The organism is Pseudomonas cyclaminis (assembly GCF_015163715.1).
Classification (GTDB): domain Bacteria; phylum Pseudomonadota; class Gammaproteobacteria; order Pseudomonadales; family Pseudomonadaceae; genus Aquipseudomonas; species Aquipseudomonas cyclaminis.
The window spans coordinates 1-57,671 of the sequence record NZ_JADDUM010000154.1; the positions used below are offsets into that span (position 1 = coordinate 1).

Below are 57,671 nucleotides of genomic sequence, written 5' to 3' on the forward strand. Positions count from 1 at the left end.
GCTGCCGAAAACTGCGTAACCCATTGTTTACCAAGGAGTTTTCCGTTTCGACTGCGCCGGAAGTGGGGCGAATTATAGACAGATATAATTCGCCGTCAACCCTTAACTTCAACCTTATTCGGATTTGAGCGTAATACGCGCAAACGCCTTCTTCCCCGCCTGGCAAACATGGGTCGCGCCCAGTTCGTATATAAAGGTGCGATCTACCACTTCACCATCTATACGCACACCACCAGAATTCAGAAGGTCGCGGGCTACGGCCGAGTTCTTGACCAGGCCTGCCTTATTAAGGACAGCCGCAATCGGCATAGCCTCGCCAGCAGTCAGCTCGACCTCAGGCAAATCATCCGGCAGTTCGCCATCCTTCATACGATTACCCGCTGCACGGTGAGCACTGGCCGCAGCCTCCTCGCCATGGAAACGAGCAACAATCTCTTCGGCCAACTTGATCTTCACATCACGCGGGTTCGCGCCAGCCTCGACATCAGCACGCAACGCATTGATCTCATCCATGGAGCGGAAGCTCAGCAGCTCGAAGTAACGCCACATCAGTGCATCAGGAATGGAAACCAGCTTGCCGTACATCACACCTGGGGCCTCCTGGATACCCACATAGTTACCCAGGGACTTGGACATCTTCTTGACGCCGTCCAGCCCTTCCAGCAGCGGCATGGTCAGAATGCACTGCGCCTCCTGCCCATACGCACGCTGAAGCTCGCGCCCCATCAGCAGGTTGAACTTCTGGTCAGTCCCGCCCAACTCCACATCGGCACGCAACGCCACCGAGTCATAACCCTGAACCAGCGGATACAGGAACTCATGAATAGCAATCGGCTGATTGGTGGAGTAGCGCTTATCGAAGTCGTCGCGCTCAAGCATCCGCGCAACAGTGTACTGGGAGGTCAGGCGAATGAAGTCCGCAGGCCCCATCTGGTCCATCCAGGTGGAGTTGAACGCTACTTCGGTCTTGGCCGGATCAAGGATCTTGAACACCTGGGTCTTGTAGGTCTCGGCATTGTCGAGAACCTGCTCACGAGTCAGCGGCGGGCGCGTGGCACTCTTGCCACTCGGATCGCCAATCATCCCGGTGAAGTCACCTATAAGGAAGATGACCTGATGCCCCAGCTCCTGGAACTGACGCAACTTATTAATAAGCACGGTGTGACCAAGGTGCAGATCCGGCGCCGTCGGATCGAAGCCAGCCTTAATACGCAGGGGTTGGCCACGCTTGAGCTTTTCGATCAGCTCGGCCTCGACCAACAGTTCTTCCGCACCACGTTTTATCAGCGCTAGCTGCTCTTCAACCGACTTCATAACAGACCCGCAAGGCTCAGATTCAAAAGGGAACCAACCATACAAGATCAGGGACTAATTACAAGTTTTGCCCTGCGCACGGACACCGTTCAGCAAGCCCAGCGTTCGCGAGCTTGCGCCACAGATGATTTGGTTATATTTTATACAGTTATTTCATCTTCATCATGTCATTCATCTTTTCCATTTCATCTTCAAAGTCAAAATTACCTATGACCACTGAACCGTCTAAAGCGCCGCCGCTTTACCCGAAGACCCACCTGCTCGCTGCAAGTGGTATCGCCGCCCTTCTTAGCCTGGCACTCCTGGTATTCCCTTCCAGTGACGTAGAAGCCAAACGAACATCCCTGAGCCTTGACTTGGAGAGTCCAGTTGAACAACTGACACAAGATCAAGACGCTTCCGACGCTCAACAAGCCACAAATGCCCCATCTGAATCGCCGTTTGCCCAGATAGAAAACACGCCCGAAGAAACCCAGCAGGCCGCTAAGGAACCGCAAAAGCCCCTCGCAGACGCCGCCAAGAACCCTCAGCACCGCGAAGTGATCGTCGCAAAAGGCGATACGCTTTCGACCCTTTTCGAGAAAGTTGGCCTTCCCGCCGCCGCCGTTAACGACGTGCTGGCAAGCGACAAACAAGCCAAGCAGTTCACCCAACTGAAACACGGCCAGAAGCTTGAGTTCGAACTGACGCCCGACGGCCAGTTGAACAACCTGCACAGTAATGTCAGCGACCTCGAAAGCATCTCCCTGACCAAAGGCGCCAAAGGCTTCGCCTTCAATCGCACCACCACCAAACCGGTGATGCGCTCCGCCTACGTTCACGGCGTGATCAACAGTTCACTGTCGCAATCTGCTGCACGCGCTGGGTTGTCCCATAGCATGACCATGGACATGGCCAGCGTATTTGGCTACGACATCGACTTCGCTCAAGACATCCGCCAGGGTGACGAATTCGACGTGATCTACGAGCAGAAAGTCGCCAACGGCAAAGTTGTCGGCACAGGCAACATCCTCTCCGCACGCTTCACCAACCGCGGCAAGACCTACACCGCCGTGCGTTACACCAACAAACAAGGCAACAGCAGCTACTACACCGCCGATGGCAATAGCATGCGCAAGGCCTTCATCCGCACCCCGGTGGACTTCGCTCGCATTAGCTCGCGTTTCTCCATGGGTCGCAAGCATCCAATTCTGAACAAAATCCGCGCCCACAAAGGCGTCGACTATGCCGCCCCACGCGGTACGCCGATCAAGGCTGCGGGTGATGGCAAGGTCCTGCTGGCCGGCCGTCGCGGTGGTTACGGCAACACCGTGATCATCCAGCACGGCAACACTTACCGTACCTTGTATGGCCACATGCAAGGCTTCGCCAAGGGCGTGAAGACGGGTGGCAACGTGAAGCAGGGCCAGGTGATCGGTTATATCGGCACCACCGGCCTGTCTACCGGACCGCACTTGCACTACGAGTTCCAGGTCAACGGCGTACACGTTGATCCATTGGGCCAGAAACTACCGATGGCCGACCCAATTGCCAAAGCAGAGCGTGCGCGCTTCATGCAACAAAGCCAGCCGCTGATGGCACGCATGGACCAAGAGCGGTCCACCCTGCTGGCTTCGGCGAAGCGTTAAGCCATGCCGCTCTATATAGGCGTGATGTCCGGGACCAGCCTCGATGGCCTGGACATAGCCCTGGTTGAACAAGGCGCGGCAGTCAATTTGATCGCCACGCACTACACACCGATGCCTGACGCCCTACGCGCAGAGCTGCTGAGCCTGTGCGCCAGCGGTCCGGACGAGATTGCCCGCTCAGCGATTGCCCAGCAGCACTGGGTTACCCTCGCCGCCCAAGGCATTCATACGCTGCTCGAACAGCAAAACCTCAAGCCTGGGGACATCCGCGCGATCGGCAGCCATGGCCAGACCATCCGCCACGAACCCGCCCGGGGCTTTACGGTGCAGATCGGCAACCCAGCCTTGCTCACCGAGCTGACGGGCATCACCGTGGTCAGCGACTTCCGCAGCCGCGATGTCGCCGCCGGCGGTCAGGGCGCGCCGCTCGTACCCGCGTTTCATGAAGCATTGTTTGGCGAAAGCACCGGCAATCGTGCGGTGCTGAACGTAGGCGGTTTCAGCAACCTCAGCCTGATTGAGACCGGCAAGCCCGTAGCCGGCTTCGACTGCGGCCCCGGCAATGTCTTGCTTGATGCCTGGATTCATCTACAACGCGGCGATCACTTTGATCGCGATGGCCAGTGGGCAGCCAGCGGCAAAGTCGAACCTCAGTTGCTCAACGCACTGCTCAGCGACCCGTTCTTCCTGACCAAAGGCCCAAAAAGCACCGGCCGCGAAGTGTTCAACCTGGGATGGTTGCAACAGCACCTGAGCCGCCTACCAGCCTTCGCCCCACAAGATGTACAGGCGAGCCTGCTGGAATTGACCGCTCTGACCATCGTCGAGTCCCTGCAATCGGCACAATCGCAGACAGAAACGCTCTTGATCTGTGGTGGCGGCGCACATAACACCGCCATGATGAAGCGACTGGCCGCCCTACTGCCATCTACTCAGGTCAGCAGCACCGCCGCGTACGGCGTAGACCCCGACTGGGTCGAAGCCATGGCCTTCGCCTGGCTGGCCCATTGCTGCCTGGAAAGCATTGCCGCCAACCGACCCAGCGTCACTGGCGCACGCGGACTGCGGGTGTTGGGCGCGATCTATCCCGCCTAAATCCCAGACAGCAAAACGCCGCTTGGCCCATGAAAGCCAAGCGGCGTTTTTTTGCATTCACTCTCGATCAGATTGAGAACGAAGACCCACAACCGCAGGTAGTGGTGGCATTAGGGTTCTTGATCACGAAACGCGAACCCTCCAGCCCTTCCTGATAATCCACCTCGGCGCCTGCCAAGTACTGGAAACTCATCGGGTCGACAACCAGGCTCACGCCCTCGCGCTCAACGATGGTGTCATCGTCGGCCACATCTTCATCGAAGGTAAAACCGTACTGAAACCCTGAACAACCGCCGCCCGTAACGAATACGCGCAGCTTCAAGCGATCATTACCCTCTTCATCGACCAGGCTCTTCACCTTGTGCGCAGCACCGTGGGTGAATTGCAAAGCCGTGGGGGTGAAGGATTCAACGCTCATGCTGATAATCTCCCGGCGTAGCGCCGCCATATGCGTAATGGCGGGCATTATCCGCTTCTCCTAGAAAATCGGTCAACTATTAAGGGAGCAGCGGCAAGATTCAAGCCTGGAGCCTCAAGCTTGCCGCTGACAACTTGCAGCTTGCGGCTGCCGTTAAGGCAACATGCCCGCGTGGGACAAACCCAATTTCTCGTCCAGTCCGAACAGGATGTTCATGTTCTGCACCGCCTGGCCCGACGCGCCCTTGACCAAGTTATCGATCACCGACAGCACCACAACGAGATCACCATCCTGCGGACGATGCACCGCAATCCGGCACACGTTGGCGCCGCGCACGCTACGGGTTTCCGGATGGCTGCCCGCTGGCATTACGTCGACGAACGGCTCATTGGCGTAGCGCTTTTCAAACAACGCCTGCAAGTCTACCGAACGGTCAACCACGGTTGCATACAGCGTGGAGTGAATACCACGGATCATCGGCGTCAGGTGCGGCACGAAGGTCAGGCCCACGTCCTTACCGGCAGCACGACGCAGTCCCTGGCGGATTTCCGGCAAATGGCGATGCCCTTTTACCGCGTAGGCCTTCATGCTTTCCGACGTCTCGGAGTACAAAGAACCTACCGCCGCGCCACGGCCTGCACCGCTGACGCCGGACTTGCAATCTGCGATCAGGCGCGAAGCATCCGCCAGCCCCGCTTCAAGCAACGGCAGGAAGCCCAGTTGCGTCGCGGTTGGATAGCAACCCGGCACCGCAACCAGGCGAGCCTGCTTGATCTGCTCACGATTGACTTCCGGCAGGCCGTACACCGCCTCTTCCAACAACTGCGGCGCGCCGTGTGGCTGACCATACCATTTGGCCCATTCATCGGCGTCCTGCAGACGGAAGTCCGCCGACAGGTCGATCACCTTGGTGCCAGCCGCCAGCAACTCACCGGCCAGCGCATGGGCAACACCATGAGGCGTGGCAAAGAACACCACGTCGCAGGCGCCAAGGGTCTTGATGTCCGGAACGCTGAACGCCAGGCCGTCGTAGTGGCCTCGCAGGTTCGGGTACATATCGGCCACGGCCAGGCCTGCCTCGGATCGAGAGGTGATGACCACCACCTCAGCTTGCGGATGCTGAGCCAACAGACGCAGCAATTCGACACCGGTGTAACCCGTGCCGCCGACGATACCGACCTTGACCATAAACCTGCCCTCAACGAACCACTGGAAAGCCGTCGATAATAGGGGCCGTATCGTCCTGCGACAACCGTCAACGTGACGTATGGACGTATGAGCCACTACTATCTCGACTACCGTGAACCTGGGAATAACTAGAAATGCTCTATCTATGGATCAAAGCCCTCCACATCGTCAGCATCGTCTGCTGGTTTGCAGCGCTGTTCTACCTGCCGCGCCTGTTCGTCTACCACGCCCAAAGCGAAGACACGGTGAGCAAGGAGCGCTTCAGCATCATGGAGCGCAAGCTGTACCGCGGCATCATGGGGCCGGCGATGATCGCCAGCCTGGTATTCGGCGGCTGGCTGATCTACCTCAACCCAAGCATCTTTCAGTCCGGCGGCTGGATTCACGCCAAGCTGACCCTCGTCGTGCTGTTGATCGGCTATCACCACATGTGCGGCGCGCAGGTAAAACGCTTCGCCCGTGGCGAAAACACCCGCAGCCATGTCTTTTATCGCTGGTTCAATGAAGTACCGGTTCTGATATTGCTGGCTATCGTAATTTTGGTCGTGGTCAAACCGTTCTAACTTCAATTACTCGGGGTACCTCCAATGTCGCTGCCCGCTCTGCTTGAACAACGTCTGCGCCTGCCAGTGGTGGCGGCGCCGATGTTCCTGATTTCCAACCCGCAACTGGTCCTGGCCTGCTGTCGCAATGGTGTGGTCGGGAGCTTTCCCGCGCTTAACCAGCGCGAGAGCAGTGGCTTCAAAGCCTGGCTGGAGGAAATCGAAGCGGGCCTGGCGCAGTTGGAAAACCCCGCTCCGTATGCCGTCAACCTGATCGTGCACAACAGCAACCCGCGCCTGGAGGCGGACCTGGCGATCTGCGTCGAGCACAAGGTGCCGATCGTGATTACCAGTTTGGGCGCGGTAAAAGAGCTGGTAGATGCCGTGCACAGCTATGGTGGCCTGGTATTTCACGATGTCACTACCCGGCGCCATGCCGAAAAAGCCGCTGAAGCAGGGGTCGATGGCCTGATCGCCGTGGCTGCAGGCGCAGGTGGCCATGCCGGTACCTGGAGCCCGTTCTCACTGATTGCCGAGATTCGGCAGTTCTTCGACAAAACCCTGCTGCTGGCTGGGTGCCTCAATCATGGGCACGAGATCCTCGCCGCCCAGTTGCTGGGGGCGGACCTGGCGTATTTCGGCACGCGCTTTATCGGTACCACCGAAAGCCACGCCCCAGATGCCTATAAAGAGATGCTGCTCACATCGCGCGCCGCCGACATCGTGCACACTCCCGCAGTCTCCGGCGTTCCGGCTAGCTTTATGCGCCAAAGCCTGGAAAATGCCGGGTTCGACCTCGCAGCCCTGCAAGGCAAAGGCGAAGTCAACTTCGGTTCCAAGCTCAAGCCGCTGGGCGACGAAGCCAAGGCGTGGAAGACCGTATGGTCCGCCGGCCAAGGCGTCGGTGAGATTGATGATTTGCCCAGCGTCGATGAACTCGTCGCCCGCCTGGATGCCGAATACCGCAAGGCGCGCGAGCAGGCTGCACAATTGCGCTGGCCACGCTGACCCAACTGACAGGTCTGCCGATTGAGCGGGCCTGCGCCCCCCACCTGAATAAGTGACAAGGAAGCCCGCATGAGCGACAACCGCTTCAAGATTGTGTTTGATGGAGCCTTGCTCCCGGGTGTCGAAAGCACCACGGCCAAGCTGAACCTGGCTGAGCTGTTCAAGAGCACCGTCGAGGACATCGAGAAACTCTTCACCGGTCGCCCGGTGGCACTCAAACGTGACCTGTCACGCCCTGATGCCGAAACCTACCTCACCGCGCTGAAAAACGCCGGCGTGGACGCACGCATCGAAGCTGAACAGCCCGTGGCCTTCAGCCTCGCCGAGACCCACGAGACCAGCTCTGGTGCGACAGACTTCTCCAGCCCAGCCGCTTCACCGTACGCGCCTCCGCGCTCTGCCGTGGGTGACAGCCTCCCGGAATACGCCACGCTCAAGATCTTCACGATCAATGGCCGTATTGGCCGCCTGCGGTATCTGGCATGGACGCTGGTACTGACCGTCGCAATGCTCGTCGCAGCAGGCATCCTTAGCACTGTGGGCTTCGCCATCGCGACCGCGTCGCCGACGATAGCCATCATTGTTGGCTCGCTGCTCGGTTTCGCACTGTTCGTTGCGGTTGTGGTCGTGAGTGTGCAAATCGGCGTGCAGCGCCTGCACGACCTGGGCTGGTCGGGCTGGCTGTACCTGCTGAACCTCGTGCCGCTGGTCAACAGCATTTTCCCGCTGTTGCTGCTGGTCGTGCCAGGGAACTCGGGGGCCAACCAGTACGGCGCGCCGCCACCGCGCAACTCCACTGCGGTGAAGGTCCTGGCCTCCCTGTGGCTGGCATTCATTCCACTGATGCTCATCATCGTGGTGTCGCTGGGCATGAACGGCTACCTGGACCAACTCGAGGCGAACGTGGACAGCAGCTACGAAAGCAGCTCCATCACCTCCGATGAAGACACCGATCAAAGTGTCATCGTTGATGAAGAAGACGCCCAAAGTGCTGACGAAGCGGCCGAACCTGTAGACTCTGCAGAAGAACAGTAAAGAAGCGCCCCCATCCGTGATGCCTCCATCATCGATGGGGGCGTTGCGATGGAGAAAGGCATGACCCGTTACGCTCTGATCACCGGTGCCTCCAGCGGCATTGGCCTGGCCTTGGCCGAAGCACTGGCCCGTCGCGGCCGCAGCTTGATTCTGGTGGCCCGCCAGCGTGATCAGTTGGAAAGCATTGCACTCGAATTGACTCAGCGCTTCGGCGTCGAGGTGCTGTTTCGTGCCTGCGACCTGGGCGAGCCGCTGCGCTTGTCCGGGTTCCTGCTGGAGCTTGAAGAAGGCGAGCGGCAGATCGATTTGCTGGTCAACTGCGCCGGCATCGGCACCAGCGGGCCATTCCTGGCCCAGGACTGGATGACCGAACAAGACCTGATTGAAGTCAATATCCTCGCCCTTACCCGCATGTGTCACGCCCTGGGCAATACCATGGCGTTGCAAGGCGGCGGGCAGATTCTCAACGTCGCATCGATTGCCGCCTTCCAACCCGGCCCGTGGATGAGCAGCTACTACGCCAGTAAAGCCTATGTGCTGCACTTCTCCGAGGGGTTACGTGAAGAACTGAAGACCTGCGGTATCAAGGTCTCGGTCCTTTGCCCCGGCCCTACGCGCACTGCATTTTTCGGCACGGCGCAAATGGACATCGCCAAACTCGATCGCAGCGAACAACTGATGAGCCCGGAAGAGGTCGCTCTCTACACCGTGCGCGCATTGGAAAAGAACAAAGCCATCATCATCCCCGGCCGCCGCAATCGCTGGCTGGCGTTCAGCCCACGTTTCAGCCCGCGCTGGCTGACTCGCAAGATCGCCGGTGCAATCAACAAAGCCTATTGCCCACGCTGACCGGCTGAGTACACTCCCCCTGCACTTTCATAATGGAGAAACAGCTGTGGATACTCTGTTCACCAAGATCATCAACAGAGAAATACCCGCGAAGATCATCTACGAAGATGATCAGGTCCTCGCCTTCCACGATATTGCCCCGCAGGCACCCGTGCATTTTCTGGTGATCCCGAAGAAGCCGATCCGCACCCTGAATGACCTCACGGAAGATGACAAAGCCCTGGCCGGACACATTCTGTTTACCGCCCAGCGCCTCGCCGTGGAACAAGGCTGTGAGAAAGGTTTCCGCGTAGTTATGAACTGCAATGAGGATGGGGGTCAGACTGTCTATCACATCCATATGCACGTGCTGGGTCAGCGCCAGATGAATTGGCCTCCTGGCTGAGGATTACCCGGGAGTTTGCGACCGCTTCGCAGTTGGACGAGAGCAAGCTCCCTCGCCACAAGGGCAAATTGACTCAGGGCAAACGCTCACCCATCTCTTGCGGTAAACTGGCCGCCGAGATTCTTCCCGGAGGTCAGCATGACTACCCAACGTCACTACTCGCCGATTGATCGCCTGTTGCTGCAAGCCGACATGGCCATGCGCACGCTGCTGCCCTTCAGCGGCCAACCGTACCGTCCGTCGCCCGCCATTGTGCAGCCCGACGCGCAGATGAGCGAGACGGACACGCGTCATGTCGCCGGCTTGATGCGCATCAACCACACCGGCGAAGTCTGTGCCCAGGCGTTGTACCAAGGCCAGGCCCTGACCGCCAAGCTGCCGCAGGTACGCGCAGCCATGGAGCATGCGGCCGAGGAAGAAATCGACCACCTGGCTTGGTGCGAGCAACGCATTCGCCAACTGGGCAGCCACCCCAGCGTGCTCAACCCACTGTTTTACGGTTTGTCGTTCGGCATCGGTGCTGCTGCCGGGTTGATCAGCGACAAGGTCAGCCTGGGCTTTGTCGCCGCGACGGAACATCAAGTGTGCAAGCACCTGGATGAACACCTGGAACAACTGCCGGCCGAAGACGAAAAATCCCGGGCCATTCTTGAGCAGATGCGTATCGATGAAGAACACCACGCTGAAAGCGCCCTGGATGCCGGCGGCTTCCGCTTCCCGGCGCCAGTGCGGTTCGGCATGAGCGTGCTGGCCAAGGTCATGACAAAAAGCACCTACCGTATCTGACCCAACCTGCAGCCGAAAAAAAGGGCGCTTTCAAAGCGCCCTTTTCTTTTGCCATGTGCGATCAACCCAACTCGACGATCTCGTAGTCGTGGGTAATGGCCACACCGGCCGCGCCGAGCATGATCGACGCCGAGCAGTACTTCTCTGCCGACAGCTCGATAGCACGTTTGACCTGGGCCTCCTTCAACCCCCGGCCCTTTACCACGAAGTGCATATGGATCTTGGTGAACACCTTGGGATCTTCAGTGGCGCGCTCGGCTTCCAGGAACGCTTCGCAGCTTTCCACGGCCTGGCGGGATTTTTTCAGGATGCTGACCACGTCGAAATTGCTGCAACCGCCCACGCCCAGCAGGAGCATTTCCATCGGACGTACGCCCAGGTTACGGCCACCGGCTTCCGGCGGGCCATCCATGACCACTACATGGCCACTGCCCGACTCACCGAGGAACATGGCTTCGCCCGCCCATTGGATGCGTGCCTTCATCGCCCAGACTCCACTGCTAAAAAAGGGTCGCCAGCTTAGCACAGGGCCCGAGCGCGGCAGCGTTTCCCGTCAATGTGATCAATAACGGGGCTTACTCGGTAAATTGGCTAATCGAGTCAGAATGTGTCTGTTAAGCTGGCGCCAAATGAGTGGCGTATTGCCACTCTTCACACAACGTGTATCAATGCCGATACCGCTGAGTACAACAACTCCAACCACCTCGCGCTGCCTTTCGGGATACAACCATGGTTGCTCTGACGCCCATACCCAAGATCAAGAATCTCGACAAGTTGCTGATGCACTGCCAGCGCCGGCGTTACCCGGCCAAGCACAACATCATCTGCGCCGGCGAGCGCTCCGAAACGCTGTTCTTCATTATCAAAGGCTCCGTCACCATCCTGATCGAGGATGAAGACGGCCGCGAGATGATCATCGCCTACCTGAACACCGGGGATTTCTTCGGGGAGCTGGGGCTGTTTGAACAAGCGGGCAAGGAACAGGAGCGCAGCGCCTGGGTGCGGGCCAAGGTCGAGTGCGAAGTGGCCGAGATCAGTTACACCAAATTTCGCGAACTGGCCCAACACGATCCCGACATTCTCTACGCCCTTAGCGGCCAGATCGCCCAACGCCTGCGCGACACTACGCGCAAAGTCGGCGACCTGGCATTCTTCGACGTCACCGGTCGCGTGGCCCGTTGCCTGCTGGAGCTGTGCAAACAGCCTGATGCAATGACTCACCCGGACGGCATGCAGATCAAAGTTACACGCCAGGAAATCGGGCGCATTGTCGGCTGTTCACGAGAGATGGTCGGCCGCGTGCTCAAGGATCTGGAAGAGCGCAACCTGGTGCACGTCAAAGGCAAGACAATGGTGGTGTTCGGTACCCGCTAAACCGGCAGGAAGCTGGCCAGCATCTGACGGTACAAGGTATCCAACCGGCTGATGGCATCCGGCGCAGGGAACGCTTCGTGCAAGGCGATATGGCTGTCGGCACGAACCCGCTGGTCGAGGCCGCACGCTTGGTTGAAGCGGTTGACCGCCGCGATCAACTCTTCGCGATCGTTATCCAGCAGCAAAGCGCCGTGCACCAACCCCACCGGGCGACCACCGCTTTGCCGCCAGCGCTGGGCAGTGCCGACCATTTTGCGGCCATCGAGATTGACGTTGTAGCGACCGTCGCAGAATGCCCCGTCGATCTCACCCACGGAAGCATTGCCGCCCAGCTCGGTCAGCACATCGCAGATCGGCTGGCACAGACGCTGATAACCGGTTTCGATGCGGCCTTGATCGCCTTCGCTGCGTGGCGGCGCGTACACCAGCGCAATATTGACCGTAGCACTCGATTGCGGCACCGGCTCACCGCCGGTTTCGCGCAGTAGCACGGGCCAACCGGCATCGGCGGACACGCGACTGGCGACCTCGAAAGCGGGCAGTCGACTCAAGCGGCGTGGCATCACCAATGCCTGATCGCTGGGCTGCCAGAACAGCAGCCCGTATTCCAACTCACCGGCGCAAACCGCACCCAACAAATCTTGCTCAGCAGCAAGGCCTGCCTCGACGGTCATCATCACGGGCTGAGTCATCAAACACCTACCTCTCTGCATAAACACAAAACCCAATGTGGGAGGGGGCTTGCCCCCGATAGCGGTGGGTCAACCAGCCAATGTATTGCCTGGAACCCTGCTATCGGAGGCAAGCCCCTCCCACATTTTGATCGCATTCCACATCAATCGAGCGTGGAACCACTCACCGCCACACCACGCTCCGGGAAGAACAGACGCTGCAGTTCCGCCCCCGGGTTCTCGGCACGCATGAAGGTTTCGCCCACCAGGAACGAGTACACGCCGCTGATTTCCATCAGCTCCACATCGGCGCGGTTGACGATGCCACTCTCGGTAATCACCAGGCGGTCACGCGGGATACGCGGCAGCAGGTCGAGGGTGTTTTCCAGGCTGACTTCAAAGGTATGCAGGTTACGGTTGTTGACCCCCACCAGCGGCGTGTCGAGGGTTTTCAACGCCCGCTCCAGCTCGTCGCCGTCGTGCACTTCCACCAGCACATCCAGGCCGACGCTTTTGGCCACAGCCGCCAGTTCGGCCATCTTCACGTCATCCAGTGCGGAGACGATCAGCAGCACGCAGTCGGCGCCCAAGGCACGGGCTTCGACGATCTGGTACGGGTCGACCATGAAGTCCTTGCGGATCACCGGCAACTTGCACGCCGCACGAGCCTGTTGCAGGAACAAATCGGAACCCTGGAAATAATCAATGTCGGTCAGTACGGACAGGCATGTCGCCCCGCCCTTTTCATAGCTGACCGCGATTTCCGCTGGCACGAAGTGCTCGCGAATCACGCCCTTGCTCGGCGAAGCCTTCTTGATCTCGGCGATCACCGCCGGATGCTTGAGCTTGGCCTGGGCGATCAGCGCGTTGGCAAATCCACGCGGTGCGTCAGCGGCTTTGGCTTGGGCTTCCAGCTCAGCCAGGCTCACGCGGGCACGGCGCTCGGCGACTTCTTCGGCCTTGCGGGCCAGGATTTTTTCCAGAACGGTCGGAACACTCATCCTTCATTCTCCATCTTGAATACGGCGGTGAATGCTCCCAGCTCTTCGAGCTTCTCGCGAGCCAGACCGGTGTGCAGCGCATCGTGGGCCAATTCGACACCTTCCTTAAGACTATAGGCGTGGTCGGCCGCGTAAAGTGCCGCCCCAGCATTCAGAACAATCATTTCCGCAGCTTTTTGACCGTTCTCAGTCTTGCGCCGCCCGAGGGCATCACGGATCAGTTCCAGGGACGCCGCCGGGCTTTCCACCGCCAGGCCGTGCAGGCTCTGGCTCTTCATGCCCAGGTCTTCAGGCTCGACCCAGTATTCGGTGATCTGGTCATTCTTCAGTTCCGCCACGAAGGTCGGGGCGGCCAGGCTGAACTCGTCCAGGCCGTCTTTGGAATGCACCACCAGCACATGCTTGCTGCCCATGCGTTGCAACACTTCCGCCAACGGTTTGCACAGCGCCTGGCTGAACACGCCCACCACCTGGTGCTTTACACCGGCCGGATTCGTAAGCGGGCCGAGCATATTGAACAAGGTGCGCAGGCCCAGGTCTTTACGCGGGCCGGCGGCGTGTTTCATCGCGCCGTGGTGGGACTGGGCAAACATAAAGCCGATGCCGACGTTGTCGATGCAACGCGCCACTTGCACCGGCGTCAGGTTCAGGTAGATCCCGGCCGCTTCCAGCAGGTCGGCACTGCCGCTCTTGCCGGACACCGCGCGGTTACCGTGCTTGGCCACGGTGCAACCGGCCGCCGCCACCACGAAGGAGGACGCGGTCGACACGTTGAAGATATTCGCACCATCGCCGCCGGTGCCGACCACGTCGACCACGCCATCGAGGGTCTTGAGTTCAACCTTGTCCGCCAGCTCGCGCATCACCGAGACGGCGCCGACGATCTCGTCGATGCTTTCGCTCTTCATGCGCATTGCCATCATGAACGCGCCGATCTGCGCGTCAGTGCATTGGCCGGTCATGATCTCGCGCATCACATCGCTCATTTCAGCGGTGCTCAGGTCCAGATGGCCGACGATACGGCTCAGGGCAGTCTTGATATCCATGGAAAGTCCTTAGCGCGTGCCGCCGCTCTGCTTGAGAAAGTTGGCGAACAGCTCGTAGCCCTGCTCGGTCAGGATCGATTCAGGGTGAAATTGCACCCCTTCTATGTTCAGTGTCTTGTGACGCAGGCCCATGATCTCGTCGACCGTGCCGTCTTCCAGTTGGGTCCAGGCGGTCAGCTCCAGGCATTCCGGCAGGGTTTCACGCTTGACCACCAGCGAGTGGTAGCGGGTCACCGTCACGGGATTGTTCAGGGCCTGGAATACGCCCAGGTCTTTGTGGAATACCGGACTGGTCTTGCCGTGCATCACCTGGCGCGCACGCACCACATCACCGCCAAAAGCCTGGCCGATGGATTGATGACCCAGGCATACGCCCAGGATCGGCAGTTTGCCGGCGAAATATTTGATGGCTTCAAGGGAGATGCCCGCCTCGGTCGGCGTGCAAGGACCTGGCGAAACCACGATGCGCTCCGGATTCAGGGCGGCAATTTCGGCGACGGTCAGTTCATCGTTGCGCACGACCTTGACCTCGGCACCGAGCTCGCCAAGGTATTGCACAACGTTGTAGGTAAAGGAGTCGTAGTTATCAATCATCAGCAACATGTGGGGTTCAAGCCTCTTGAATTCACTGATTTCAAATGACGGCCTTCCAAGAGAGTGACCCGCTGCCAGACGCACGTTCCGATTGCCGGGGTAGCCGGCAAGGGGCGTCAGACAACGGGTGAAGAAGGCAAATCGTTACAGGTCCGGCCGGCCGGCAGAGAAAAATGTCAGGCGCGCCAACGCCAACGGGCGTGTGCCTTGACTACTCGCATCAAGAGTTTGCTGATGATCAACACGGGGAGGGTCTCATTCATACGTTCAGGCACAGTAACGTAGCCTAGCCAGCGGTGCAATATGGAGTAGCAAATACGGGGGGGAACGGTAGGTGAATTCGGTATATCCCTACAGAAAACGCCAGAAGTTTTGCTAGTGTTTGAGTTCCGATACAAAAACAACCAAATGGAACCTTGCATGTTCAGACCGGCATTTTTCGCGCCCCTTGCCAGCTGTCTCTTGTCACTGGCATGCGCCCAGGCGTTTGCAGCTCCGTCACCGTATTCAACGATGGTGGTTTTTGGTGACAGCCTGGCCGATGCGGGCCAGTTTCCCGATGGCTCGAATGGCTCCACGCTACGCTTTACCAACCGTACAGGCCCGACATTCCAGGGTGAATACGGCCTGGTTTCATCGACCCTGTTGGGCGCGAAACTGGGAGTAGCCCCCAACGACCTGACCGCCTCCACCTCACCGGTTCGCGCAGCCCAGGGCTTGCCAGATGGCAACAACTGGGCCGTCGGTGGCTACCGTACCGACAATATCCTCGACTCCATTACCTCGGTTTCAGATGCCGCCATCCCTCCCGGCAACCCTGGTGCGGGTACAGTTTTGCGCAGCCGCCAGGGATATCTGCCAGCCAACGGCGGACGGGCCGATCCCAATGCACTGTACTTTCTCTCCGGCGGCGGCAATGACTTCCTCCAAGGTCGCGTACTGAACCCCGAACAAGCGGTCGCCGCCGGCGGGCGCCTGGCTGACAGCGCCCAGGCGCTGCAACAAGCCGGTGCGCGTTACATCATGGTGTGGATGTTGCCCGACCTTGGGTTGACGCCCGCCATCAATGGCACCCCGCAGCAGGCCGCAACCTCGGCCCTGAGCAATATATTCAACCAGTCATTGGTTCAGCGCCTGTCGTACGTCGACGCCCAGGTTATCCCGTTGAATATTCCATTGCTGTTGAAGGAAGCTTTCGCCGATCCAGCGCGCTTCGGCCTGGCCACGGGGCAGAATCTGACCGGCACCTGTTTCAGCGGCAACAACTGCACCGCTAACCCAACCTATGGCATTGGCGGTACCAACCCGGACCCGACCAAGCTGATCTACAACGACTCGGTCCACCCTACGGTGGCGGGGCAACAATTGATTGCCGACTACGCCTATTCGCTGCTGGCGGCGCCTTGGGAGTTGACCTTGCTGCCGGAAATGGCCCAAGGCACATTGCGCGCCCACCAGGACGAGCTGCGCAATCAATGGCAAGCAGACAACGGCAACTGGCAAGCCGTCGGTCAATGGCGTGCAATCGTGGCCGGCGGTGGGCAGCGTCTGGATTTCGACGACCAGAGCAGTTCGGCCAGTGGCGATGGCAGCGGCTACAACCTGAATATCGGCGGCAGCTACCGGCTCGATGAAAACTGGCGCGTAGGTGTTGCCGCCGGCCTGTATCGACAGACACTGGAAGCTGGCACCAACGATTCGGACTACAAGCTCAACAGCTACATGGGCACGGCCTTCGCTCAATACCAGCAAAATCACTGGTGGGCCGATGCCGCCTTGACCGGTGGCAAACTGGACTTCGACAGCCTCAAGCGCAAGTTCGCCCTGGGCGTGAACGAAGCGTCCGAAAAAGGCGATACCGATGGCTGGCTCTGGGCCTTGAGCGGCCGGCTGGGCTACGACCTTGCTGCACCGGGCAGCGACTGGCACGTGTCGCCGTTCATCAGCGCCGATTATGCACGCGTCGAAGTGAATGGTTATTCGGAAAAAAGCAGTCGCTCCACCGCACTGACCTTCAATGATCAACAACGTGATTCCAAGCGCTTGGGCGTCGGGCTGCAAGGCAGCTACCGCGTCACACCGCAAACCCAGGTGTTCGGCGAAGTGGCTCACGAACACGAGTTCGAAAATGACACGCAGAAGGTGAATATTTCGCTCAACAGCGTGCAGGGAATCGACTTCAAGCTGGACGGGTATACGCCTCGCAGCAATTCCGATCGCTTGAGCCTTGGAGTCAGCCATAAACTGACTCAAGAGCTGGCGTTACGGGCGGCGTATAACCTGAGGAAGGATGACAATTTGACCCAGCAAGGGGTCAATGTCGGGGTGAGCCTGGATTTCTGACGCGGGTTCAAGCCAACGCAAAAAATGTGGGAGGGGGCCTGCTCCCTCCCATACTTGGGCCTGAATCGGCCGTTAGTCCTGCGGGGTCTGCTCTGCCAGCGCCACGGCACGGAACATCGCCCGGCGCTTGTTCAGGGTTTCTTCCCATTCGAGGGCCGGCACCGAGTCGGCGACAATCCCGCCACCGGCCTGCACATGCAGTTCCCCGTCCTTGATCACCGCGGTGCGGATCGCAATCGCAGTGTCCATATTGCCGTTCCAGGCAAAATACCCCACGGCGCCGCCGTAGACACCCCGTTTGACCGGCTCCAGTTCGTCGATGATTTCCATGGCGCGGATCTTCGGCGCACCCGACAGCGTGCCCGCCGGCAGGATCGCTCGCAACGCATCCATTGCAGTCAAGCCAGCCTTCAGCTCGCCCGTGACGTTGGACACGATGTGCATAACATTGGAGTAACGCTCGATGACCATCTTCTCGGTCAGTTTCACCGAGCCGATTTCCGAGACTCGCCCGGTATCGTTGCGGCCCAGGTCGATGAGCATCAGGTGCTCGGCGATTTCCTTGTCGTCGCTCAGCAGGTCTTCCTCCAACGCCAGGTCGGCTTCTTCGGTCGCGCCACGTGGGCGCGTACCGGCAATCGGGCGCACGGTGATCAGGTTGTCTTCGACGCGCACCAGCACTTCCGGCGAACTGCCCACGACGTGGAAGTCGCCAAAATTGAAGAAGTACATGTAAGGCGTCGGGTTGAAGCAGCGCAGCGCACGGTACAAGTCGATCGGCGCAGCCTTGAAGTCGATGGACATGCGCTGCGACGGCACTACCTGCATGCAGTCGCCAGCCAGGATGTATTCCTTGATGGTGTCGACGGCACGCTCGTAGTCATTCTGGGTAAAGCTGGAGCGGAACACCGGATCGCTCGCCGGCGGGCGGCTGAGGTCCAGGCCGCGACGCGGGGTGATCGGCTGGCGCAGTTTTTCCAGCAAGGCTTCCAGGCTGGCCTGGCCTTGTTCGAACGCATCTTCGCGGGACGGGTCGGCCAGGACGATGGCGTGCATCTTGCCGGCGAGGTTGTCGAACACCACCACCGCGTCCGAGACCATCAGCAGAATGTCCGGCACGCCCAGCGGATCCGGGTTCGGGCATTTGCCCAGGCGTTTTTCTACATAACGCACGCAGTCGTAGCCGAAATACCCGACCAGGCCGCCATTGAAGCGCGGCAGGCCAGCAATGGTCGGCACGTTGTAGCGCGCCTTGAAGGTTTCGACAAAGGCCAGCGGGTCTTCTACGTCATGGCTTTCGATCTCGACGCCATCATGGGTGATGCTCACATGATGATCGTGCACCCGCATCACGGTGCGGCATGGCAGGCCGATGATCGAATAACGGCCCCATTTCTCGCCGCCCTGTACCGATTCCAACAGATAGGAATTGGGCTCGTCAGCCAGTTTCAGGTAGATCGACAGCGGCGTGTCGAAGTCGGCCAGGGTTTCGCAGGCCAGGGGAATACGGTTATAGCCGGCAGCGGCCAAACGCAGGAATTCTTCGCGATTCATGAGGTGCCTCGTGGTGTGAGGGTCTAACAGTCAGGTATGCAAACGTGCCGCAGGGCGCGGCCAGGATCAGTCAGGCGCGCCAACGCCAGCGGGCCAGGGCCTTGATGACTTTCATCCAGAGTTTGCGAGTGACCACCACGATGGGATTTCCAGAAGGGGACGGATCGGTATCGGGCAACGTTATCTCAGCGCCCGCTCCCAAGCAACCGGGGATTAGCAGTCGCAGGTCATCAATGACCAGCGCCGGCGACTCTTCGGCAATCGGCCGGCCATGGTTATAGCCGTAGCTCAGGGCGACACACTGCACGCCCGCTGCTTTTGCCGCCTGCACATCAGTACGCGAATCGCCGACAAACAACGACTGGGACGCCGGGATATTGGCCATTTTCATCACGAAAAACAGCGCCGCCGGGTCGGGTTTCTTCTGCGGCAAGGTATCGCCACCGATGATCCAGCGGAAATACCGGCCGATTTTCATCTGGTCCAACAGCGGCGCGACGAAACGCTCCGGCTTGTTGGTGATCAGGGCCATTTCCACGCCCTGCTTGTGCAGCCATTTGAGGGTGTCGCGCACGCCGGGGTAAACCACGGTCAATTCATGGCCGTCTTCATAGGCGGCATTGAACAGTTCCAGGGCACGCTCGGCCTCCACCTCATCGACGCCTTCGGGGTCGATGTTGTTGGCCAGGGCCCGGCGTACCAGCATGTGCACGCCGTTGCCCACCCAGTTACGCACGGACGCCAGACCCGCAGGCGGGCGCCCCAGCTTGAGCAGCATGTGGTCCACCGCCGCCGCCAAGTCAGGCACCGAATCGATCAACGTACCGTCCAGATCGAACATCACCAACCGTGGCAGTTTGCCGGGGAACAACTGCTCAAAGCCGCTCATGGACGTGCCAGCGCCAGTTCTGCCCGCATCTTGTCGATCACTTCCTGGTAGTTCGGCGCGTTGAAGATCGCCGAACCGGCGACGAACGTGTCGGCACCGGCCGCTGCGATTTCACGGATATTGTTGACGTTGACCCCACCGTCGATTTCCAGGCGGATATCACGGCCCGAGGCATCGATCAGCGCGCGGGCTTCGCGCAGCTTGTCGAGGGTGCCGGGGATGAACTTCTGCCCGCCGAAGCCTGGGTTGACGCTCATCAGCAGCACCATGTCGACCTTGTCCATCACGTACTTGAGTACGTCCAGCGGGGTCGCCGGGTTGAACACCAGGCCCGCCTTGCAGCCGCCTTCGCGGATCAGTTGCAGGGTGCGGTCGACATGCAGCGAGGCTTCCGGATGGAAGGTGATGTAGGTCGCGCCGGCGTCGATGAAGTCGCCGATGATGCGATCCACCGGGCTGACCATCAGGTGCGCATCAATCGGCGCGGTGATGCCGTATTTGCGCAGAGCCGCGCAGACCATCGGGCCGATGGTCAGGTTGGGCACGTAATGGTTGTCCATGACATCGAAGTGCACGAAGTCGGCACCGGCGGCCAACACGTTGTCCACTTCCTCACCCAGTCGGGCGAAATCGGCGGAGAGAATCGATGGGGCAATAACGAAGGGCTGCATGACGCACCTTTTCTGAGCTAAATCACGATGGCGCGCATTGTATACCTCATGCTTTGCTGCGCGCACCGTGACCTGGCTCAATGGCTAGTACGCGGCCCGGTAAATTTTCTCGATATCCGCCACACTGAGCTTGCGCGGATTGTTGCGCATCAGCCGTTCGATCCCGGCGGCTTCCGCAGCCATGGTCGGAATGGCGCCTTCGGGAATCCCGAAACTGTGAAGCCCGGCCGGGATCTCGACCGCGGCACACAGTCGCGTCATCGCCTCGACCGCCTTGTCGGCCGCGTCATTGGCACTCAACCCCGTGATGTTCACGCCCATGGCCTGGGCGATGTCCTGCATACGCTCGACACACGCGAGCTTGTTCCAGTGCATCACATAGGGCAGCAACAGCGCGTTACTCACGCCATGGGCGATATTGAAGCGCCCGCCCAGCGGATACGCCAATGCATGCACCGCGCCCACCCCGGCATTGCCGAAGGCCATGCCGGCCATCAGGCTGGCGGTGGCCATGTCGTCGCGGGCCTGCAAATTGGCCGGGTTGGCGTAGGCCTTGGGCAGCGCCTTGGCGATCAGCTTGATGGCGCCGATGGCCAAGGCGTCGGTGATCGGCGAGGCATTGAGCGACAGATAGGACTCCACGGCATGCACCAGCGCATCCACACCACTGGCGGCGGTGACGCTGCGCGGGCAGGTCAGGGTCATTTGCGGGCTGATGAGCGCCACGTCCGGCAACAAGTAGTCGCTGACGATGCCCTTTTTGAGCTGCGCGGCCTTGTCGGAGAGGATCGCCACATTGGTCACCTCCGAGCCGGTGCCGGCCGTGGTCGGGATGGCGATCAGCGGCGGGCCCTTGCGCGGCACCTGGTCGACACCAAACAAGTCAGCCAGGGCGCCGTGGTAACCGGCGTAAGCGGCCACGCTTTTGGCGATGTCGATGGCGCTGCCGCCGCCCAGCCCGATCAAACCGTCGTGGCCGCCGTCGCGGTAAGCCTGCATGCAGTCTTCGACAATGGCGATTTCCGGGTCCGGCAGCACGCGGTCGAAAATCTCATAGGGGCGGTCGCCCAAATGTTCGAGCGCCAACGCCACGGTGCCGGATTTGACCAGCACGGCGTCGGTGACGATCAGCGGGTTATCCACGTCCAGGCGCGTGAGTTCAAAGGCCAGTTGTTCGATGGCGCCAGCGCCGGTCAGGAGTTTGTGGGCGATCTTGAATGAGGAAGTACTCATGTGCGCGGCCTCTTATTCGGAAATGGGCTGGCACAAGAATAGCTGACCGAAACAGGTTGTCTTCCATTCAGCAGCTGAATGGTCTTTGTGGTTCAACACACAACCCTTGTGGGAGGCGGCTTGCCCCCTCCCACATTTTGATCTGCGCTGCGCTTTAGACCTGGGCGGTACGCAGTTTTTCACTACGGCCACGCAACCATTCGAGAGTCAGCAACAACAGCACCGAGAACGCAATCAACAAGGTCGCCGCTGCGGCAATGGTAGGGCTGAGGTTTTCGCGGATACCGCTGAACATCTGCCGTGGCAGGGTCGCTTGCTCCGGGCCGGCAAGGAACAGCGTCACCACCACCTCGTCGAACGAGGTCGCGAACGCAAACAGCGCCCCGGATATCACCCCCGGTGCAATCAACGGCAAGGTCACCCGACGAAAGGCGGTGAGTGGCGAAGCCCCCAGGCTGGCCGCCGCACGCACCAGATTGTGGTTAAACCCCTGCAACGTCGCCGACACCGTGATGATTACAAACGGCACACCCAACACCGCGTGCACCACGATCAGCGAGAAGAAACTGTTACCCAAACCCAGCGGCGCAAAGAACAGGTAGCTGGCCACGCCGATGATCACCACCGGCACCACCATCGGCGAAATCACCAAAGCCATCACCAGTGCCTTACCGGGGAAATTGCCACGGGTCAGGCCAATTGCCGCCAGTGTACCGAACACCATGGCCAGCACCGTGGCCGCCGGGGCGACGATGATGCTGTTCTTCAGCGCACGCATCCACTCGGCCGAGGCGAAGAAATCCTGGTACCAGTGCAGTGAGAAGCCCTGCAACGGGTATACCAGGAAACTGCCGCTGTTGAACGACAGCGGGATGATCACCAGTACGGGCAGGATCAGGAACAGCAGGATCAAGCCGCAGAGGATCCGCAAGCTGTAGAACCAAACCCGCTCAACGGGCGACATGTAAGGGCTCAGCATCGCAAGGTCTCCTCAGCTCAGGCGCAGGCGGCTGGCGCCGACCAGACGGTTGTAGATCAGGTACAGCACCACGGTCGCCAGCAGCAGCAAGCCGCCCAACGCCGTCGCCATGCCCCAGTTGATGCTGGTGTTGGTGTAGAAGGCCACGAAGTAGCTGACCATCTGGTCGTTCGGGCTGCCCAGCAAGGCCGGGGTGATGTAGTAACCAATCGCCAGGATGAACACCAACAGGCAACCGGCGCCCACGCCGGCGTAGGTTTGCGGGAAGTACACCCGCCAGAAACTGGCAAACGGGTGGCAGCCCAGGGAAATAGCGGCACGCATGTAGGTGGGCGAGATGCCTTTCATCACGCTGTAGATCGGCAGGATCATGAACGGCAACAGAATGTGCACCATGGAGATGTAGACCCCGGTGCGGTTGAACACCAACTCCAGGGGCTTATCGATCAACCCCATGCCCATCAGTGCGCTGTTGATCAGCCCGCCGGACTGCAACAGCACGATCCACGCCGCCACCCGCACCAGGATCGAGGTCCAGAACGGCAGCAACACCAGGATCATCAGCAGGTTGCTTTTACGCGCCGGCAGGTTGGCCAGCAGATACGCCAGGGGATAGGCCAGCAACAGGCAGATCACGGTGATCACCAGGCCCATCCAGAAGGTGCGGGCGAAGATGTCCAGGTAGATCGCCTGGTCCGGGGTGGCCGGAGCCACTTCGCCGAGGTCGTCGATACGGTGATCCACGGCTGCCAGCAGATAGAACGGCGTCAGGCTGCTGGTATTGCGCCGGATCGCCTGCCAGTACGCCGGGTCGCCCCAGCGTTCGTCGAGGGTTTCCAGCGCTTCTTTATAAGAGGCCGGCGCTTCGGTAAACGGCAGCGCCCGCGCGGTTTTGGTCAGCAGGCTGCGATAGCCGGCCAGTTCCATGTTCAAGCGTTTGGACAGATCGCCCAGGGTCTGGTTTTTGCGTGCTTCGCCCAAGTCCTCACTGAGGGCCTGGTACACCGGCTCGCCGGGCAGGCCACGACCGTCCCAGGCAGTCACCGCCACCACCGTACGCGGCAGGCCAGCGACCACTTCCGGGTTGCCGACGCTTTTAAACAACAGCGCGACGATCGGCACCAGGAACACCAGCAGCAAAAACAGCACCAGCGGCGCAATCAGGGCCTGGGCCTTCCAGCGATTGAGCCGCTCGGCACGCGCCAGGCGCTGCTTGAGGGTGGGAATGGCGATGGCCATGGCAAACTCCGGATCTTGAAGATAAATGCAGATCTCATGTGGGAGGGGGCAAGCCCCCTCCCACAGGGCTTAGGCGGTGTTATTTAGCAGCCCAGGAGTTGAAGCGCTGCTCAAGCTGCTCGCCGTTATCCGCCCAGAAGCTCACATCGATCTGCACCTGGTTGGCGATGTTCTCTGGCGTGGTCGGCATGTCCTTGAGGATGTCCTTGGCCAGCAACGGTACGGCTTGGGTGTTGGCCGGGCCGTAGGCGATGTTTTCCGAGTAGGTCTTCTGCTGCTGCGGCGCGACCGAGAAGGCGATGAATTTCTTCGCCGCTTCTGCACGATCCTTGGCCAGGCCTTTTGGAATGGCCCACGCGTCGAAGTCGTAGATGCCGCCGTTCCACACCACTTTCAGGTTGCTTTCTTTCTGCACGGCGGCGATGCGGCCGTTGTAGGCCGAACTCATCACCACGTCACCCGAGGCGAGGTACTGCGGCGGTTGTGCGCCGGCTTCCCACCACTGGATCGACGGCTTGAGTTCGTCGAGTTTCTTGAACGCCCGGTCCTGGCCATCTTTGCCGGCCAGCACTTTGTACACATCCTTCGGCGCTACGCCGTCGGCCATCAACGCGAATTCCAGGGTGTACTTGGCGCCTTTACGCAGGCCGCGCTTGCCCGGGAATTTCTTGGTGTCCCAGAAATCCGCCCAGCTGGTTGGCGCGGAGGCCAGTTTGTCGGCGTTGTACGCCAGCACCGTCGACCAAACAAAGAAGCCCACGCCGCACGGCTGGATCGCGCCCTTGACGTAGTTGGCGCTGTCGCCGAACAGTTTCGGGTCGAGCGGTTCGAACATGTCTTCGTCGCAACCGCGGGACAGTTCCGGCGATTCCACCTCCACCAGGTCCCAGGACACGCTCTTGGTGTCGACCATGGCTTTGACCTTGGCCATTTCACCGTTGTACTCACCGGCGACGATCTTGCCGTTGCCTGCGCTTTCCCACGGTGCGTAGAAGGCCTTGACCTGAGCCGCCTTATTCGCGCCGCCGAAGGACACGACCGTCAGGTCGGGGCCCGCCATGGCCTGTGTCGCGCCCATCAAGCTCAATGCCAGAACGGAATACTTCAAGGAACTCAACATTGTTGTTCTCTCCACGTGCAGGGTTGGTGAAGCCATGGGGGCGATCAATTCGCCTCTAGAAGTGGGTCGAGTGCGCGAACGTGCTCGACTTGCCAGCCAATCGGTACCACGTCGCCGACCGCCAGGGCTGGGTCCAGCTCGGCAATCGGTTGTTTCACAAAAAAATCGGCCTTGCCGCAGACTTCCAGGCGCACACGCACGTGGTCGCCCAGGTAGATGAATTCCGCCACCCGCCCGGAGAAGCGGTTGACGCAGCTTTCGCTGGAGCCATTGAGGCTGACCCGTTCCGGACGTACCGACAGCGTGACCGGGCCGCCGATCTGGCCGACGTTGATCGCCAGCGCTTCGACCTTCTCGCCCCGCGCCAACTCGACTACGCAGCGGTCACCGGTATGGCTGTGCAGACGACCATTGAGACGGTTGTTCTCGCCGATGAAATTGGCGACAAAGGTGTTCTTCGGCTCTTCATACAGGGTGCGCGGCGGGGCGATCTGCTGGATCTCGCCCTGGTGGAACACCGCCACTCGGTCGGACATGGTCAGGGCTTCACCCTGGTCGTGGGTCACGTACACCACGGTCACGCCGAGGCGTTGGTGCAGGTGCTTGATCTCCATCTGCATGTGTTCGCGCAGTTGTTTGTCGAGGGCGCCGAGGGGTTCATCCATGAGCACCAATTGCGGTTCGAACACCAGCGCACGGGCCAGGGCCACACGCTGTTGCTGGCCGCCGGAGAGTTGCGCCGGGTAGCGCTGGGCGAAGGCGTCGAGCTGGACCATGCTCAGCACGCGCTTGACCCGCTCGCTGACATCGGTCTTGCTCAAGCCGCGTACAGACAAGGGAAACGCCAGGTTCTCGGCCACGGTCATGTGGGGGAACAGCGCGTAGTTCTGGAACACCATGCCGATGTCGCGCTTGTGCGGCGGCACGTTGTTGATGGAACGCCCGGCCAGCTGGATTTCACCGGCGGTCGGCGTTTCAAAGCCCGCGAGCATCATCAGGCTGGTGGTCTTGCCCGAACCTGAAGGCCCGAGCAAGGTGAGGAACTCGCCCTTGCGAATTTCCAGGTTGAGGTCTTTGACGATCAGGTTCTCGCCGTCGTAGCTCTTCTGCACGCCACGAAAGCTGACCAGCACATCATTTGAATCCACCTCGCTCATACCCGCACCTTTGTGTTTTGGACTGCTGTGGCACAAGCGTAGTCCAGGCGCGAGGCCCCGGAAATCGGGGGCCAGGAGAGAATTGCATCAGCCGGATGGAAGGTTGGGGGTAGGGATTGCCCTACACGGATGGCGGGGATGGGACAGTGCCATAGTGCCAAGCGCCGTGAATGGCGTCAGCGCGGTTTAAAGCAGGTCGCAAACAGGCATGTCGTCACAACAGCTTGTGCTCCATGGCGTACTTCACCAGTTCAGCCAGGGAGGTGATATTGAGCTTTTGCATCAGGCGCGCCTTGTGGGTGCTGATGGTCTTGCTGCTCAGTGCCAGTTGCTGGGCGATGTCATTGACGTTGGCGCCTTGGGCCAGGCGCTCGAACACTGAAAACTCGCGCTCCGACAGTAATGAATGCAAGGGCCGGGCGTCAGTCAGGCCGACTTCGAAGACCATACGGTCGGCCAAGTCCGGGTCGATGTAGCGCCCGCCCGCCGCAACCTTGCGAATCGCCGTGAGCAACAGCGCCGGGTCGCTGTCCTTGGTCGCATAACCGGCAGCGCCGACCTTCAGGGCACGGGCGGCCATTTGCGCTTCATCGTGCATCGACAGCACCAGGATCGCCGGTGGGTTGTTCAATGCACGAATCCGGGCAATGGCTTCCAGGCCGTTGACACCGGGCATCGAGATATCCAGCAACACCACCTCGCACGGTACGTGGCGCAAGGTCTCCAGCAACTGCTCGCCATTGCTCGCCTCCCCCACCACCAGCAGGTCTTTGGCCAGGCCGATCAGCTGCTTGATGCCTTCACGAACGATGGTGTGGTCTTCGGCTACCAGTACACGGATCACAGGAATTTCCTCTTGGTGTTATGCATCCAGCGGCACCGTCACACTCAGGGTAGTGCCCTCCCCCAACTCGCTGTGCAGGCTCAATTGCCCGCCCATGATCAACACGCGCTCGCGCATACCGACCAAGCCAAACGATACCGCACGGCCTTCAGGCTGGACGAAACCGACTCCGTCATCGCTGATGGTCAGCCGCAAATCCGTGCCGTCTATGGCCAGGGTCAACTCCACAGTATGCGCCTGGGCATGGCGCATCACGTTGGTCAGCGCTTCTTGCAGGATACGAAACAGGCCGATGGCCTTGGCGTCGCTCAGGGCCGGCAGGTTATCCGGCACCTGAACCAGGCAGGGAATCTGCGTGCGCGCTTCGAAGCGTCGGGCCTGCCATTCAATCGCGGAGGCGATGCCGGCGTCGAGAATCGGTGGGCGCAGCGCCGTCGCGACGTCCCGCACCAGTTGAAACAGCTGAGCGATCAGGCGCTTCATGCTGTTCAAGCGCTCGTGCAGGCCGGGGTCCAGTTGCGCATAGGCCAACTCACACATGGAGGTTTCCAGCTTGAGCACGGTGAGCATCTGCCCGAGTTCATCGTGAACTTCCCCGGGCGATGCGGGCTTTTTCTTCTTCGCGCACGGTTTCCAGGTGGGCCGACAGTTCGCGCAGTTGCGCTTCACTTTGCATCAATGCGGCCAGCGTGCGGCGCAACTCGGTGACGTCGTTCAGGTAGACCACCAGGTACTCGGCCTCGGCAAACCGCAGAAAGCTCAAGGACACGTTGGCTGGCAGGATGCTGCCGTCGGCGCGCAAACAATCGGTGGCGAAGTTCTGCGGCCCCTCTTCGCTGGCCCGTGCGCGCTTCCACAGGTTGAGCCAACGGTCCATGTCCAGGGTCGGATCGAGGTCGACGAGCGGGCGCTCGATCAAGGCGCCAGGGGCGTAACCGAGCATGCTTTCGGCGGCGTGGTTGGCGTAGCGCACATGGCTGTCCCAATTGACCCATAGGATGCCGACGGTGCTTTGGTCGATGGAAAACTGCGTCAACCGCAGCGCTTGCGCACCGGCGGCGCGGGCGGCGCTTTCTTCCCGCGCGGCCAGCAGTCCATGTTCGAGCACGCGTTGCTGGCGGCGCTGCCAGAACACGGTCGCCAGACTGGCCAACAGCAGCAGGCTCAGTAACAGGCTGAGGTTCTGCCACAGCCCAGGCGACTCCGATAACCGAGGGTATTTGGGTTGCAGCCAACGGCTGTGCAACTGGTCAAGATCGCGGGCGGGGATGGCGGCCAGGGCACTTTCCATAATGCCCGCCAGTTCGGGCCAATCCCTGCGCGTGGCCACCCGCAGCAATTGCGGCAGACCGATGTCCCCCACCACTGCCAGGCCGGCAAACTCGGCCTCGCCAGACAGTCGGCTTAATTGCGCTTCATCCACCACCGCATAACGTGCCTGCTGGCTGACCAACAACTGCAAGGCCTGGCGCTCCATAGGCACACCTTGCAGGTTGAGGCTCGGATAAGTGCTGCGCAGGTAATCGGCCACCGCGCTGGGCATGCGCACGGCAACGCGGGACTGATCGTCGAGTTTTTCCAGCTCCACCGCGCCGCCGCCCTCGCGAACGCCGACGATATGCTGGGGCACGCGCATATACGGGTCGCTGAATAACCACAGGCGCAAACCGGCCGGGGTTTGTTGCAGGCCGGGGGCGATGTCCACCTCATCGTCGCGGACGGCGGCTTCCAGTTGTTCCTGGTTCGGGAAGTTGCGCCAGGTCAGCTCGATATTCAGCGCCTTGGCCAGCGACTGCATCAACTCCACATTAGCCCCGGACAAGCGCTGCAGGCGCCGGTCGTATTGCGCGTAAGGCACCTGCAACACCACGCCCACCCGCAACTCCGGGTGCCGGGCCAGCCATTCGCGCTGCTGCGCAGTGAGCTGCGCCTGCGGGGCGGCAGGCGCGGGGGAGGCGTTTGCGATCAAGGCGACGCACAAACAGCCGATAACCAGCAGACAGCGAAAACCCATGATCCACGTCTCACATCACTGACAAAAACTGACCAACCCTTTAGGCTGCTGGAATCTCTTCTGGCCGGAAATCAACGATGCCCTATCGAAACCGTTCGGCACTGCCAGCATTGTGCCTGTCGCTGCTGTTTACCAGTGCCTTTTCTGTACAGGCTGCTGACGCCCCCGCTCCGGCTGCCGAAAAACCTGTCGAGCGCCAACCCCTGCTTGAGCGCAGCCAGGAAGACGCCAGCGCGCTGGAGCGCACGATACCGCAGCAGGAACAGCAACAACTGCAGGCCGGCAGCGACTCATTTCTCGCCCTGTGGAAACCGGCCAACAGCGCCGAACCCGAAGGCGTGGTGATTATCGTACCCGGCAGCGGTGAAAGTGCTGACTGGCCGCAAGCAATCGGCCCGTTGCGACGCAAATTGCCGGACGCCAATTGGGGCAGTCTCAGTCTGTCGTTGCCGGATGTGAGCGTCGACACCCTGCCGCCGCGCGTGATGGAAGCCCCCAAGGCCACCGTCGACACCAGCAGTAAGGACGCGAGCACCGCCGACAAACCGATCGAACAAGCCGCCAGCGCCGAAGCCGAAGGCACCGATCCGTCAGTGGTGCCGGGTGTCGACGAGCAAGACAAGACCGACGCCTCGCGCATCTTTGACCGCATTGACGCGGCCGTGGCCTTTGCCCAGACCCAGAGCGCACGCAGTGTGGTGCTGGTGGGCCATGGCACCGGCGCGTGGTGGGCTGCACGTTACCTGAGCGAGAAACAGCCGTCCCAAGTGCAGAAGTTTGTGATGGTCGCGGCGCAGACGCCTAACGGGCGTCATCCGGATGTGCAGCAACTGGCGCCCGGCCTGAAACTGCCGACTGCCGATGTCTACTATCAAGACAGCGCCCAGGCACGCAAAAACGCCCAGGCCCGTGCCCAGGCAGCCAAGCGATTGAAGAACGATGGCTACAAGCAGGTGTCACTGAAGACCTTGCCCGGCAACAGCGCGGCGGAACAGGAGCAGTTGTATCGCAGGATTCGCGGGTGGTTGAGCCCGCAGGCCAGCACAGACTGAGGATCAGCCACATCTCTGTGGACTGGCACACCGCTATCGGGGGCAAGCCCCCTCCCACATTCGTCTACGGTTATGCGTGAATCTAACGAAAATCCCGGCGCTCGCGAATCAACGCATAGGCGTTGTGCAGCTCGCGAGTGCGCTCGGTGGCCTCACGCACTTGCGTGGGGGTGGCGCCACTGCCGGCGACTTTATCCGGGTGGTGGCGGCTGAGCAGCCGACGGTAGGCGCGCTTGATTACCGACGGTTCGGTGGTGGCGGTTACACCAAGCAAGCGTAGCGCGTCCTGATAACTGCCGCCGCGATTGACCAGCGTCTTGCGCTCGGGTGTGTAGTCCGCCGCCAAGGCCTTAAGCTGCTGCGGTGTCCAGCCCAACCACTTGCCCCACAAGTCGATCAGGTCGCGCTCGGCATCATCCGCCCTGCCGTCCGCCCAGACCATCCGCCAACAGGCGCGCAACACACCTTCCGCTGCATGGGGCTGGGCCTTGAGCACACGCAGATAACTGCGCATACGGTCGGAGCCAGATTTACCCCGATTGAACGCGGCAATCGCGCGGCGCTGCGCGGACTCGGTCATGTCCAGCGAACGCATCTCCTGTCGCGCCTGCTGGATGTGCCCGTCCACCACGCGCCCGTTGCTTTTGGCCAGGCGCCCGAGCAATACAAACAACAACTCATCATTGCGCAGTACCGGACGACCGCCCATGCGCTCGCGCAGCTGAGCCCAGCTGTGCAGTTGCATTCGACGGTCCAAGGCCTGGCCCAGCAATGCGCCCAACAAGGCCCCCGGAATACTGGCAATGGCGAAGCCAGCCCCGGCGCCGATCAGCGTCCCTGGCCACAACATACTACTGCCCCGCTGTCAGCAGGGTTTCGACTTGCGCCAAGCGCTCCAGCGTGCCGACATCAATCCAGCGTCCCGCCATGTGTTCCCCCGTTACCAAACCTTTAGCCATGGCCTCGCGCAAAAGAGGCGCCAGCTTGAAAGCACCAGCACTGCAACCCGCGAACAACTGGGGGTCGAGCACTGAAATGCCACTGAAGGTCAGGTTATCGGCACCGGGCGCCGCATCATGAAGCAGACCCTGATCAAGGTAGAAATCACCGCCTGAAGGGTGATGCGCCGGGTTGTCGACCATCACCAAGTGGGCCAGGCCCTTGAGCGGCCGATTGAGTCGGGTGAAGTCGTAATCGGTCCAGATATCGCCATTGACCACCAGGAAAGGCTCATCCCCCAGCAACGGCAACGCCTGGAAAATCCCGCCACCGGTTTCCAGGGGTTCGCCCTCCGGGGAGTAGCGGATGTGCAAGCCAAACTGTGCGCCATCCCCCAGGTAGCTCTCGATCTGCTGACCGAGCCAGGCGTGGTTGATCACGATATCGTTGAAGCCAGCCTTGGCCAGCGCCTCCAGGTGATATTCGATCAGCCGCTTGCCGCCGGCCCGCACCAGCGGCTTGGGCGTGTGCAAGGTGAGCGGACGCATCCGCTCGCCTTTGCCGGCGGCCAGGATCATGGCCTTCATACCGTTGCCTCAGCAGGTTGGCGCAGGCTGGTGAGCAACTCGGCCAATTCGCTCAACTCCGGGCGATCCGCGATCACCGCGTCTATATAAGCAAAGAAACGCGGCACGTCGGCCAGGTAGCGCGGCTTGCCGTCGCGATGGCAGATGCGCGCAAAGATACCGATGACCTTGAGGTGGCGCTGCACGCCCATCAGGTCGCTGGCACGCAGGAAGTCATCGAAATCCACGTGCACCGGGATGCCAGCCTGGCCTGCACGCTCCCAATAGCCGCGCTGCCATTCGCGCACGCGCCCCTGGGGCCAACTGAGGAAGGCGTCCTTGAAGAGGCAGGTGATGTCGTAGGTGACCGGGCCGTAGACCGCGTCCTGGAAATCCAGCACGCCGGGGTTCGGCTCGCTGATCATCAGGTTGCGCGGCATGTAGTCGCGGTGCACCAGCACTTTGGGTTGCGCCAGGGCGCTGTCGATCAGGCGGTCGCTGACACGCAGCCAAAGGGCTTGTTGTTGTGCATCCAACTCGACGCCCAGATGGCGACGTATGTACCACTCTGGGAAGAGTTCCAGCTCGCGGCGCAACAAGGCGACGTCATAACTGGGCAGCGGCGCATCCATCGGCAACTGTTGGAACGCCAGCAAGGCATCGATGGCGTCGGCAAAGAGTTGATCGGCGTTTTGCTCGTCAATCACGTCCAGGTAGGTTTTTCTGCCCAGGTCATTGAGCAAAAGAAAGCCGCGCGGCAGATCTTCTGCATAAATTTTTGGAACATTTACGCCCGACTTCGCCAGTAAATGGGCGATATCGACGAAGGGTTTGCAGTTTTCCTGGGGGGGCGGCGCGTCCATTACCACGAAAGTCCGGCCGCCGCCTTCCCAACGGAAGTAGCGCCTGAAACTCGCGTCGCTGCTGGCCGCAGTCAATGTGGCCGGGGGTACGGAGCCCCAGTCCTGAGCGTTGAAAAGGATCGGCAACTGCTCATCCAGCCAGACTTCCAGCTGTTGTAAACGTAGATCTTGCTCGGGCATTACAAGGGTCTCCGACGGCGCTAGCCGTCAAGCGGGGCATGCTTTATTATCACGCATCTTTTTCAGACCATCGAGAGGCGTGCGGCCCAAACCGCGGGCAGATGGCACGCAGGAAGCCCGGACTAATAAGATGGCATTGAAATCCCCCGCGTTTCGTAGAAAATTTCCGTTGCTGGTAACCGGCAGTCTGCTGGCCATGCAACCCTTCGCCACCTCATTCGTGGTCGCCGCGGAACAGTATGACTGCTCAGTCTCTGCTTCGGGTGCCTGGGATTGCGCGCCGAAAACCGCCGCCGCCCCATTGCCACCGCGCCCGGTGCATGACGGCGCTGCCGTCAGCTCGGCCAACAGCACGGCGCAGGCCGATGCTGGTGGCAGTGCCGCGGCCGAACCCAAGACTGCACTGGTCACCGAATCCAAGGGCCGTGGCCTGCGCTCGCGCAGCGCCGACTACAGCCACTTGGACTGGGTACCTCGCGAAAAGTTGACCGCAGCCCAGTTGGCCGAAACCGGTCCTTATTGCGGTGGTGCGTACATCGAGCCGCCTCGTCCTGGCATGAACGACAAGACGGACAAGAGCGATGCGCCGACCTTCATCGGTGCCAAGGCCTCTCGTTACGAGCAGGAACAACAAGTCGCAACCCTGGCCGGTGACGTTGTCATGCGCCAGGGAAGCATGCAGCTTGAAGCCGAAGAAGCCAGCCTGTACCAGGCCGAAAGCCGCGGCGAGCTGAACGGCAACGTACGACTGCGCGACAACGGTGCACTGATCGTCGGCGACCACGCCCAGGTTCAACTGGACACCGGTGCGGCGCAGATCGACAACGCCGAATACGTAATGCACAAGTCACGTATCCGCGGTAACGCGCTGTACGCCAAGCGTGCCGAAAACGCGATCATCCGCCTCAAGGACGGTACGTACACCACCTGCGAGCCGGACAGCAACGCCTGGCAACTCAGGGGCAACAACATCACGTTGAACCCGGCCACCGGTTTCGGTACGGCCACCAATGCGACGTTGCGGATCAAGAACATCCCGATCCTGTACACCCCGTATATCTATTTCCCGATCGACGACCGTCGTCAGTCCGGCTTCCTGCCGCCGAGCTTCAGCACCGGCAACGAAACCGGCTTCACCCTGGTCACGCCGTACTACTTCAACCTGGCGCCGAACTACGACGCCACGTTGTACCCGCAATACATGACCAAGCGCGGCATGATGATGGAAGGCGAATTCCGCTACCTCACCAAGTCCAGCGAAGGCCAGTTCGGCGGCGCGTACCTCAACGACGACAACGACGAACGCAAGCTGCAGACCGATTACGAAAAAACCCGCTATATGCTCAATTGGCAGCATAAAGGTGGGCTGGATTCGCGTGTACTGACCCAGGTCGACTACACAAAGATCAGCGACCCTTATTACTTCCAGGACCTCAAGTCCTACCAGGAAGGCGTCGAGAGCCAGGACTACGTCAACCAGCAGGGTTCCGTGAGTTATCGCGGCGACTCCTACCAGGCACGCTTGAATGTCCAGGCTTATCAGCTGGCCACGATCTCCCAGATCACGCCTTACGACCGACTGCCTCAGATCACCTTCAATGGTCAGCTGCCCTACCACCCAGGTGGTTTGAACTTCAGCTACGAGACCGAAGCAGTTCGGTTTGAACGCAGCCTGGAAAGCGGCAACTTCATCAACGAAAATGGTGATTCCGAACGTCGCCTGGACACCTACGTCAACGGCCTGACCCGCGCAAACGGTACTCGCCTGAACGTAGCGCCAGCTGTCTCCTACCCGATGAACTGGACCTACGGCTTTGTGACGCCGAAGCTTAAGTACGTCTACACCAAGTACGATCTTGACCTGGACAACAAAGGCAAGAACGACATCATCGCTGCACAAGCTGCAGCGGCGACAGCTGGCACCCAATATACCGGCGGCACGTTCAAAAGCTCCCAGGACCGTGCAATTCCTGTAGCCAGCGTAGACAGCGGCCTGTATTTCGACCGCAATACCAACTGGTTCGGCAAAGACTATCGCCAGACCCTTGAGCCACGTGCGTTCTATCTGTACGTACCGAACAAGGACCAAAGCGATATTCCGGTGTTCGACACCAGCGAAACCTCGTTCAGCTACGCGTCGCTGTTCCGCGACAACCGCTTCAGCGGCTCCGACCGTATCGGCGATGAAAACAAGCTGTCCCTGGGCTTGACCAGCCGCTGGATCGAAGAAAACGGCTTCGAGCGTCAACGTGTAGCCGTGGGCCAGGCGCTGTATTTCAAGGACCGTGAAGTGCAACTGCCAGGCATCCTGGCCGCCGACCGTGCCGATGCACAGTCTGACGTATCGCCGGTTGCCCTGGACTACGAGTTCCGCTTCGACCGCGACTGGCGCGCCACTGCCAACTACAACTGGGACACCGAGGAGCACAGCCCTCGCTCCGGCAGCGCGATGCTTCACTACCAGCCTGAGAACGACCCGAACAAGATCATCAACGTCGGTTATCGCTATCGTAACGACCAGGTCGTCTACAACCAGCTGACCGGCAAATGGCAGTTCGGTGGCGACTACGGCACACCAGGCTCGGCGAACTACGTGAAGGATTACTACAAAATCCAACAACACGACTTCTCGATGATGTGGCCGATCATTCCCCAGTGGAACCTGATCACCCGCTGGCAGTATGACTACGCACGCAACCGTACCCTGGAAGCCTTCGGTGGTTTCGAGTACGACAACTGCTGCTGGAAACTGCGCGTCATCAACCGTTACTGGGTTTCCAACGACGAATACAGCCAGATCGCCCCGCTGAACGAAAAGGGTGACCACGGGCTCTTCCTGCAAATCGTCCTCAAAGGACTCGGCGGCCTGACCGGCGCCAAGGTAGAGAGCTTCCTCGACAAAGGCATTGAAGGTTATCGTGAACGTGAAGACCAAGCTTTCTGATTGTCTGCGCCCGCTAGTGCTGGGCGCACTGTTCCTGGGGACCGTATCGGCACACGCTGCGGTTCAACAGCTGGACAAGGTTGTGGCCATCGTCGATAACGACGTGATCATGCAGAGCCAACTGGACCAACGCGTCAAGGAAGTTCAGCAAACCATCGCCAAGCGTGGCGGTGGTGTGCCGCCTACCAGCGTCTTGGACCAACAGGTATTGGAACGTCTGATCGTCGAAAACCTGCAACTGCAGATCGGCGATCGCTCCGGCATCCGAATTTCGGACGAAGAGCTGAACCAGGCTGTAGGCACCATTGCTCAACGCAACAACATGAGCATCGATCAGTTCCGCGCCGCCCTGGCTCACGACGGTCTCTCCTATGAAGACGCTCGTGACCAGATCCGCCGCGAGATGATCATCAGCCGTGTGCGTCAGCGCCGTGTGGCCGAGCGGGTTCAGGTATCGGAACAGGAAGTGAAAAACTTCCTGGCGTCGGACCTGGGCAAGATGCAGCTTTCCGAAGAATTGCACCTGGCCAATATCCTGATCCCAACCCCGGACAGCGCGAACTCCGAGCAGCTCAATGCGGCCGCCGCCAAAACCCAGGCGATCTATGATCGCCTGAAAGGTGGCGCTGATTTTGCCCAGATGGCGATTGCCCAGTCCGGTAGCGACAACGCCCTTGAAGGCGGTGACATGGGCTGGCGTAAAGCCGCCCAGTTGCCACCTCCATTTGACCGCGAGCTGAGCGCCATGGAAGTGGGTGGTATTACCCAGCCAGCGCGTACCCCAGGTGGCTTCATCATCCTGAAGTTGCTGGAACGTCGCGGTGGCGAGACTTCGCTGAAAGACGAAGTTCACGTTCGTCATATCCTGGTCAAACCAAGCGAGATCCGCACCGAAGCACAAACTAAGGAACTGGCCCAGAAGATCTATGACCGCATCGAAGGCGGTGAAGACTTCGCCACCCTGGCCAAGAGCTTTTCGGAAGACCCAGGTTCGGCCCTCAACGGCGGCGACCTGAACTGGATCGACCCGAAAGCCCTGGTGCCGGAGTTCCAGCAGGTGATGGCCGATACGCCGCAAGGCGTGCTGTCCAAGCCGTTCAAGACCCAATATGGCTGGCATGTACTGGAAGTCCTTGGCCGTCGCGCCACCGACAACACCAGCCAGGCCCGCGAGCAACAAGCACTGAACGTACTGCGTAACCGCAAATACGACGAAGAGCTGCAAACGTGGTTGCGCCAGATCCGTGACGAAGCCTACGTGGAAAACAAGCTGCCAGGCGCCGAGCAAACAGGCACCGACCAGGCAGTACAGTGAAACCCCAGCGTTTCGCGGTAACACCCGGCGAGCCGGCCGGCATAGGTCCAGACCTGTGCCTGCTGCTCGCCTCGCAGCCTCAGCCACATCCCCTGATTGCCATCACCAGTCGCGACCTGCTCATTGAGCGGGCTGCGCAACTGGGTGTGGCTGTCAACCTGCTGGACGTGGCGCCGGGCAACTGGCCCGACCAGCCTGCGCCAGCCGGTAGCCTGTATGTGTGGGATACCCCACTTGCAGCCAAGGTGGTTGCCGGGCAACTGGACAAAGCCAATGCGGCGTTCGTGCTGGAAACCCTGACCCGCGCCGGGCAAGGCTGCATTGACGGCGACTTCGCAGGCATGATTACGGCCCCGGTGCACAAGGGAGTGATCAACGAATCCGGCATCGCCTTTTCCGGCCATACCGAATTCCTCGCTGACCTGACCCACACCGAACAAGTCGTGATGATGCTGGCAACTCACGGCCTGCGGGTTGCACTGGTGACCACGCACCTGCCGCTGCGTGAGATTGCCGATGCCATTACCGCTGAACGCGTGGAGCGCGTCACGCGCATCCTGCACGCCGATCTACAGCAAAAATTCGGCATCGCCCAACCGCGCATCCTGGTCTGCGGGCTCAACCCCCATGCCGGTGAAGGCGGCCATTTGGGCCATGAAGAAATCGACATCATCGAACCCACCCTGGAGCGTCTGCGCCAAGAAGGCATGGACCTGCGTGGCCCACTGCCAGCGGACACTCTGTTTACCCCCAAATATCTGGAGCACTGCGACGCAGTGCTGGCGATGTACCATGACCAGGGGCTGCCGGTGCTGAAATACAAAGGCTTCGGCGCCGCCGTCAACGTGACACTGGGCCTGCCGATCATCCGCACGTCCGTCGACCATGGCACTGCCCTGGACCTGGCGGGCAGCGGCAAGATCGATACCGGCAGCCTGCGCGTGGCCCTGGAAACCGCCTATCAGATGGCCGAGACCCGTATATGACTGAGCATTACCAACACCGGGCGCGCAAGCGTTTCGGGCAAAACTTCCTGCACGACGCCGGCGTGATCGACCGCATCCTGCGCTCCATCCATGCCAAGCCCGAAGACCGCCTGCTGGAAATCGGCCCAGGCCAGGGCGCATTGACCCAAGGCCTGCTGGCCAGCGGGGGCCAACTGGACGTGGTTGAACTGGACAAGGATCTGATCCCGATCCTCAACCAGCAGTTCGCCGGCAAATCCAACTTCAACCTGCACCAGGGTGATGCACTGAAGTTCGACTTCAACTCCCTCAACGCCGCGCCCAACAGCCTGCGCGTGGTCGGTAACCTGCCGTACAACATCTCTACGCCGCTGATTTTCCACCTGCTGAACAACGCCGGGATCATCCGCGACATGCACTTCATGCTGCAGAAAGAAGTGGTGGAGCGCCTGGCCGCAGGCCCTGGCGGTGGTGACTGGGGCCGTCTGTCGATCATGGTCCAGTACCACTGCCGTGTTGAACACCTGTTCAACGTAGGTCCAGGTGCGTTCAATCCGCCACCTAAGGTCGACTCTGCCATCGTCCGCCTGGTGCCACACGCCGTGCTGCCGCACCCGGCCAAGGATCACAAGTTGCTGGAGCGCGTGGTGCGCGAGGCGTTCAACCAACGCCGCAAAACCCTGCGCAACACACTCAAAGCCCTGCTGAGCAACGCCGAAATCGAAGCCGCCGGCGTCGACGGCAGCCTGCGCCCGGAGCAACTGGACCTCGCCGCGTTTGTGCGCCTGGCCGACCAGCTTGCCATCCAGCCTGCGCCAGCCGCCGACTGAAGCACCCAGGCATGGCCAGACACATGTCTGGCCTAGTGCCCACCTCTTGGCCTAGACTGATCCGCATCTGCTGTCCTCCGCTTTTGCTTTTAAGGCCTCTTGCATGTCCGATCCTCGCTACCAGATCGACGTCAGCGTCGTCACCCGCTTCCTGGCGGACCAATCGCAACCTGAACACAACCGCTTTGCCTTTGCCTACACCATCACGGTGAAGAACAACGGGCTCGTGCCGGCCAAGTTGCTGTCACGTCACTGGGTGATCACCGACGGTGACGGCCAGGTCGAAGAAGTCCGCGGCGCAGGCGTGGTTGGCCAGCAACCGTTGATCGACATTGGCGCCAGCCACACCTACAGCAGCGGCACGGTGATGACCTCCAAGGTCGGCACTATGCAAGGCTCGTATCAGATGAAAGCCACTGACGGCCAACTGTTCGACGCCATCATCAAACCGTTTCGCCTTGCCGTACCGGGAGCCCTGCACTGATGGCGACCTACGCGGTCGGTGACCTGCAAGGCTGCCTGCAACCGCTCAAGTGCCTGCTTGAGCGCGTGGCCTTCGATCCGGCCAACGATCGGCTTTGGTTGGTCGGTGACCTGGTCAACCGCGGCCCCGAGTCACTGGAAACCTTGCGCTACCTATATAGCCTGCGTGATTCCCTGGTATGCGTACTCGGCAACCACGACCTGCATCTACTGGCGGCCGGCAACAATATCGAGCGCCTGAAAAAGGGCGACACACTGCGGGAAATCCTCGAAGCCCCCGACCGGACGGAGTTGCTCGACTGGCTGCGCCGGCAAAAGCTCATGCATTACGACGAAGGCCGTAACATGGCCCTGGTGCATGCGGGTATCCCGCCGCAGTGGACGCTGAAGAAAGCCCTCAAGTGTGCCGCAGAAGTTGAAAGTGCCCTGGCCGACGACAGCCTGTACACCGCCTACCTCGACGGCATGTACGGCAACGAACCGGTGAAGTGGGACAACGACCTGACGGGCGTCGCCCGCCTGCGGGTGATCACCAACTACTTTACGCGCATGCGTTTCTGCACCGCCGAGGGCAAGCTGGACCTCAAGAGCAAGGAAGGCGCCGACACCGCCCTGCCCGGCTACAAGCCCTGGTTCGCCCACAAGGAACGCAAGACCCGTGACACGAAGATCGTCTTCGGCCACTGGGCGGCGCTGGAAGGCAAGTGCAACGAACCCGGCGTGTTCGCCCTCGACACCGGTTGCGTGTGGGGCGGCGCCATGACCCTGATGAACATCGATACGGGCGAGCGCCACAGCTGCCAGTGTGAATCTCCCCTTTCCGTTACACCGCAGACCGCAGTCAAGCCTTAGGAGCCTGCCATGAGCGAATTCAAACGTATCCCCCCCCCAAGAAGCCCAGGCTCTGCGCGAGCGAGGTGCAGTGGTCGTTGACATCCGCGACCAGCCCACTTACGCCGCCGCCCACATCACCGGCGCCCAGCACCTGGACAACGTCAATATCGCCGACTTCATCCGTGCGGCCGACCTCGACGCGCCACTGATCGTGGCCTGCTACCACGGCAACTCCAGCCAGAGCGCCGCCGCCTACCTGATCAGCCAGGGTTTCTCCGACGTTTACAGCCTGGACGGTGGTTTTGAGCTGTGGCGTACGACCTATCCTGAGGAAATTTCCTCGGGCGATTCGCAATAATTTTTTTCAAACCCCGCTACCCCGCGTGACGCTTGGGCTCGCGCCGTTTCTGACGAACGGCGCAGGCAAACTAATTGCGTATCGCGCCTTGACCTCCCGGATTCCGAACTATCCTTAAGCGCAGGCCATCCGAATCAGGGGAGAGCCGGTACACCGGCGTGCGGGTCATCGGTAGGGTTTAGGGTGTTCTGGGGGGAAAACGGCCGTTGGCGATTGCCAATGGCTGCCAGCATCGACTGATTGATCCGGCGTCGGCTCCACGTATCGAGCGAGGTGACGACGTCATGAGTATTTTTAGCCACTTCCAACAACGCTTCGAGTCCACACAGCAGGAAGAACTCACGCTTCAAGAGTATCTAGAGCTGTGCAAAAAGGACCGCAGCACCTACGCGTCTGCCGCCGAGCGCCTGCTGCTGGCAATTGGCGAGCCGGAGCTGGTAGACACCTCGAACAATTCGCGCCTGTCGCGAATATTTTCCAACAAGGTGATCCGCCGCTACCCGGCCTTTGAAGACTTCCACGGAATGGAAGAATGCATTGACCAGATCGTCTCCTACTTCCGCCATGCCGCCCAAGGCCTGGAAGAGAAGAAACAGATCCTTTATCTGCTCGGTCCCGTCGGCGGTGGTAAGTCGTCCCTGGCCGAAAAGCTCAAACAGTTGATCGAGAAAGTGCCCTTTTACGCGATCAAAGGCTCGCCGGTCTTCGAGTCGCCACTGGGCCTGTTCAACGCTACGGAAGATGGCGCGATCCTCGAAGAAGACTTCGGCATCCCACGACGCTACCTCAACACCATCATGTCGCCCTGGGCCACCAAGCGCCTGGCTGAATTTGGCGGCGACATCAGCCAGTTCCGCGTGGTGAAACTCTACCCGTCGATCCTCAACCAGATCGGCGTGGCCAAGACCGAGCCGGGTGACGAAAACAACCAGGATATTTCCGCGCTGGTGGGCAAGGTCGATATCCGTAAACTCGAAGAATTCCCGCAGAACGACGCCGACGCTTATAGCTACTCGGGCGCACTGTGCCGGGCCAACCAGGGCCTGATGGAGTTCGTGGAGATGTTCAAGGCACCGATCAAGGTGCTGCACCCACTGCTGACCGCAACCCAGGAAGGTAACTACAACAGCACCGAAGGCCTGGGCGCGATTCCGTTCACCGGGATTCTGCTGGCCCACTCCAACGAATCGGAATGGCACACCTTCCGCAACAACAAGAACAACGAAGCCTTCATCGACCGGATCTATATCGTCAAGGTGCCGTACTGCCTGCGGGTCAGCGATGAGATCAAGATCTACGACAAGCTGCTGTTCAACAGCTCCCTGGCCAAGGCCCATTGCGCACCCGACACCCTGAAGATGCTCGCCCAGTTCACCGTGCTGTCGCGCCTCAAGGAGCCGGAGAACTCGAACATCTACTCGAAGATGCGTGTGTACGACGGTGAGAACCTCAAGGACACCGATCCTAAAGCCAAGTCGATCCAGGAATACCGCGACACAGCGGGCGTGGACGAGGGCATGAACGGCCTGTCGACACGCTTTGCGTTCAAGATCCTGTCCAAAGTCTTCAACTTCGACCCGCACGAGATCGCCGCCAACCCGGTGCACCTGCTCTATGTACTGGAACAGCAGATCGAGCAGGAACAGTTCCAGGCGGAAACCCGCGAACGCTACCTGCGCTTCCTCAAAGAATACCTGGCACCGCGCTACATCGAGTTCATCGGCAAGGAAATCCAGACCGCGTACCTGGAGTCCTACAGCGAGTACGGCCAGAACATCTTCGACCGCTACGTGCTGTACGCCGACTTCTGGATCCAGGACCAGGAATACCGCGACCCGGAAACCGGCGAGATCCTCAACCGCGTAGCCCTCAACGAGGAACTGGAGAAAATCGAGAAGCCGGCCGGCATCAGCAATCCGAAGGATTTCCGCAACGAAATCGTCAACTTCGTCCTGCGCGCCCGCGCCAACAACAACGGCAAGAACCCCACCTGGCTCAGCTACGAGAAGCTGCGGGTGGTCATCGAGAAGAAAATGTTCTCCAACACCGAAGACCTGCTGCCGGTCATCAGCTTCAACGCCAAGGCCAGCAAGGAGGATCAGCAAAAACACAACGACTTCGTCACACGAATGGTCGAGCGTGGCTACACCGACAAACAGGTACGACTTCTTTCGGAATGGTACCTACGGGTCCGGAAATCGCAGTGAGAGAGTAGCTGCAAGCTTCTAGCTACAAGCTGCAAGAGAACAGCGCACGCCGCTCTAACTTGCAGCTTGCAGCTTACGACTTGAAGCTCCCCGGAGGGGCCCCATGAGCTATGTGATCGACCGACGCCTCAATGGCAAGAACAAGAGCACGGTAAACCGCCAGCGTTTCCTGCGGCGTTACCGTGACCACATCAAAAAGGCCGTTGAAGAGGCCGTCAGCCGCCGTTCCATTACCGATATGGAGCATGGCGAGCAAATCAGCATCCCCGGACGGGATATCGACGAACCAGTGCTGCACCACGGCCGGGGCGGCAAACAGACCGTCGTGCACCCAGGCAACAAGGAATTCACCACCGGCGAACATATCCAGCGGCCCCAAGGCGGTGCGGGCGGCAAAGGTCCGGGCAAGGCCGGCAACTCCGGCGAAGGCATGGATGAGTTCGTGTTCCAGATTACCCAGGAAGAATTCCTCGAATTCATGTTCGAGGACCTGGAACTGCCCAACCTGGTCAAACGCAACCTGACCGGTACCGACACCTTCAAGACCGTGCGAGCCGGGATCAGCAACGAGGGCAACCCGTCACGGATCAATATCATCCGCACCCTGCGCTCGGCCCATGCGCGGCGTATCGCCCTGTCGGGGAGCAGCCGCGCCAAACTGAAAGAAGCCAAGGAAGAGTTGGCGCGCTTGAAGCGCGAAGAACCGGATAATTTCGGCGATATCCAGGAAATCGAGGCGGAAATCGAGAAACTCAGCGCACGTATTCACCGCGTGCCCTTCCTCGACACTTTCGACTTGAAGTACAACCTGCTGGTCAAACAACCCAACCCCAGTTCCAAGGCGGTGATGTTTTGCCTCATGGACGTCTCCGGCTCCATGACCCAGGCCACCAAGGACATCGCCAAGCGGTTTTTCATCCTGCTGTACCTGTTCCTGAAACGGAACTACGACAAGATCGATGTAGTGTTCATCCGCCATCACACCAGTGCCCGGGAAGTCGACGAAGAAGAGTTCTTCTACTCGCGGGAAACCGGCGGCACCATTGTGTCCAGTGCCCTGAAGCTGATGCAGGAAATCATGGCCGAGCGCTATCCGGCCAACGAGTGGAACATCTACGCCGCCCAAGCCTCGGACGGCGACAACTGGAACGATGATTCCCCCATTTGCCGCGACATCCTGATCAACCAGATCATGCCGTACGTGCAGTACTACACCTACGTCGAGATTACCCCCCGTGAGCACCAGGCCCTGTGGTTCGAATACGAGCGCATCGGCGAAGCCTTCGCCGACACGTTCGCCCAGCAGCAACTGGTCTCGGCCGGCGATATCTACCCGGTCTTCCGTGAACTCTTCCAGCGCAGGTTAGTGACATGACCGCCAAAAAAGAGACTAAGCGCCAACCCATTTCCACCGGCTCCGAGTGGACCTTTGAACTGATCCAGGCCTATGACCGGGAAATCAGCCGGATCGCGGCGGGTTATGCCCTGGACACTTACCCCAACCAGATCGAAGTGATCACCGCCGAGCAGATGATGGATGCCTACGCGTCCGTCGGCATGCCGCTGGGTTATCACCATTGGTCCTACGGCAAACACTTCCTCAGCACCGAGAAGTCCTACACACGTGGCCAAATGGGCCTGGCCTACGAGATCGTAATCAACTCCGACCCTTGCATTGCCTACCTGATGGAAGAAAACACCATCTGCATGCAGGCATTGGTAGTGGCTCACGCCTGCTATGGGCATAACAGCTTTTTCAAGGGCAACTACCTGTTCCGCACCTGGACCGATGCCAGCTCGATCATCGATTACCTGGTGTTTGCCAAGCAGTACATCATGCAGTGCGAGGAGCGCCACGGCATCGATGCAGTAGAGGACTTGCTCGACTCCTGCCACGCCCTGATGAACTACGGGGTCGACCGCTACAAACGCCCGTACCCGATTTCCGCCGAGGAAGAACGCCTTCGCCAGAAGGAGCGCGAGGAGCATCTGCAAAAGCAGATCAACGACCTGTGGCGCACCATTCCTAAAAAAGCCGGGAAGAACAGCGACAAGGACAATGCACGTTTCCCCGCCGAACCTCAGGAAAACATCCTGTATTTCCTTGAAAAACACGCGCCACTGCTGGAACCATGGCAACGGGAAATCGTGCGCATCGTGCGCAAGATCGCCCAATACTTTTATCCACAGCGCCAAACCCAGGTGATGAACGAAGGCTGGGCGACGTTCTGGCACTACACACTGATGAACGACCTGTATGACGAAGGCCTGGTCACCGACGGCTTCATGATGGAGTTCCTCACGTCTCACACCAGCGTGGTGTTCCAACCGGGCTTCGACAGCCCGTATTACAGCGGCATCAACCCTTATGCCTTGGGCTTTGCCATGTACCGCGACATCCGGCGCATGTGCGAACACCCCACCGAGGAAGACCGCCGCTGGTTCCCGGAAATCGCTGGCACTGACTGGCTGTCTACCATCAAGTTCGCCATGAGCAGCTTCAAGGACGAGAGCTTCATCCTGCAGTACCTGTCACCCCAGGTGATCCGGGACCTCAAGCTGTTCAGTATCCTCGATGACGATCTCAAGGACGACTTGGTCGTACCCGCCATCCACGATGAGCCTGGCTACCGCATCATCCGTGAAACCTTGGCCGCGCAGTACAACCTGGGCAACCGCGAGCCCAACGTGCAGATCTACAGCATCGATGTGCGTGGCGACCGCTCGCTGACCTTGCGTCACCAGCAACATGACCGCAAGCCGCTGGGCGAATCCACCGAAGAAGTACTCAAGCACCTGCACCGCCTGTGGGGCTTCGACATCCATCTGGAAACCCTGCAGGGCGATCAGGTGATGAAGACTCACCATGTGCCACCGCGCAGCGATCACAACGACAATGACTACGGCCGCCTGGACATGGCCGTCGTGCATCTCTGAAACGGCAAAGCCTCCATTGGTCAGGCACAGGCGGTATCCTGTGTCGCTAATGGAGGCTTTTTCATGAAAATCTATAAAGTCGGCGGCGCCGTGCGTGACCGCTTACTGGGCATCAAGGTTACCGATATCGACCGCGTGGTCGTCGGCGCCACCACCGAAGAGATGCTGACCAAGGGCTTCAAGCCGGTGGGCTCCGACTTCCCGGTCTTCCTCGACCCCAAAAACGGCGACGAATACGCCCTGGCCCGTACCGAGCGCAAGAGTGGCCGGGGTTACGGTGGTTTTGTGTTTCACGCCAGCCCCGAGGTCACGCTGGAAGAAGACCTGATCCGTCGCGACCTGACCATCAATGCAATGGCAGAAGACGATGACGGCAACCTGACCGATCCTTATCACGGCCAGCACGACCTGGAAGCACGCATACTTCGCCACGTTTCCCCCGCATTTGCCGAAGATCCCCTGCGAGTTCTGCGCGTTGCCCGTTTTGCGGCGCGCTATGCACACCTGGGTTTTACGGTGGCACCACAGACCTTGGAACTGATGCGCCAACTCAGCGAGTCGGGCGAATTGGAAGTCCTGACGCCGGAGCGCAGTTGGAAAGAAATCTCCCGGGCGCTGATGGAAGATCAACCCCAGGTGTTTATTCAGGTACTGCGCGACTGTGACGCACTGAAAACCCTGATGCCGGAAGTGGATGCCCTTTTTGGAGTACCGCAGCCCGAATCCCATCACCCCGAAATCGACACCGGCGTACACACCTTGAGCGTGCTGGAGCAGTCCGCACTGCACAAGCAGCCATTGACCGTGCGTTGGGCCTGCCTGCTGCATGACCTGGGCAAAGGCCTGACGCCTGTGGATAAGTTGCCGCAGCACATCGCCCATGAGCAGCGGGGCTTGAAGCTGATCAAGGCGGTCAACGAGCGCTTCAAAGCGCCAAGGGACTGCCAGGAACTGGCACTGTTGGTGGGTCAATATCACACCCACGGCCATCGAGCGCTGGAGCTGAAAGCCTCGACACTGCTGGAGTTGCTGCAAAGTTTTGATGTGTACCGCAGGCCGCAGCGCTTTGAAGAGTTTGTGGTGAGCTGTGAAATGGACGCCCGAGGCCGCAAGGGGTTTGAGCTGCGCAGTTATCCACAGGCGGATTATTTACGCGGGGCGGCCAAGGCTGCACGCGAAGTGCCGGTGGCGCCACTGCTGGAGAAAGGCTTCAAAGGCCCGGAGCTGGGCGAAGCACTCAAGCGCGAACGGCTGAACGCATTGCAAGCCTACAAGGGCAAACACTGACCTGCGTGGCGAGGGAGCTTGCGCCCTCGCCACCACTGCTCGATGCCTACATTTGCGGGGTGAGCTGCTGGCCCTGCCATTCAAAGGCGACAGGCGCCAGTACCTGATCGATCTGCGCATCACGCCACAGATCAGCCATCGTTTTGCCCACCTCAGGATGCACACGGTCCGGCGCCATCAACGACAGCGGCCACAACACAAAGGCGTTTTTCAGGATTTCCGCGCGGGGCAGAATCAAACCGTCGAAATCCCCCACCAACTCGCCGTACAACAGCACGTCGATATCCAACGGCAGGCCTTTGCGGTCTGGGGCATAGCGACCGTTTTCAGCCTCGATGGACTTCAGCCGGCGATCCAAATCCGCCAACGACAGGTCGGTATACGCCGACACCACCAGATTGAAAAACGGCCCACTCTTGATGCCCACCGGCTGGCTTTCGAACACCGCGGAACAGCGTAGCCCCGTCAGGAAGCCGGCCAGCGCATCAAGCCCGGCACGCAAGTTGGGCTCGCGCTCGATATTGCTGCCGAGGCCAAGGTAAATCTGCGTTAGCGACATCCGCGCTCGATCTCCACGCCCACGCCCTTGGCGGCCGGTACGGCGCCGGGCTTGGTCAACTTGAGGTGCAGCCAGGGAATCTGGAATTCACTCATCAGCACTTGAGCCAGGCGCTCGGCAAAGGTTTCCACCAGTTGGTACTGGGACTGCTCGGCAAAGGCCTGGATACGCGCGGACATCCTGGCGTAATCCAGCGCCAGGCTCAGGTCGTCACCCGCGGCCGCCGGGCGGTTATCCCACGCGAAGCTCAGGTCCAGGCGCAGGCATTGGCGGATCCCGCGCTCCCAGTCGTAGGCCCCTATCACGGTGTCGACTTCCAGGCCTTCGATAAACACTCTGTCCAAGCTCTTCTCCGCAGCACGACAAGGGCGCGATGCCCCGTTAGAATCAGGGCGTCCTCGCCCGGAATAGTTAGCATGTTTTGGTCACTGGCGATTCTCGCCTACCTGCTCGGCTCGCTGTCCTTCGCCATTTTGCTCAGCCGCCTGACGGGAAACCCCGATCCGCGAATGAGTGGCTCAGGCAATGCCGGCGCCACCAATATGTTGCGCCTGGCCGGCAAGAAGCTCGCCGTGCTGACGCTGCTGGGCGATCTGTGCAAGGGGTTGCTGCCCGTGCTGATCGCCAGCCTCGTCGGCCTGACCCTGCAACAGCAGGCCTGGGTGGGCGTGTGTGCCGTCCTCGGCCATCTGTTTCCACTGTACTTCCGTTTTCGCGGCGGCAAAGGCGTCGCCACGGCGGCCGGCATGCTGCTGGGGGTCTACCCACCGGCAGCATTGCTGGCCGTGCTCGCCTGGCTGCTGACGTTCTACCTGACCCGCACCAGCTCGCTGGCTGCGCTCATCGCGACCCCGCTCACCCTGCCCTTGCTGGCCTGGCAGGAACCAGCGGCGCTGTTGCCGATGAGCGTGCTGACACTGCTGATCGTCTGGCGTCACCGGGGCAATTTACGCGACCTGTTTGCCGGGCGCGAACGGCATTTTTAAATACCGTCGATGAGCACTTCTCACGTTGCAGCCCTACAACAGCCTACAACGGCGGCAATTGCTCCATCGGCCAGCGCGCCTGCACGCTGATCGCCAGACTTTCGTGCTGTCCCGCCTGCAAGCGCTGGCAACCGGCATAGGCGATCATCGCGCCGTTGTCGGTGCAGAACTCAGGGCGGGCGTAGAACACATCGCCCTTCATGTCGCCGAGCATTTTTTCCAGTGAACTGCGCAGCGCCTTGTTGGCACTGACGCCGCCAGCGATCACCAGACGCTTCATGCCGGCCTGTTTCAGGGCGCGCTTGCACTTGATGGTCAAAGTCTCCACCACGGCCTGCTGGAACGCCAGTGCGATGTCGCAACGGGCTTGCTGACTGTCGTCCCCGGCGCTGACACTGTGCTGCCAGGTATTGAGCGCAGAGGTTTTCAAGCCGCTGAAGCTGAACATCAAACCAGGGCGATCGCACATAGGACGCGGGAAGGTGTAGCGGCCAGCAACGCCTTTTTCAGCGAGGCGGGCGATTTCCGGTCCGCCGGGGTAATTGAGGCCCATCATCTTCGCGGTCTTGTCGAACGCTTCGCCGGCGGCGTCATCCAGTGACTCGCCCAACAGCGTGTATTGACCGATTGCGTCGACCTGAACCAGCTGCGTATGCCCCCCTGAAACCAACAAAGCGACGAACGGGAACTGCGGCGGGTTTTCTTCCAGCATCGGCGCCAGTAAATGGCCTTCCATGTGGTGCACACCGAGGGCTGGAATACCCCAGGCAAACGCCAGCGCCTGGGCGCAAGAGGCCCCAACCAGAAGGGCTCCGACCAATCCGGGGCCTGCGGTATAGGCAATCGCGTCGATCTCGGTCGGCACGCAACCGGCCTCGTCCAACACCTGACGAATCAACGGCAACATCCGCTTGACGTGATCACGGCTGGCCAGCTCCGGCACCACGCCGCCATAGGCACGATGCAGGTCGATCTGACTGAACAGTGCATCGGCCAAAAGCCCGCGTTCACTGTCGTAAAGTGCGACACCGGTTTCGTCGCAGGAGGTTTCAAGTCCCAGTACTAGCATGGGTTTGCGCCTTGTAGAGGCTAAATTCGAAGGCGCGCATAATAGTCGCCACTCCCCCTCCCGACTAGCGGTTTTCGATCAGAGGCTTTGCATTCCGGTCAATGAGGGGTTAACATCCGCAACCCTTAAAAACCGACGACCTCAGCCGCGAATTTTTTGCGACGAGAACGTTGATCCCGGTAATGAAAGAAGGTAGCTCTGGATGCCAGCCGTCAAAGTTAAAGAGAACGAACCCTTCGACGTAGCTCTGCGTCGTTTCAAGCGCTCCTGCGAAAAAGCCGGTGTACTGGCCGAAGTTCGTAGCCGCGAATTTTACGAGAAGCCAACTTCTGAGCGTAAGCGTAAAGCAGCAGCCGCTGTTAAGCGTCACGCCAAGAAAGTTCAGCGCGAGCAGCGCCGCGCCGTTCGTCTGTACTAATACACAGACGTTCGTAGCAAGCTTCTGCCAAGCCCGGCCCTCAGCCGGGCTATTGGCATTTGCAGATATCGCTTGATGCTTCATCGTCGACGCCGCACATGCGACTGAGACAACTGCTTCACACGTCAGGACTGGCTCTTTTGCCAGCGGTGCACGTCTCTTCTGACGAGCCTAACAAGGCTACTGACGAGCACACTTATTCTGTAAACAGGCGATCAACGGTCGACTGTGCCCATCGATGAGCTACCGAGGCCACCATTGGCCAAGACCGGAGCCTGGGGCAACATTTCTTCGCCGAAGACTGATTAGAAATTAACGTCAGCGAATGCTCGGCAGATACACTTCCATACAGCCCAAGCAGACGATTGATGGTCGAGCCACTCGACCCAAGCGCTTGAGCACTTCACGGGCCCTCATTTACACGCAGTGATGACGAGAACGCCATGGCCGGGCTAATTCCCCAGAGCTTTATTGACGACCTTCTGAACCGCACCGACATCGTCGATGTTGTCAGCTCGCGCGTGCAATTGAAGAAAGCCGGCAAGAACTACACCGCCTGCTGCCCGTTCCACAAAGAAAAAACCCCGTCGTTCAGTGTCAGCCCCGACAAACAGTTCTACTACTGCTTCGGCTGCGGCGCAGGCGGCAATGCCCTCGGCTTCCTGATGGATCACGACAACCTGGATTTCCCCCAGGCAATCGAGGACCTGGCGAAAGCCGCCGGCATGGAAGTCCCCCGCGAAGAAAGCGGCCGCCCGCACAAACCACGGCAACCCACCGATTCGCCGCTGTACCCGCTGCTCACCGCTGCCGCCGACTTTTACCGACAGGCACTCAAGAGCCATCCGCAGCGCAAGGCCGCCGTCGACTACCTCAAGGGCCGCGGCCTTACCGGCGAAATCGCTCGCGACTTCGGCCTCGGCTTCGCGCCGCCCGGCTGGGATAACCTGTACAAGCACCTGAGCAGTGACACCCTGCAGCAAAAAGCCATGATCGACGCCGGCCTCCTGGTGGAAAACGCCGAGACCGGTAAGCGCTACGACCGTTTTCGCGACCGCGTGATGTTCCCGATCCGCGACAGCCGCGGCCGCATCATCGCCTTTGGTGGCCGGGTATTGGGCGACGACAAGCCCAAGTATCTGAACTCCCCGGAAACCCCGGTATTCCACAAAGGCCAGGAACTCTACGGCCTGTTCGAAGCGCGCAAGAACAATCGCAACCTCGATGAAATCATCGTGGTGGAAGGCTATATGGACGTGATCGCCCTGGCCCAGCAAGGCTTGCGCAACGCCGTTGCTACCCTCGGCACCGCCACCAGCGAAGAGCACTTGAAACGCCTGTTTCGCGTAGTGCCCAGCGTGCTGTTCTGTTTCGACGGCGACCAGGCTGGCCGCAACGCCGCCTGGCGGGCACTCGAAGCCACGCTGCCGAGCCTGCAAGACGGGCGCCGCGCACGCTTCCTGTTCCTGCCAGAAGGCGAAGACCCGGATACCCTGGTGCGCTCCGAAGGCACCGACGCATTCCGCGCACGCATCAACCAACATGCCCAGCCGCTGGCGGACTATTTCTTCCAGCAACTGACCGAAGAAGCCGATCCGCGCTCCCTCGAAGGCAAGGCCCATATGGCCACCCTCGCAGCGCCGCTGATCGACAAGGTGCCAGGCGCCAACCTGCGCACCCTGATGCGCCAGCGCCTGCTGGAAATTACCGGATTGAGTGGCGAAGCCGTCAGCCAGCTGGTGCACAGCGCACCGCAGGACGCGCCGCCCGCCTACGACCCGGGCATGGATTACGACGCCATGCCGGACTATTCCGACTTCCAACCGCAGGATGCCTACGCGCCCCAGCAGGAATGGACGCCGAAGAAACCCGGTGCCGGCGGCAAGAAATGGGACAAAAAGCCCTGGAGCAAGAACGGTAAGCGCGGTGATCGCGACGAGGCCTACGCGCCACGCACGCCGGTCGCCGTAGAAGCGCCTACGTTGATTGCCCTGCGCACACTTATTCACCACCCGCAATTGGCGGGCAAGGTCGAAAGTGCCGACCATTTTGCCAATGCGAGCAATACCTACGCTCAAGTCCTGATCGCACTGATCGAAGCCGTGCAGAAAAATCCTAAGCTAAACTCAATTCAGTTGATGGCGCGCTGGCACGGCACAGAACAGGGACGCTTGTTGAAGGCACTTGCGGAAAAGGAGTGGCTAATTGACGGCGATAACCTTGAACAACAGTTTTTAGACACCATTACTAGGTTATCCGCGGGTCAGCATACGCAGACCCTCGATGAACTCATCATGAGAGCAAGACAGCCGGGATTATCGGCTGAAGAGCAAATTCAGATAGCAAAACAGATGCGTGACCTCTTAAAACAGAATGTTTCCGCATCAAACCCGACCTCAGCTGGCGTGTGAGGTCATAGCTCGGGTATAATCCTCGGCTTGTTTTTTGCCCGCCAAGACCTTCAGTGGATAGGGTGTTATGTCCGGAAAAGCGCAACAGCAGTCTCGTATCAAAGAGTTGATCACCCTTGGTCGTGAGCAGAAGTATCTGACTTACGCAGAGGTCAACGACCACCTGCCTGAGGATATTTCAGATCCTGAGCAGGTGGAAGACATCATCCGCATGATTAATGACATGGGGATCCCCGTACACGAGAGTGCTCCGGATGCGGACGCCCTTATGTTGGCCGACGCCGATACCGACGAGGCAGCCGCTGAAGAAGCCGCTGCTGCGTTGGCCGCGGTGGAGACCGACATCGGTCGCACGACTGACCCTGTGCGCATGTATATGCGTGAAATGGGTACCGTCGAGTTGCTGACACGCGAAGGCGAGATCGAAATCGCCAAGCGTATCGAAGAGGGCATCCGTGAAGTGATGGGCGCAATCGCGCACTTCCCTGGCACGGTCGACCACATTCTCTCCGAGTACACTCGCGTCACCACCGAAGGTGGCCGCCTGTCCGACGTCCTGAGCGGTTATATCGACCCGGACGACGGCATTGCGCCGCCTGCTGCCGAAGTACCGCCGCCTGTCGATCCGAAAGCCGCGAAAGCGGACGACGATGCCGAGGACGACGAGGCTGAAGCCAGCACCGACGACGAAGAAGAAGTCGAAAGCGGTCCAGACCCGGTCATCGCTGCCCAGCGTTTCGGTGCGGTTTCCGATCAAATGGAAATCACCCGCAAGGCCCTGAAAAAGCACGGTCGCTCCAACAAGCTGGCAATTGCCGAGCTGCTGGCGCTGGCTGAGCTGTTCATGCCGATCAAGCTGGTACCGAAGCAATTCGAAGGCCTGGTTGAACGCGTTCGTAGCGCCCTTGAGCGTCTGCGTGCACAAGAGCGTGCGATCATGCAGCTCTGTGTCCGTGATGCACGCATGCCGCGTACCGACTTCCTGCGCCAGTTCCCGGGCAACGAAGTTGACGAAAGCTGGAGCGACGCTCTGGCCAAAGGCAAGGCGAAGTACGCTGAAGCCATCGGCCGCCTGCAGCCGGATATCATCCGTTGCCAGCAGAAGCTGACGGCACTTGAGACCGAAACCGGTCTGACGATTGCCGAGATCAAGGACATCAACCGTCGCATGTCGATCGGTGAGGCCAAGGCCCGCCGCGCGAAGAAAGAGATGGTTGAAGCGAACTTGCGTCTGGTGATCTCCATCGCCAAGAAGTACACCAACCGTGGCCTGCAATTCCTCGATCTGATCCAGGAAGGCAACATCGGCTTGATGAAGGCTGTGGACAAGTTCGAATACCGTCGCGGCTACAAGTTCTCGACTTATGCCACCTGGTGGATCCGTCAGGCGATCACTCGCTCGATCGCCGACCAGGCCCGCACCATCCGTATTCCGGTGCACATGATCGAGACCATCAACAAGCTCAACCGTATTTCCCGGCAGATGTTGCAGGAAATGGGTCGCGAACCGACCCCGGAAGAGCTGGGCGAACGCATGGAAATGCCTGAGGATAAAATCCGCAAGGTATTGAAGATCGCTAAAGAGCCGATCTCCATGGAAACCCCGATTGGTGATGACGAAGACTCCCACCTGGGTGACTTCATCGAAGACTCGACTATGCAGTCGCCAATCGATGTCGCCACTGTTGAGAGCTTGAAAGAAGCGACTCGCGACGTACTGTCCGGCCTCACTGCCCGTGAAGCCAAGGTACTGCGCATGCGTTTCGGCATCGACATGAATACCGACCACACCCTTGAGGAAGTCGGTAAGCAGTTTGACGTGACCCGCGAGCGGATCCGTCAGATCGAAGCCAAGGCGCTGCGCAAGTTGCGCCACCCGACGCGAAGCGAGCATCTGCGCTCCTTCCTCGACGAGTGATACCAAAACCCCCGGCCCAGGCCGGGGGTTTTGTTTTGCATAGATAAAATCCTGTACTGCCCCCTCCTCCCCCCGCAATGCCCGTCTACACTCGACACATTCCCCGTGCCATAACGAGACCGTTATGCCCAGATTGCCGACCGTGATACTGCTGTCGCTGCTGAACTGGACCGCAACGGCTGGCGCGTTGACTCTTACTGATGATGAGCGTGGCTGGCTGGCGGACCATCAGGAGCTGAGACTTGGGGTGGACGCCTCGTGGCCACCCTTCGAATACCGTGATGACAGTGGCCGATACCAAGGCTTGTCGGCGGATTACGTCCGCCTGATCCAGGACCGCCTGGGCGTCAGGGTCAAGATAATCGAACCGCCGAGTTGGGGCGCCGTCTTGGAGATGGCGCGAAACAATCAACTCGATCTTATCGCCAGCATCATGTCGACCCCCGAACGCCAGGGCTATCTGGCCTTCACCCGGCCTTACATCGACTTTCCGATGGTGATTCTTGCCCACGAAGGCGGAGCACGACCGCGCAACCTCAAGGATCTTTACGGCTTGAAGGTTGCCGTGGTGGAAAACTACGCCCCTCACGAGCTGCTGCGTACCCACCACCCCGACCTTAACCTGGTCGCACTGCCCAACGTCAGTTCCACGCTGCAAGCCCTGGCGACCGGCGAAGTGGATGCCGTGGTCAGCGACCTGGCATCCAGCGTCTGGAGCCTGCGCGAACTCAAACTCGATGGCCTTTACGTCAGCGGCGAAACCCCTTACCGCTATCAATTGGCGATGGGCGTACCACGGGACGATAAAATGCTGGTGGGCATTCTGGACAAAGTCCTGGCCGACCTCAGCCCCGATGAAACCAACGCGATCCAGCAGCATTGGGTGGGTAAGTTCACCGATAACCGCACCTTCTGGAACGACCTGCTGATGTACGGCCTGCCCGCCGTACTGCTGCTGTGCACCGTATTGGCCATCGTAATTCGGATCAATCGTCGGCTGAGTTCGGAAATTTCCCGCCGCGTCGCTCTCGAACAAGAACTGCGCAGCAGTGAGTACCACTATCGCGGCCTGGTCGAGAGCTTGTCCGCCATCGCCTGGGAAGCCAGCGTCACCGATTTCACCTACAGCTACGTGTCACCCCACGCGGAAGACTTGCTCGGCTACCCACGCGCTCATTGGCTGATTCCGGGCTTCTGGCGCAACATCATTCACCCGGCCGACCTGATACGTGCCGAAGCTTATTGCTACCGCGAAACCCGTGCCAGCCGCGACCACAGTGTTGATTACCGAGTGATTACCGCCGACGGCCGTTGCCTGTGGGTACGCGACATTGTCAGCCTGATCGAACACGGCCATGAGCCTGTGCTGCGGGGCTTGATGATTGATATCAGCGAGGCCAAGCGCACCGAGGAAGCGCTGCAATTGTCCGAACAGAAATTTGCCTCGGTGTTTCAGCAATGCCCGGACATTCTGGTGATCGCAAGGCTATCCGATGGCTGCTTGCTGGAGGTCAATAAAGCCTTTGAAGATCAAATCGGCCTGACTGCTGAGGAGGTGATCGGCAAGACCGGTACGGAGCTGGAAATATGGGGCATCCCGGGCATCGGCCCGGAGTTGCTGCAACGTGTCCAGACCACCAGTATCCGCAACCTTGAAATGCCGTTCCTGCGCAGCAACGGCCAAGCCTTTACCGGACTTATCTCGGCAGAACCCTTCCAGTTGGACACGACTGAAGCCATCGTGGTGGTGGTGCGCGATATCACCCAGCTCAAGGAAACCCAGCAACTGCTGCAAACCTCCGAAGAGAAGTTCGCCAAAGCCTTCCACGCCTCGCCCGACGGTTTGCTGCTGAGCCGCCAACGCGACGGTCTGCTGATTGAGGTCAACGAAGGCTTCAGCCGCCTGACCGGCCACACCAGTGCTACTTCCGTTGACCAATCCAGCCTGGACCTTGGCATCTGGGTCGACCTTAACGAGCGCAGACACATGCTGGAGTTGATGCAGCGTGACGGGTTTGTCCGCGACTTTGTCTGCCATATCCGTCGCGTCGATGGCCTGATACGCCTCTGTGAATTGTCCAGTCGCCCACTGCCTATCGGCGATGAAGACTGCATGCTCACCATCGCCCGTGACATCACTGAACGCCAGCAGATGCAGGAAAAACTGCAACAGGCTGCCACCGTCTTCGAAAGCACTGCCGAAGGCGTGTTGATCACCGACACCCGCCAGAACATCAGCGCCGTCAACCGCGCCTTCAGCGAAATCACCGGATACAGTGAAGCCGAAGCGCTTGGCCAGACACCGCGCCTGCTCGCCTCAGGCCAGCATGACAGCGCCTTCTACGCCGCCATGTGGCACCAGTTGACGGCCCACGGCCATTGGCAAGGCGAGATCTCCAACCGCCGCAAGAACGGTGAGTTGTATCCCAGCTGGCTGACCATCAGCGCCGTGCGTAACCGCGATCAACTGATCACCCACTTTGTGGCGGTGTTTGCCGACATCTCCAGCCTCAAACTGGCCCAGGCACGCCTCGACTATCAGGCGCACCACGATCCACTGACCGGCTTGCCCAACCGCACGCTGTTTGAAAACCGGTTGCAGGCCGCCCTCAATGGTCATCAGGAAACCGGTAAACAGGGCGCCGTGCTGTTCCTCGACCTGGACCGTTTCAAACACATCAACGACAGCCTCGGCCACCCGATTGGCGACCTGCTGCTCAAAGACATCGCCGTGCGCCTCAAGGATCAACTGCGAGACATCGACACCGTCGCGCGCCTGGGCGGCGACGAGTTCATCATCCTGTTGCCCGGCCTGCAACACGCCAGCGACGCCGAACACCTGGCCAATAAGCTGCTGGCCTGCTTCACCCCGCCCTTCCAGGCTGGCGAGCACGAGTTCTTCATCAGCGCCAGCATCGGCACGAGCCTCTATCCGCAGGACGGTACCGACGTCGCCACCCTGGTCAAGAATGCCGACGCCGCGATGTACCGCTCCAAAGCCAAGGGGCGTAACCGGGTCGAAAGCTACACCCGCGACCTGACGGCCCAGGCCAACGAACGTGTGGCACTGGAACACGAACTGCGGCGAGCCATCGAACGTAAAGAGCTAAGCCTGTATTACCAGCCAAAACTGAGCCTGGTGACACATGAACTGATCGGCGCCGAAGCCCTGATTCGCTGGCACCATCCCACCTTTGGCGAAGTACCGCCCGAACACTTCATTGCCCTGGCCGAAGAGAACGGCACGATCCTGCAAATTGGCGACTGGGTATTGGAACAGGCCTGCCAACAACTGCACGCCTGGCAGGGCACCTTCGAGGATTTCGGCCCGCTGTCGGTCAACCTCGCCGGCGCGCAGTTGCGCCATCCCGGCTTGCTGAGTCGCATCGAACAACTCTTGCGCGACTACCACCTCGACCCAGGCCACCTGCAATTGGAGATCACGGAAAACTTCATCATGAGCCAGGCCGAGGAAGCATTGGAGGTGCTGCACCAACTCAAACTGTTGGGCGTGCAACTGGCGATTGATGACTTCGGCACCGGCTACTCGTCCCTCAGCTACCTTAAACGCCT

Annotated in this window: 49 protein-coding genes and 2 pseudogenes (1 of these 51 running past the window's edge); 27 read left to right on the forward strand and 24 right to left on the reverse strand. The window is 60.1% G+C overall.

Annotation, left to right across the window (positions count from 1 at the left end; genetic code table 11):
- Window positions 1-114: 114 nt before the first annotated feature.
- Window positions 115-1,314: a tyrosine--tRNA ligase gene (tyrS, locus tag IQK56_RS18970; RefSeq protein ID WP_150677363.1), complete on the reverse strand. Its 1,200-nt coding sequence runs from the start codon at window positions 1,312-1,314 to the stop codon at window positions 115-117.
- A 209-nt stretch (window positions 1,315-1,523) separates the two neighbouring features.
- Here tyrS and IQK56_RS18975 point away from each other — a divergent pair, with 209 nt between their 5' ends.
- Window positions 1,524-2,942 (forward strand): peptidoglycan DD-metalloendopeptidase family protein, encoded by a 1,419-nt coding sequence (locus IQK56_RS18975; protein ID WP_122307619.1) that lies wholly within the window; start codon window positions 1,524-1,526, stop codon window positions 2,940-2,942.
- Window positions 2,943-2,945: 3 nt separating this feature from the next.
- A complete protein-coding gene (locus IQK56_RS18980; RefSeq protein WP_150760186.1) occupies window positions 2,946-4,037 on the forward strand; it encodes an anhydro-N-acetylmuramic acid kinase in 1,092 nt (363 codons plus the stop codon).
- Between the two features lie 67 nt (window positions 4,038-4,104).
- Here the strand turns inward: IQK56_RS18980 and erpA are convergent, their stop codons facing one another.
- Together erpA and argC are read right to left on the reverse strand one after the other, a co-directional pair.
- Window positions 4,105-4,455, reverse strand: a complete 351-nt coding sequence (gene erpA / locus IQK56_RS18985) for an iron-sulfur cluster insertion protein ErpA (RefSeq protein WP_003176443.1) — start codon at window positions 4,453-4,455, stop codon at window positions 4,105-4,107.
- Between the two features lie 153 nt (window positions 4,456-4,608).
- Window positions 4,609-5,643 carry an N-acetyl-gamma-glutamyl-phosphate reductase gene (gene argC, locus IQK56_RS18990; RefSeq protein WP_193862780.1) on the reverse strand — a complete coding sequence of 345 codons (1,035 nt, stop codon included), beginning with the start codon at window positions 5,641-5,643 and terminating at the stop codon, window positions 4,609-4,611.
- A 134-nt stretch (window positions 5,644-5,777) separates the two neighbouring features.
- On the opposite strand from argC, the gene hemJ reads away from it, so the two are divergent.
- The 6 genes from hemJ (at window position 5,778) to coq7 (ending at window position 10,248) form a co-directional block, all read left to right on the forward strand.
- Complete coding sequence (gene hemJ, locus IQK56_RS18995) at window positions 5,778-6,206, forward strand: protoporphyrinogen oxidase HemJ (protein ID WP_099585644.1); 429 nt, start codon at window positions 5,778-5,780, stop codon at window positions 6,204-6,206.
- Window positions 6,207-6,230: 24 nt separating this feature from the next.
- Window positions 6,231-7,193: an NAD(P)H-dependent flavin oxidoreductase gene (locus tag IQK56_RS19000; RefSeq protein WP_122307622.1), complete on the forward strand. Its 963-nt coding sequence runs from the start codon at window positions 6,231-6,233 to the stop codon at window positions 7,191-7,193.
- A gap of 69 nt (window positions 7,194-7,262) precedes the next feature.
- Window positions 7,263-8,228 (forward strand): DUF805 domain-containing protein, encoded by a 966-nt coding sequence (locus tag IQK56_RS19005; protein ID WP_122307623.1) that lies wholly within the window; start codon window positions 7,263-7,265, stop codon window positions 8,226-8,228.
- 60 nt (window positions 8,229-8,288) lie between these two features.
- Entirely contained in the window at window positions 8,289-9,077 is a 789-nt protein-coding gene (locus IQK56_RS19010) for an SDR family NAD(P)-dependent oxidoreductase (RefSeq protein WP_150677360.1), read from the forward strand.
- Between the two features lie 46 nt (window positions 9,078-9,123).
- Window positions 9,124-9,462 (forward strand): histidine triad nucleotide-binding protein, encoded by a 339-nt coding sequence (locus tag IQK56_RS19015; protein WP_003194682.1) that lies wholly within the window; start codon window positions 9,124-9,126, stop codon window positions 9,460-9,462.
- A 138-nt stretch (window positions 9,463-9,600) separates the two neighbouring features.
- Window positions 9,601-10,248, forward strand: a complete 648-nt coding sequence (gene coq7 / locus IQK56_RS19020; protein ID WP_017138087.1) for a 2-polyprenyl-3-methyl-6-methoxy-1,4-benzoquinone monooxygenase — start codon at window positions 9,601-9,603, stop codon at window positions 10,246-10,248.
- 61 nt (window positions 10,249-10,309) lie between these two features.
- Here coq7 and IQK56_RS19025 read toward each other — a convergent pair whose 3' ends face one another.
- Window positions 10,310-10,732: an OsmC family protein gene (locus tag IQK56_RS19025; RefSeq protein ID WP_020295492.1), complete on the reverse strand. Its 423-nt coding sequence runs from the start codon at window positions 10,730-10,732 to the stop codon at window positions 10,310-10,312.
- Window positions 10,733-10,977: 245 nt separating this feature from the next.
- Between IQK56_RS19025 and crp the strand changes: the two genes are divergently transcribed.
- Window positions 10,978-11,622, forward strand: a complete 645-nt coding sequence (crp, locus tag IQK56_RS19030) for a cAMP-activated global transcriptional regulator CRP (protein ID WP_099585649.1) — start codon at window positions 10,978-10,980, stop codon at window positions 11,620-11,622.
- Here the strand turns inward: crp and IQK56_RS19035 are convergent.
- The 4 genes from IQK56_RS19035 to IQK56_RS19050 all read right to left on the reverse strand — a co-directional run bounded on the left by IQK56_RS19035 (window position 11,619) and on the right by IQK56_RS19050 (window position 14,943).
- A complete protein-coding gene (locus IQK56_RS19035) occupies window positions 11,619-12,314 on the reverse strand; it encodes a lipoate--protein ligase family protein (RefSeq protein WP_193862785.1) in 696 nt (231 codons plus the stop codon). The genes crp and IQK56_RS19035 overlap by 4 nt on opposite strands.
- 143 nt (window positions 12,315-12,457) lie before the next feature.
- Window positions 12,458-13,294, reverse strand: coding sequence for an indole-3-glycerol phosphate synthase TrpC (gene trpC, locus IQK56_RS19040; RefSeq protein WP_122307626.1), 837 nt, complete (start codon window positions 13,292-13,294; stop codon window positions 12,458-12,460).
- On the reverse strand, window positions 13,291-14,340 hold the full coding sequence (gene trpD / locus IQK56_RS19045; RefSeq protein ID WP_099585652.1) for an anthranilate phosphoribosyltransferase: 1,050 nt from the start codon (window positions 14,338-14,340) through the stop codon (window positions 13,291-13,293). The genes trpC and trpD overlap by 4 nt, the downstream gene beginning before the upstream one ends.
- Before the next feature lie 9 nt (window positions 14,341-14,349).
- Complete coding sequence (locus IQK56_RS19050) at window positions 14,350-14,943, reverse strand: aminodeoxychorismate/anthranilate synthase component II (protein ID WP_122307627.1); 594 nt, start codon at window positions 14,941-14,943, stop codon at window positions 14,350-14,352.
- 411 nt (window positions 14,944-15,354) lie between these two features.
- On the opposite strand from IQK56_RS19050, the gene estP reads away from it, so the two are divergent.
- Window positions 15,355-17,277, forward strand: a complete 1,923-nt coding sequence (gene estP / locus IQK56_RS19055) for an esterase EstP (protein WP_193862795.1) — start codon at window positions 15,355-15,357, stop codon at window positions 17,275-17,277.
- 72 nt (window positions 17,278-17,349) lie between these two features.
- Here estP and trpE read toward each other — a convergent pair whose 3' ends face one another.
- From trpE to IQK56_RS19105, 10 genes and pseudogenes are all read right to left on the reverse strand, one after another.
- A complete protein-coding gene (gene trpE / locus IQK56_RS19060; RefSeq protein WP_122307629.1) occupies window positions 17,350-18,831 on the reverse strand; it encodes an anthranilate synthase component I in 1,482 nt (493 codons plus the stop codon).
- A gap of 70 nt (window positions 18,832-18,901) precedes the next feature.
- Complete coding sequence (locus IQK56_RS19065) at window positions 18,902-19,720, reverse strand: phosphoglycolate phosphatase (RefSeq protein ID WP_150677357.1); 819 nt, start codon at window positions 19,718-19,720, stop codon at window positions 18,902-18,904.
- A complete protein-coding gene (gene rpe / locus IQK56_RS19070) occupies window positions 19,717-20,391 on the reverse strand; it encodes a ribulose-phosphate 3-epimerase (RefSeq protein WP_122307631.1) in 675 nt (224 codons plus the stop codon). Before rpe ends, IQK56_RS19065 begins: the two co-directional genes overlap by 4 nt.
- 84 nt (window positions 20,392-20,475) lie before the next feature.
- Window positions 20,476-21,624 (reverse strand): iron-containing alcohol dehydrogenase, encoded by a 1,149-nt coding sequence (locus tag IQK56_RS19075; protein WP_122307632.1) that lies wholly within the window; start codon window positions 21,622-21,624, stop codon window positions 20,476-20,478.
- Between the two features lie 154 nt (window positions 21,625-21,778).
- Window positions 21,779-22,603 carry an ABC transporter permease gene (locus tag IQK56_RS19080; RefSeq protein ID WP_017739612.1) on the reverse strand — a complete coding sequence of 275 codons (825 nt, stop codon included), beginning with the start codon at window positions 22,601-22,603 and terminating at the stop codon, window positions 21,779-21,781.
- 12 nt (window positions 22,604-22,615) lie between these two features.
- Window positions 22,616-23,842, reverse strand: coding sequence for an ABC transporter permease (locus IQK56_RS19085; protein WP_193862797.1), 1,227 nt, complete (start codon window positions 23,840-23,842; stop codon window positions 22,616-22,618).
- Window positions 23,843-23,921: 79 nt separating this feature from the next.
- On the reverse strand, window positions 23,922-24,962 hold the full coding sequence (locus IQK56_RS19090; RefSeq protein WP_099585658.1) for an ABC transporter substrate-binding protein: 1,041 nt from the start codon (window positions 24,960-24,962) through the stop codon (window positions 23,922-23,924).
- 44 nt (window positions 24,963-25,006) lie between these two features.
- Window positions 25,007-26,119, reverse strand: a complete 1,113-nt coding sequence (locus tag IQK56_RS19095; protein ID WP_099585659.1) for an ABC transporter ATP-binding protein — start codon at window positions 26,117-26,119, stop codon at window positions 25,007-25,009.
- A gap of 214 nt (window positions 26,120-26,333) precedes the next feature.
- Entirely contained in the window at window positions 26,334-26,963 is a 630-nt protein-coding gene (locus IQK56_RS19100) for a response regulator (RefSeq protein ID WP_025857051.1), read from the reverse strand.
- 18 nt (window positions 26,964-26,981) lie between these two features.
- A pseudogene (locus IQK56_RS19105) lies at window positions 26,982-28,977 on the reverse strand (PAS domain-containing sensor histidine kinase).
- Window positions 28,978-29,054: 77 nt separating this feature from the next.
- Between IQK56_RS19105 and IQK56_RS19110 the strand changes: the two are divergent.
- Window positions 29,055-30,029 (forward strand): alpha/beta hydrolase family protein, encoded by a 975-nt coding sequence (locus tag IQK56_RS19110; protein ID WP_122307636.1) that lies wholly within the window; start codon window positions 29,055-29,057, stop codon window positions 30,027-30,029.
- 82 nt (window positions 30,030-30,111) lie between these two features.
- Here the strand turns inward: IQK56_RS19110 and IQK56_RS19115 are convergent, their stop codons facing one another.
- Genes IQK56_RS19115 through IQK56_RS19125 form a run of 3 tightly spaced genes read right to left on the reverse strand, consistent with a single transcriptional unit; the run spans window position 30,112 to window position 32,577 of the window.
- A complete protein-coding gene (locus IQK56_RS19115; RefSeq protein WP_122307637.1) occupies window positions 30,112-30,879 on the reverse strand; it encodes a TerB family tellurite resistance protein in 768 nt (255 codons plus the stop codon).
- 1 nt (window position 30,880) lies between these two features.
- On the reverse strand, window positions 30,881-31,555 hold the full coding sequence (murU, locus tag IQK56_RS19120) for an N-acetylmuramate alpha-1-phosphate uridylyltransferase MurU (RefSeq protein WP_193862799.1): 675 nt from the start codon (window positions 31,553-31,555) through the stop codon (window positions 30,881-30,883).
- Entirely contained in the window at window positions 31,552-32,577 is a 1,026-nt protein-coding gene (locus tag IQK56_RS19125) for an aminoglycoside phosphotransferase family protein (RefSeq protein WP_193862801.1), read from the reverse strand. The genes murU and IQK56_RS19125 overlap by 4 nt, the downstream gene beginning before the upstream one ends.
- Before the next feature lie 130 nt (window positions 32,578-32,707).
- Here IQK56_RS19125 and IQK56_RS19130 point away from each other — a divergent pair, with 130 nt between their 5' ends.
- The 11 genes and pseudogenes from IQK56_RS19130 to IQK56_RS19180 all read left to right on the forward strand — a co-directional run bounded on the left by IQK56_RS19130 (window position 32,708) and on the right by IQK56_RS19180 (window position 46,737).
- A complete protein-coding gene (locus IQK56_RS19130) occupies window positions 32,708-35,521 on the forward strand; it encodes an LPS-assembly protein LptD (RefSeq protein WP_193862803.1) in 2,814 nt (937 codons plus the stop codon).
- Window positions 35,496-36,836, forward strand: coding sequence for a peptidylprolyl isomerase (locus IQK56_RS19135; protein ID WP_122307641.1), 1,341 nt, complete (start codon window positions 35,496-35,498; stop codon window positions 36,834-36,836). The genes IQK56_RS19130 and IQK56_RS19135 overlap by 26 nt, the downstream gene beginning before the upstream one ends.
- Complete coding sequence (pdxA, locus tag IQK56_RS19140) at window positions 36,833-37,822, forward strand: 4-hydroxythreonine-4-phosphate dehydrogenase PdxA (RefSeq protein WP_150760193.1); 990 nt, start codon at window positions 36,833-36,835, stop codon at window positions 37,820-37,822. Before IQK56_RS19135 ends, pdxA begins: the two co-directional genes overlap by 4 nt.
- Window positions 37,819-38,631 carry a 16S rRNA (adenine(1518)-N(6)/adenine(1519)-N(6))-dimethyltransferase RsmA gene (rsmA, locus tag IQK56_RS19145; protein ID WP_099585669.1) on the forward strand — a complete coding sequence of 271 codons (813 nt, stop codon included), beginning with the start codon at window positions 37,819-37,821 and terminating at the stop codon, window positions 38,629-38,631. Before pdxA ends, rsmA begins: the two co-directional genes overlap by 4 nt.
- Before the next feature lie 103 nt (window positions 38,632-38,734).
- Window positions 38,735-39,115 carry a Co2+/Mg2+ efflux protein ApaG gene (gene apaG, locus IQK56_RS19150; protein WP_099585670.1) on the forward strand — a complete coding sequence of 127 codons (381 nt, stop codon included), beginning with the start codon at window positions 38,735-38,737 and terminating at the stop codon, window positions 39,113-39,115.
- Complete coding sequence (locus tag IQK56_RS19155) at window positions 39,115-39,966, forward strand: symmetrical bis(5'-nucleosyl)-tetraphosphatase (RefSeq protein ID WP_193863798.1); 852 nt, start codon at window positions 39,115-39,117, stop codon at window positions 39,964-39,966. Before apaG ends, IQK56_RS19155 begins: the two co-directional genes overlap by 1 nt.
- Window positions 39,967-39,975: 9 nt before the next feature.
- Window positions 39,976-40,306, forward strand: a pseudogene (gene glpE, locus IQK56_RS19160) (thiosulfate sulfurtransferase GlpE).
- Between the two features lie 284 nt (window positions 40,307-40,590).
- Complete coding sequence (locus IQK56_RS19165; protein ID WP_017739508.1) at window positions 40,591-42,513, forward strand: PrkA family serine protein kinase; 1,923 nt, start codon at window positions 40,591-40,593, stop codon at window positions 42,511-42,513.
- A 103-nt stretch (window positions 42,514-42,616) separates the two neighbouring features.
- Window positions 42,617-43,888: a YeaH/YhbH family protein gene (locus IQK56_RS19170; protein ID WP_122307646.1), complete on the forward strand. Its 1,272-nt coding sequence runs from the start codon at window positions 42,617-42,619 to the stop codon at window positions 43,886-43,888.
- Window positions 43,885-45,450 carry a SpoVR family protein gene (locus IQK56_RS19175; RefSeq protein ID WP_122307647.1) on the forward strand — a complete coding sequence of 522 codons (1,566 nt, stop codon included), beginning with the start codon at window positions 43,885-43,887 and terminating at the stop codon, window positions 45,448-45,450. The genes IQK56_RS19170 and IQK56_RS19175 overlap by 4 nt, the downstream gene beginning before the upstream one ends.
- A 63-nt stretch (window positions 45,451-45,513) precedes the next feature.
- Window positions 45,514-46,737 carry a multifunctional CCA addition/repair protein gene (locus tag IQK56_RS19180; RefSeq protein WP_193863796.1) on the forward strand — a complete coding sequence of 408 codons (1,224 nt, stop codon included), beginning with the start codon at window positions 45,514-45,516 and terminating at the stop codon, window positions 46,735-46,737.
- Between the two features lie 46 nt (window positions 46,738-46,783).
- Here IQK56_RS19180 and folK read toward each other — a convergent pair whose 3' ends face one another.
- Window positions 46,784-47,296, reverse strand: coding sequence for a 2-amino-4-hydroxy-6-hydroxymethyldihydropteridine diphosphokinase (folK, locus tag IQK56_RS19185; RefSeq protein ID WP_193863795.1), 513 nt, complete (start codon window positions 47,294-47,296; stop codon window positions 46,784-46,786).
- Window positions 47,287-47,640 (reverse strand): dihydroneopterin aldolase, encoded by a 354-nt coding sequence (gene folB, locus IQK56_RS19190; RefSeq protein ID WP_193901787.1) that lies wholly within the window; start codon window positions 47,638-47,640, stop codon window positions 47,287-47,289. The genes folK and folB overlap by 10 nt, the downstream gene beginning before the upstream one ends.
- Window positions 47,641-47,712: 72 nt before the next feature.
- Here folB and plsY point away from each other — a divergent pair, with 72 nt between their 5' ends.
- On the forward strand, window positions 47,713-48,282 hold the full coding sequence (plsY, locus tag IQK56_RS19195; protein WP_193901788.1) for a glycerol-3-phosphate 1-O-acyltransferase PlsY: 570 nt from the start codon (window positions 47,713-47,715) through the stop codon (window positions 48,280-48,282).
- A gap of 43 nt (window positions 48,283-48,325) precedes the next feature.
- Here plsY and tsaD read toward each other — a convergent pair whose 3' ends face one another.
- Window positions 48,326-49,351, reverse strand: coding sequence for a tRNA (adenosine(37)-N6)-threonylcarbamoyltransferase complex transferase subunit TsaD (gene tsaD, locus IQK56_RS19200; RefSeq protein ID WP_099585679.1), 1,026 nt, complete (start codon window positions 49,349-49,351; stop codon window positions 48,326-48,328).
- Window positions 49,352-49,553: 202 nt separating this feature from the next.
- Here tsaD and rpsU point away from each other — a divergent pair, with 202 nt between their 5' ends.
- The 4 genes from rpsU to IQK56_RS19220 form a co-directional block, all read left to right on the forward strand.
- On the forward strand, window positions 49,554-49,769 hold the full coding sequence (gene rpsU, locus IQK56_RS19205; RefSeq protein ID WP_002551877.1) for a 30S ribosomal protein S21: 216 nt from the start codon (window positions 49,554-49,556) through the stop codon (window positions 49,767-49,769).
- Between the two features lie 443 nt (window positions 49,770-50,212).
- Window positions 50,213-52,180, forward strand: coding sequence for a DNA primase (gene dnaG / locus IQK56_RS19210; protein WP_099585680.1), 1,968 nt, complete (start codon window positions 50,213-50,215; stop codon window positions 52,178-52,180).
- Between the two features lie 67 nt (window positions 52,181-52,247).
- A complete protein-coding gene (rpoD, locus tag IQK56_RS19215; RefSeq protein ID WP_122308073.1) occupies window positions 52,248-54,098 on the forward strand; it encodes an RNA polymerase sigma factor RpoD in 1,851 nt (616 codons plus the stop codon).
- A gap of 124 nt (window positions 54,099-54,222) precedes the next feature.
- Window positions 54,223-57,671, forward strand: partial view of a bifunctional diguanylate cyclase/phosphodiesterase gene (locus IQK56_RS19220; protein WP_193863794.1) — the 5' portion only. 295 nt of this gene lie beyond the right edge of the window; the window shows 3,449 of its 3,744 coding nt (coding positions 1-3,449); it begins with the start codon at window positions 54,223-54,225; its stop codon lies beyond the right edge, outside the window.

Bases quoted from the DNA above. Each gene is read 5' to 3' on its own strand.
- tyrS (WP_150677363.1), bottom strand. From the start codon at position 1,314: ATGAAGTCGGTTGAAGAGCAGCTAGCGCTGATAAAACGTGGTGCGGAA.
- IQK56_RS18975 (WP_122307619.1), top strand. From the start codon at position 1,524: ATGACCACTGAACCGTCTAAAGCGCCGCCGCTTTACCCGAAGACCCAC.
- IQK56_RS18980 (WP_150760186.1), top strand. From the start codon at position 2,946: ATGCCGCTCTATATAGGCGTGATGTCCGGGACCAGCCTCGATGGCCTG.
- erpA (WP_003176443.1), bottom strand. From the start codon at position 4,455: ATGAGCGTTGAATCCTTCACCCCCACGGCTTTGCAATTCACCCACGGT.
- argC (WP_193862780.1), bottom strand. From the start codon at position 5,643: ATGGTCAAGGTCGGTATCGTCGGCGGCACGGGTTACACCGGTGTCGAA.
- hemJ (WP_099585644.1), top strand. From the start codon at position 5,778: ATGCTCTATCTATGGATCAAAGCCCTCCACATCGTCAGCATCGTCTGC.
- IQK56_RS19000 (WP_122307622.1), top strand. From the start codon at position 6,231: ATGTCGCTGCCCGCTCTGCTTGAACAACGTCTGCGCCTGCCAGTGGTG.
- IQK56_RS19005 (WP_122307623.1), top strand. From the start codon at position 7,263: ATGAGCGACAACCGCTTCAAGATTGTGTTTGATGGAGCCTTGCTCCCG.
- IQK56_RS19010 (WP_150677360.1), top strand. From the start codon at position 8,289: ATGACCCGTTACGCTCTGATCACCGGTGCCTCCAGCGGCATTGGCCTG.
- coq7 (WP_017138087.1), top strand. From the start codon at position 9,601: ATGACTACCCAACGTCACTACTCGCCGATTGATCGCCTGTTGCTGCAA.
- IQK56_RS19025 (WP_020295492.1), bottom strand. From the start codon at position 10,732: ATGAAGGCACGCATCCAATGGGCGGGCGAAGCCATGTTCCTCGGTGAG.
- crp (WP_099585649.1), top strand. From the start codon at position 10,978: ATGGTTGCTCTGACGCCCATACCCAAGATCAAGAATCTCGACAAGTTG.
- IQK56_RS19035 (WP_193862785.1), bottom strand. From the start codon at position 12,314: ATGACTCAGCCCGTGATGATGACCGTCGAGGCAGGCCTTGCTGCTGAG.
- trpC (WP_122307626.1), bottom strand. From the start codon at position 13,294: ATGAGTGTTCCGACCGTTCTGGAAAAAATCCTGGCCCGCAAGGCCGAA.
- trpD (WP_099585652.1), bottom strand. From the start codon at position 14,340: ATGGATATCAAGACTGCCCTGAGCCGTATCGTCGGCCATCTGGACCTG.
- IQK56_RS19050 (WP_122307627.1), bottom strand. From the start codon at position 14,943: ATGTTGCTGATGATTGATAACTACGACTCCTTTACCTACAACGTTGTG.
- estP (WP_193862795.1), top strand. From the start codon at position 15,355: ATGTTCAGACCGGCATTTTTCGCGCCCCTTGCCAGCTGTCTCTTGTCA.
- trpE (WP_122307629.1), bottom strand. From the start codon at position 18,831: ATGAATCGCGAAGAATTCCTGCGTTTGGCCGCTGCCGGCTATAACCGT.
- IQK56_RS19065 (WP_150677357.1), bottom strand. From the start codon at position 19,720: ATGAGCGGCTTTGAGCAGTTGTTCCCCGGCAAACTGCCACGGTTGGTG.
- rpe (WP_122307631.1), bottom strand. From the start codon at position 20,391: ATGCAGCCCTTCGTTATTGCCCCATCGATTCTCTCCGCCGATTTCGCC.
- IQK56_RS19075 (WP_122307632.1), bottom strand. From the start codon at position 21,624: ATGAGTACTTCCTCATTCAAGATCGCCCACAAACTCCTGACCGGCGCT.
- IQK56_RS19080 (WP_017739612.1), bottom strand. From the start codon at position 22,603: ATGCTGAGCCCTTACATGTCGCCCGTTGAGCGGGTTTGGTTCTACAGC.
- IQK56_RS19085 (WP_193862797.1), bottom strand. From the start codon at position 23,842: ATGGCCATCGCCATTCCCACCCTCAAGCAGCGCCTGGCGCGTGCCGAG.
- IQK56_RS19090 (WP_099585658.1), bottom strand. From the start codon at position 24,962: ATGTTGAGTTCCTTGAAGTATTCCGTTCTGGCATTGAGCTTGATGGGC.
- IQK56_RS19095 (WP_099585659.1), bottom strand. From the start codon at position 26,119: ATGAGCGAGGTGGATTCAAATGATGTGCTGGTCAGCTTTCGTGGCGTG.
- IQK56_RS19110 (WP_122307636.1), top strand. From the start codon at position 29,055: ATGCCCTATCGAAACCGTTCGGCACTGCCAGCATTGTGCCTGTCGCTG.
- IQK56_RS19115 (WP_122307637.1), bottom strand. From the start codon at position 30,879: ATGTTGTGGCCAGGGACGCTGATCGGCGCCGGGGCTGGCTTCGCCATT.
- murU (WP_193862799.1), bottom strand. From the start codon at position 31,555: ATGAAGGCCATGATCCTGGCCGCCGGCAAAGGCGAGCGGATGCGTCCG.
- IQK56_RS19125 (WP_193862801.1), bottom strand. From the start codon at position 32,577: ATGCCCGAGCAAGATCTACGTTTACAACAGCTGGAAGTCTGGCTGGAT.
- IQK56_RS19130 (WP_193862803.1), top strand. From the start codon at position 32,708: ATGGCATTGAAATCCCCCGCGTTTCGTAGAAAATTTCCGTTGCTGGTA.
- rsmA (WP_099585669.1), top strand. From the start codon at position 37,819: ATGACTGAGCATTACCAACACCGGGCGCGCAAGCGTTTCGGGCAAAAC.
- apaG (WP_099585670.1), top strand. From the start codon at position 38,735: ATGTCCGATCCTCGCTACCAGATCGACGTCAGCGTCGTCACCCGCTTC.
- IQK56_RS19155 (WP_193863798.1), top strand. From the start codon at position 39,115: ATGGCGACCTACGCGGTCGGTGACCTGCAAGGCTGCCTGCAACCGCTC.
- IQK56_RS19165 (WP_017739508.1), top strand. From the start codon at position 40,591: ATGAGTATTTTTAGCCACTTCCAACAACGCTTCGAGTCCACACAGCAG.
- IQK56_RS19170 (WP_122307646.1), top strand. From the start codon at position 42,617: ATGAGCTATGTGATCGACCGACGCCTCAATGGCAAGAACAAGAGCACG.
- IQK56_RS19175 (WP_122307647.1), top strand. From the start codon at position 43,885: ATGACCGCCAAAAAAGAGACTAAGCGCCAACCCATTTCCACCGGCTCC.
- IQK56_RS19180 (WP_193863796.1), top strand. From the start codon at position 45,514: ATGAAAATCTATAAAGTCGGCGGCGCCGTGCGTGACCGCTTACTGGGC.
- folK (WP_193863795.1), bottom strand. From the start codon at position 47,296: ATGTCGCTAACGCAGATTTACCTTGGCCTCGGCAGCAATATCGAGCGC.
- plsY (WP_193901788.1), top strand. From the start codon at position 47,713: ATGTTTTGGTCACTGGCGATTCTCGCCTACCTGCTCGGCTCGCTGTCC.
- tsaD (WP_099585679.1), bottom strand. From the start codon at position 49,351: ATGCTAGTACTGGGACTTGAAACCTCCTGCGACGAAACCGGTGTCGCA.
- rpsU (WP_002551877.1), top strand. From the start codon at position 49,554: ATGCCAGCCGTCAAAGTTAAAGAGAACGAACCCTTCGACGTAGCTCTG.
- dnaG (WP_099585680.1), top strand. From the start codon at position 50,213: ATGGCCGGGCTAATTCCCCAGAGCTTTATTGACGACCTTCTGAACCGC.
- rpoD (WP_122308073.1), top strand. From the start codon at position 52,248: ATGTCCGGAAAAGCGCAACAGCAGTCTCGTATCAAAGAGTTGATCACC.